The 57,671-nt window shown below is 71.9% G+C and carries 45 protein-coding genes and 3 pseudogenes (1 of these 48 running past the window's edge); 31 read left to right on the forward strand and 17 right to left on the reverse strand.

Annotated features, from left to right (window positions below):
- Window positions 1-96 precede the first annotated feature (96 nt).
- Entirely contained in the window at window positions 97-702 is a 606-nt protein-coding gene (locus ACIBJF_RS09030) for a MarC family protein (RefSeq protein WP_399173037.1), read from the forward strand.
- Window positions 703-757: 55 nt separating this feature from the next.
- Here ACIBJF_RS09030 and ACIBJF_RS09035 read toward each other — a convergent pair whose 3' ends face one another.
- Window positions 758-910 carry a hypothetical protein gene (locus ACIBJF_RS09035; protein WP_194294011.1) on the reverse strand — a complete coding sequence of 51 codons (153 nt, stop codon included), beginning with the start codon at window positions 908-910 and terminating at the stop codon, window positions 758-760.
- A 207-nt stretch (window positions 911-1,117) separates the two neighbouring features.
- Here ACIBJF_RS09035 and ACIBJF_RS09040 point away from each other — a divergent pair, with 207 nt between their 5' ends.
- Entirely contained in the window at window positions 1,118-2,023 is a 906-nt protein-coding gene (locus ACIBJF_RS09040) for an NYN domain-containing protein (RefSeq protein ID WP_399173233.1), read from the forward strand.
- Here ACIBJF_RS09040 and ACIBJF_RS09045 read toward each other — a convergent pair.
- Both ACIBJF_RS09045 and ACIBJF_RS09050 read right to left on the reverse strand, forming a co-directional pair.
- The gene (locus ACIBJF_RS09045) at window positions 2,020-2,901 is read right to left on the reverse strand and encodes an alpha/beta fold hydrolase (protein ID WP_399173038.1); all 882 of its coding nucleotides are present in this window, start codon (window positions 2,899-2,901) and stop codon (window positions 2,020-2,022) included. The two genes, ACIBJF_RS09040 and ACIBJF_RS09045, sit on opposite strands and share 4 nt — an antisense overlap.
- Before the next feature lie 152 nt (window positions 2,902-3,053).
- Window positions 3,054-5,489: a DEAD/DEAH box helicase gene (locus ACIBJF_RS09050; RefSeq protein WP_399173039.1), complete on the reverse strand. Its 2,436-nt coding sequence runs from the start codon at window positions 5,487-5,489 to the stop codon at window positions 3,054-3,056.
- 406 nt (window positions 5,490-5,895) lie between these two features.
- Here ACIBJF_RS09050 and ACIBJF_RS09055 point away from each other — a divergent pair, with 406 nt between their 5' ends.
- Window positions 5,896-6,642: a ferritin-like fold-containing protein gene (locus ACIBJF_RS09055; protein ID WP_199832851.1), complete on the forward strand. Its 747-nt coding sequence runs from the start codon at window positions 5,896-5,898 to the stop codon at window positions 6,640-6,642.
- A gap of 124 nt (window positions 6,643-6,766) precedes the next feature.
- Here the strand turns inward: ACIBJF_RS09055 and ACIBJF_RS09060 are convergent, their stop codons facing one another.
- The 4 genes from ACIBJF_RS09060 to ACIBJF_RS09075 all read right to left on the reverse strand — a co-directional run bounded on the left by ACIBJF_RS09060 (window position 6,767) and on the right by ACIBJF_RS09075 (window position 8,606).
- A complete protein-coding gene (locus ACIBJF_RS09060) occupies window positions 6,767-7,027 on the reverse strand; it encodes a hypothetical protein (protein WP_399173041.1) in 261 nt (86 codons plus the stop codon).
- A gap of 170 nt (window positions 7,028-7,197) precedes the next feature.
- On the reverse strand, window positions 7,198-7,425 hold the full coding sequence (locus tag ACIBJF_RS09065; protein WP_323375523.1) for a DUF3107 domain-containing protein: 228 nt from the start codon (window positions 7,423-7,425) through the stop codon (window positions 7,198-7,200).
- A 134-nt stretch (window positions 7,426-7,559) separates the two neighbouring features.
- Window positions 7,560-8,201, reverse strand: coding sequence for a TetR/AcrR family transcriptional regulator (locus tag ACIBJF_RS09070; RefSeq protein WP_351799355.1), 642 nt, complete (start codon window positions 8,199-8,201; stop codon window positions 7,560-7,562).
- A gap of 180 nt (window positions 8,202-8,381) precedes the next feature.
- Window positions 8,382-8,606, reverse strand: a complete 225-nt coding sequence (locus ACIBJF_RS09075) for a hypothetical protein (protein ID WP_351799358.1) — start codon at window positions 8,604-8,606, stop codon at window positions 8,382-8,384.
- 210 nt (window positions 8,607-8,816) lie between these two features.
- Between ACIBJF_RS09075 and ACIBJF_RS09080 the strand changes: the two genes are divergently transcribed.
- The 12 genes and pseudogenes from ACIBJF_RS09080 (at window position 8,817) to moeZ (ending at window position 24,249) form a co-directional block, all read left to right on the forward strand.
- Window positions 8,817-9,800: an alpha/beta fold hydrolase gene (locus tag ACIBJF_RS09080; RefSeq protein WP_399173042.1), complete on the forward strand. Its 984-nt coding sequence runs from the start codon at window positions 8,817-8,819 to the stop codon at window positions 9,798-9,800.
- 940 nt (window positions 9,801-10,740) lie between these two features.
- Complete coding sequence (locus ACIBJF_RS09085) at window positions 10,741-11,781, forward strand: DUF3152 domain-containing protein (protein ID WP_399173043.1); 1,041 nt, start codon at window positions 10,741-10,743, stop codon at window positions 11,779-11,781.
- 56 nt (window positions 11,782-11,837) lie between these two features.
- Window positions 11,838-11,933, forward strand: a complete 96-nt coding sequence (locus ACIBJF_RS09090; RefSeq protein WP_399173044.1) for an Ms4533A family Cys-rich leader peptide — start codon at window positions 11,838-11,840, stop codon at window positions 11,931-11,933.
- 168 nt (window positions 11,934-12,101) lie between these two features.
- Window positions 12,102-13,819, forward strand: a pseudogene (locus ACIBJF_RS09095) (ABC transporter substrate-binding protein).
- A gap of 4 nt (window positions 13,820-13,823) precedes the next feature.
- Window positions 13,824-14,852, forward strand: a complete 1,029-nt coding sequence (locus ACIBJF_RS09100) for an ABC transporter permease (RefSeq protein ID WP_399173045.1) — start codon at window positions 13,824-13,826, stop codon at window positions 14,850-14,852.
- Window positions 14,849-15,847, forward strand: a complete 999-nt coding sequence (locus ACIBJF_RS09105; protein ID WP_399173046.1) for an ABC transporter permease — start codon at window positions 14,849-14,851, stop codon at window positions 15,845-15,847. Before ACIBJF_RS09100 ends, ACIBJF_RS09105 begins: the two co-directional genes overlap by 4 nt.
- Complete coding sequence (locus tag ACIBJF_RS09110; protein WP_399173047.1) at window positions 15,844-17,436, forward strand: dipeptide ABC transporter ATP-binding protein; 1,593 nt, start codon at window positions 15,844-15,846, stop codon at window positions 17,434-17,436. Before ACIBJF_RS09105 ends, ACIBJF_RS09110 begins: the two co-directional genes overlap by 4 nt.
- A 236-nt stretch (window positions 17,437-17,672) precedes the next feature.
- Window positions 17,673-19,334 carry a glycosyltransferase gene (locus tag ACIBJF_RS09115; protein WP_399173048.1) on the forward strand — a complete coding sequence of 554 codons (1,662 nt, stop codon included), beginning with the start codon at window positions 17,673-17,675 and terminating at the stop codon, window positions 19,332-19,334.
- Between the two features lie 266 nt (window positions 19,335-19,600).
- A complete protein-coding gene (locus ACIBJF_RS09120; RefSeq protein WP_399173234.1) occupies window positions 19,601-20,962 on the forward strand; it encodes a hypothetical protein in 1,362 nt (453 codons plus the stop codon).
- Between the two features lie 348 nt (window positions 20,963-21,310).
- Window positions 21,311-22,270 carry an NAD-dependent epimerase/dehydratase family protein gene (locus tag ACIBJF_RS09125; RefSeq protein ID WP_399173049.1) on the forward strand — a complete coding sequence of 320 codons (960 nt, stop codon included), beginning with the start codon at window positions 21,311-21,313 and terminating at the stop codon, window positions 22,268-22,270.
- A complete protein-coding gene (locus tag ACIBJF_RS09130) occupies window positions 22,258-23,007 on the forward strand; it encodes a spherulation-specific family 4 protein (protein ID WP_399173050.1) in 750 nt (249 codons plus the stop codon). The genes ACIBJF_RS09125 and ACIBJF_RS09130 overlap by 13 nt, the downstream gene beginning before the upstream one ends.
- A gap of 63 nt (window positions 23,008-23,070) precedes the next feature.
- Complete coding sequence (moeZ, locus tag ACIBJF_RS09135; protein WP_323375512.1) at window positions 23,071-24,249, forward strand: adenylyltransferase/sulfurtransferase MoeZ; 1,179 nt, start codon at window positions 23,071-23,073, stop codon at window positions 24,247-24,249.
- A 65-nt stretch (window positions 24,250-24,314) separates the two neighbouring features.
- On the opposite strand, the gene ACIBJF_RS09140 is transcribed toward moeZ, so the two are convergent.
- The 3 genes from ACIBJF_RS09140 to ACIBJF_RS09150 all read right to left on the reverse strand — a co-directional run bounded on the left by ACIBJF_RS09140 (window position 24,315) and on the right by ACIBJF_RS09150 (window position 30,523).
- Window positions 24,315-25,877 carry an alpha/beta hydrolase gene (locus ACIBJF_RS09140; protein WP_399173051.1) on the reverse strand — a complete coding sequence of 521 codons (1,563 nt, stop codon included), beginning with the start codon at window positions 25,875-25,877 and terminating at the stop codon, window positions 24,315-24,317.
- A 181-nt stretch (window positions 25,878-26,058) separates the two neighbouring features.
- Window positions 26,059-27,603: an alpha/beta hydrolase gene (locus ACIBJF_RS09145; protein ID WP_399173052.1), complete on the reverse strand. Its 1,545-nt coding sequence runs from the start codon at window positions 27,601-27,603 to the stop codon at window positions 26,059-26,061.
- Between the two features lie 94 nt (window positions 27,604-27,697).
- Entirely contained in the window at window positions 27,698-30,523 is a 2,826-nt protein-coding gene (locus ACIBJF_RS09150; RefSeq protein ID WP_399173054.1) for a lysylphosphatidylglycerol synthase domain-containing protein, read from the reverse strand.
- A 186-nt stretch (window positions 30,524-30,709) separates the two neighbouring features.
- Between ACIBJF_RS09150 and ACIBJF_RS09155 the strand changes: the two genes are divergently transcribed.
- The 5 genes from ACIBJF_RS09155 to nudC all read left to right on the forward strand — a co-directional run bounded on the left by ACIBJF_RS09155 (window position 30,710) and on the right by nudC (window position 41,037).
- The gene (locus tag ACIBJF_RS09155) at window positions 30,710-31,096 is read left to right on the forward strand and encodes an MGMT family protein (protein WP_399173056.1); all 387 of its coding nucleotides are present in this window, start codon (window positions 30,710-30,712) and stop codon (window positions 31,094-31,096) included.
- A gap of 257 nt (window positions 31,097-31,353) precedes the next feature.
- A complete protein-coding gene (locus ACIBJF_RS09160; RefSeq protein ID WP_399173057.1) occupies window positions 31,354-34,779 on the forward strand; it encodes an ATP-dependent helicase in 3,426 nt (1,141 codons plus the stop codon).
- A 114-nt stretch (window positions 34,780-34,893) separates the two neighbouring features.
- Window positions 34,894-38,481 (forward strand): ATP-dependent helicase, encoded by a 3,588-nt coding sequence (locus tag ACIBJF_RS09165; protein ID WP_399173058.1) that lies wholly within the window; start codon window positions 34,894-34,896, stop codon window positions 38,479-38,481.
- 53 nt (window positions 38,482-38,534) lie between these two features.
- Complete coding sequence (locus tag ACIBJF_RS09170) at window positions 38,535-39,938, forward strand: dipeptidase (RefSeq protein ID WP_399173059.1); 1,404 nt, start codon at window positions 38,535-38,537, stop codon at window positions 39,936-39,938.
- A 154-nt stretch (window positions 39,939-40,092) separates the two neighbouring features.
- Window positions 40,093-41,037, forward strand: coding sequence for an NAD(+) diphosphatase (gene nudC / locus ACIBJF_RS09175; protein WP_399173060.1), 945 nt, complete (start codon window positions 40,093-40,095; stop codon window positions 41,035-41,037).
- Between the two features lie 73 nt (window positions 41,038-41,110).
- Here nudC and ACIBJF_RS09180 read toward each other — a convergent pair.
- A pseudogene (locus ACIBJF_RS09180) lies at window positions 41,111-41,215 on the reverse strand (NrdH-redoxin); the annotation flags it as partial.
- Between the two features lie 71 nt (window positions 41,216-41,286).
- On the opposite strand from ACIBJF_RS09180, the pseudogene ACIBJF_RS09185 reads away from it, so the two are divergent.
- Window positions 41,287-42,114 (forward strand): annotated as a pseudogene (locus ACIBJF_RS09185) (recombinase family protein); the annotation flags it as partial.
- A 742-nt stretch (window positions 42,115-42,856) separates the two neighbouring features.
- Here the strand turns inward: ACIBJF_RS09185 and ACIBJF_RS09190 are convergent.
- Together ACIBJF_RS09190 and ACIBJF_RS09195 are read right to left on the reverse strand one after the other, a co-directional pair.
- Complete coding sequence (locus ACIBJF_RS09190; protein WP_399173061.1) at window positions 42,857-43,105, reverse strand: hypothetical protein; 249 nt, start codon at window positions 43,103-43,105, stop codon at window positions 42,857-42,859.
- Between the two features lie 257 nt (window positions 43,106-43,362).
- On the reverse strand, window positions 43,363-43,620 hold the full coding sequence (locus ACIBJF_RS09195; protein ID WP_399173062.1) for a mycoredoxin: 258 nt from the start codon (window positions 43,618-43,620) through the stop codon (window positions 43,363-43,365).
- Between the two features lie 182 nt (window positions 43,621-43,802).
- On the opposite strand from ACIBJF_RS09195, the gene ACIBJF_RS09200 reads away from it, so the two are divergent.
- From ACIBJF_RS09200 to ACIBJF_RS09220, 5 genes are all read left to right on the forward strand, one after another.
- Window positions 43,803-45,998, forward strand: a complete 2,196-nt coding sequence (locus ACIBJF_RS09200) for an ATP-dependent DNA helicase UvrD2 (RefSeq protein ID WP_399173063.1) — start codon at window positions 43,803-43,805, stop codon at window positions 45,996-45,998.
- A 164-nt stretch (window positions 45,999-46,162) separates the two neighbouring features.
- Window positions 46,163-46,483: a hypothetical protein gene (locus ACIBJF_RS09205; RefSeq protein WP_399173064.1), complete on the forward strand. Its 321-nt coding sequence runs from the start codon at window positions 46,163-46,165 to the stop codon at window positions 46,481-46,483.
- Window positions 46,484-46,652: 169 nt separating this feature from the next.
- On the forward strand, window positions 46,653-47,021 hold the full coding sequence (locus tag ACIBJF_RS09210; RefSeq protein WP_351799421.1) for a WhiB family transcriptional regulator: 369 nt from the start codon (window positions 46,653-46,655) through the stop codon (window positions 47,019-47,021).
- A complete protein-coding gene (locus ACIBJF_RS09215; protein ID WP_399173065.1) occupies window positions 47,018-47,341 on the forward strand; it encodes a hypothetical protein in 324 nt (107 codons plus the stop codon). The genes ACIBJF_RS09210 and ACIBJF_RS09215 overlap by 4 nt, the downstream gene beginning before the upstream one ends.
- A 136-nt stretch (window positions 47,342-47,477) precedes the next feature.
- On the forward strand, window positions 47,478-47,690 hold the full coding sequence (locus tag ACIBJF_RS09220) for a hypothetical protein (protein WP_399173067.1): 213 nt from the start codon (window positions 47,478-47,480) through the stop codon (window positions 47,688-47,690).
- A 45-nt stretch (window positions 47,691-47,735) separates the two neighbouring features.
- Here the strand turns inward: ACIBJF_RS09220 and ACIBJF_RS09225 are convergent, their stop codons facing one another.
- Both ACIBJF_RS09225 and ACIBJF_RS09230 read right to left on the reverse strand, forming a co-directional pair.
- The gene (locus tag ACIBJF_RS09225) at window positions 47,736-49,112 is read right to left on the reverse strand and encodes an ABC1 kinase family protein (protein WP_399173068.1); all 1,377 of its coding nucleotides are present in this window, start codon (window positions 49,110-49,112) and stop codon (window positions 47,736-47,738) included.
- On the reverse strand, window positions 49,105-50,319 hold the full coding sequence (locus ACIBJF_RS09230) for a TOMM precursor leader peptide-binding protein (RefSeq protein WP_399173069.1): 1,215 nt from the start codon (window positions 50,317-50,319) through the stop codon (window positions 49,105-49,107). The genes ACIBJF_RS09225 and ACIBJF_RS09230 overlap by 8 nt, the downstream gene beginning before the upstream one ends.
- A gap of 321 nt (window positions 50,320-50,640) precedes the next feature.
- Between ACIBJF_RS09230 and ACIBJF_RS09235 the strand changes: the two genes are divergently transcribed.
- From ACIBJF_RS09235 to ACIBJF_RS09250, 4 genes are all read left to right on the forward strand, one after another.
- Complete coding sequence (locus ACIBJF_RS09235; protein ID WP_399173070.1) at window positions 50,641-51,237, forward strand: M48 family metallopeptidase; 597 nt, start codon at window positions 50,641-50,643, stop codon at window positions 51,235-51,237.
- 129 nt (window positions 51,238-51,366) lie between these two features.
- Window positions 51,367-53,082: a TerD family protein gene (locus ACIBJF_RS09240; protein ID WP_399173071.1), complete on the forward strand. Its 1,716-nt coding sequence runs from the start codon at window positions 51,367-51,369 to the stop codon at window positions 53,080-53,082.
- Between the two features lie 12 nt (window positions 53,083-53,094).
- Window positions 53,095-53,775, forward strand: a complete 681-nt coding sequence (locus tag ACIBJF_RS09245) for an AIM24 family protein (RefSeq protein ID WP_399173072.1) — start codon at window positions 53,095-53,097, stop codon at window positions 53,773-53,775.
- A gap of 17 nt (window positions 53,776-53,792) precedes the next feature.
- Window positions 53,793-54,548: an AIM24 family protein gene (locus tag ACIBJF_RS09250; RefSeq protein ID WP_399173073.1), complete on the forward strand. Its 756-nt coding sequence runs from the start codon at window positions 53,793-53,795 to the stop codon at window positions 54,546-54,548.
- Window positions 54,549-54,609: 61 nt separating this feature from the next.
- Here ACIBJF_RS09250 and ACIBJF_RS09255 read toward each other — a convergent pair whose 3' ends face one another.
- Both ACIBJF_RS09255 and ACIBJF_RS09260 read right to left on the reverse strand, forming a co-directional pair.
- Complete coding sequence (locus ACIBJF_RS09255) at window positions 54,610-55,131, reverse strand: NUDIX hydrolase (protein WP_399173074.1); 522 nt, start codon at window positions 55,129-55,131, stop codon at window positions 54,610-54,612.
- Window positions 55,128-56,585 carry a zinc-dependent metalloprotease gene (locus ACIBJF_RS09260; RefSeq protein WP_399173075.1) on the reverse strand — a complete coding sequence of 486 codons (1,458 nt, stop codon included), beginning with the start codon at window positions 56,583-56,585 and terminating at the stop codon, window positions 55,128-55,130. The genes ACIBJF_RS09255 and ACIBJF_RS09260 overlap by 4 nt, the downstream gene beginning before the upstream one ends.
- Window positions 56,586-56,777: 192 nt before the next feature.
- Between ACIBJF_RS09260 and ACIBJF_RS09265 the strand changes: the two genes are divergently transcribed.
- Window positions 56,778-57,671: the 5' portion of an SDR family oxidoreductase gene (locus ACIBJF_RS09265; protein WP_351799450.1), read on the forward strand. It continues 219 nt past the right edge of the window; only the first 894 of its 1,113 coding nucleotides appear in the window; it begins with the start codon at window positions 56,778-56,780; the stop codon falls past the right edge of the window.

A 57,671-nucleotide genomic window follows, 5' to 3' on the forward strand; every position in this document is an offset into this window, starting at 1 on the left:
CCGACGACCGACTCTTCGGACAAGTCACTTCCCGGACCCGCCGAACCCGAGCCTACGCCGACACCCCAACCAGCTTGACAAACACAGAGGCACCCCATGTTCGACGTCGCCGTCTTCGGCTCTCTGTTCCTGACCCTTTTTGTCATCATGGATCCCCCCGGGATCACCCCGATCTTCCTCGCCCTCACCGCCGGCCGTCCGGCCAAGGTGCAAAAGCGCATGGCCTTCCAGGCCGTGTGCGTGGCGGGCGGGGTCATCGCCACCTTCGGCGTCCTGGGCCACCAGATCCTCGACTACCTGCACGTCTCCGTGCCCGCGCTGATGATCGCGGGCGGTCTGCTGCTTCTGCTGATCGCGCTGGACCTGCTCACCGGCAAGACCGACGAGCCGAAGCAGACCAAGGACGTGAACGTGGCGCTCGTGCCGCTGGGCATGCCGCTGCTGGCCGGGCCCGGTGCGATCGTGTCCGTGATCCTGGCCGTGCAGAAGGCCGGCAGTGTGGCCACGCAGATCTCGGTGTGGACCGCGATCCTCGCGATCCATGTCGTGCTGTGGCTGGTGATGCGTTATTCGCTGCTGATCATCCGGGTCATCAAGGACGGCGGTGTCGTGCTGGTGACGCGGCTCGCGGGCATGATGCTCTCCGCGATCGCCGTCCAGCAGATCATCAACGGGATCACTCAGGTCATCCGGGGGAGCTGAGCCCTCGTCGGCTCGGCTCCCCCGGAAAGCTTGAGTGGCGCGCAGCGCGTGAGCGTTACGAGGCCTGGGTGTCGGCCGGGCGGATCCACAGGCGCTGTCCGATGGCGGCGGCCTGCTGAACGATCCGGTTGACGGAGGCGGCGTCCACGACGGTGCTGTCCACGGTGGTGCCGTCGACCTCGTCGAGTCGCATGATTTCGAAGCGCATGGGCTTCTCCCTTCGTCTGGTCATCCTCCTGAGGAGAACTACTCGGTGGGCCGGAGATGTCTGCGGCCTCGTGAGTAGTCAACGGGCTGCTTGTTACAAACATTCCCTACGCTAAAGAAATTTTTCGAACGGCTAATTACTGAGTGGTAAGTGGAGGGTGGGGGACCGATCGGGAGCGGTTGTGTTCGCAGCGTGACCAACGGGACAATGGAGGTGATGAACGACGACCTGGCGGCCCTGGGCGCCCGCATCGACCACACGAACGAGCTGCTGGAACGCATGCTCGCCGAAGTGGCGAAGACGCCCTCCACCCACGCGATCTTCGTCGACGCGGGTTACCTGTACGCGGCCGCGGGCCGGCTGGTCGCCGGGACCGAGGACCGACGGGCCTTCGACCTCGACGCCGAGGGCCTGATCGAGGCTTTCATCGACCGGGCGCGCCAGGTCTTCGCGGACAGCCGCCTGCTGCGCGTGTACTGGTACGACGGCGCCCGCCGGCGCATCCACACCGCCGAGCAGCAGTCCATCGCCGAACTCCCCGACGTCAAGGTCCGCCTCGGCAACCTCAACGCCAACAACCAGCAGAAGGGCGTCGACTCCCTGATCCGCAGCGACCTCGAATCGCTGGCGAGGCACCGCGCGATCAGCGACGCGGCCCTGCTCGGCGGCGACGAGGACCTGGTCTCGGCGGTCGAGGCGGCGCAGGGCTACGGCGCCCGCGTCCACCTGTGGGGCATCGAGGCCCCCGAAGGCCGCAACCAGGCCGAACCCCTCCTCTGGGAGGTCGACAGCCAGCGCACCCTGGACCTGGAGTTCTTCAAGCCGTACGTCTCCCGCCGCACGGCCGCCGCCTACGACGCCACCGCGGGCACCCGCCCCACCCGCGAGGACGTCCGCTTCGTCGGCGCCCAGATCGCCGCGAAGTGGCTCGTCTCCCGAGGCCGCGAGGCCCTGGTCGAACTGCTCCCCGGCCACCCCTACCTCCCCGGCTCCGTCGACCAGGACCTGCTGGTCGAGGCCGAGGTCCTGCTCCAGTACTCCCTGCGCGGCCAGGCGGACCTGCGCCGCGCCCTGCGGGACGGCTTCTGGGAGCATCTGCAGACGCAGTACTAGCCCCGTCCGGCGGTGCTGTCCCAGAAGTCGGCGATGGCGCGGGCCGTGGCGAAGGGCTGGTCGGTGTTGGGGGAGTGCTCGGCGTTCTCGATCACCGTCCGCCGTGCGTTCAGCCGTGCCGCCATGTCGTCCAGCAGGGGCAGCGGCCAGGTGTCGTCCCGTGCGCCGGACAGGACGTGGAACGGCAGCGGCAGCGCGGCCAGTTCCGTGACACGGTCCGGTTCCGTGCACAACTGGCGTCCGGTGGCGAGGAGTTGCGCGGGCTTGGTGCTCAGCCAGCGGCGCTGCAGGTCGTCCCGGTCGTCGAGGCCGCCGTCGAGCGCCGCCGTCTCGGTCTCCTCCGGCGTCTCCATCGCCCGCATCGCGTCCCACACCTGGCCCATGGTCATCACCGCGAGCGCGTCCCGCAGCAACTTCACGCGCTGCTGCTGGGGTTCGGAGATCTGCGCGGGGCCGGAGGCCATGAGGGTGAGCGACCGGAAGGGCGCGTGGTCGAGCAGTACGGCCGCGCGCGAGATCTGCCCGCCGAGGGAGTGCCCCAGCAGATGCACCGGCTCCCCGAGCGCCTCGGCCTGCGCCAGCACGTCCCGCGCCAACTCCTGCTGGGCGTAAGCCGATTCGTCGGCCTCGGGCCCGTCCGACTCGTGCTGCCCGCGCCCGTCCACAGCCACGGTCCGGTACCCGCGCCGTGCGAGCGGAACGTGCAGCGGATTGAAGTCCTCCTTGCTCCCGGTGAACCCCGGCAGCAACAGCGCCACCCCCCGGGGCTCCACCCCGGCGGCCACGGGAGCGTCGACGACGGCGAACTCCCCGCGCGCGGTCCGCAGCGCGTACGCGCGGGCACCGGGAGGCGGGACAAAGGTGTCGGGCCTGCTCATGGGGAGAGGCTATCGGGCCCGGGATGCCCTGTGCGGCGACTGGGCGGGGGCGCCCCGAAAGCGCGCGGATCACGCGGGAGCGGCGCGGCATCCGGAAATGGCGACGGCCCGGCCCCCATCGGGGACCGGGCCGTCGCTCGTCGGGTGCCGGATCAGCCCTCGGCGGCCTCGACGGCGGCCGTGGCCTTACGCGTACGGCGCCGCGGCTTGGCCTCCGGCTCCTCGGTGGCCTGTGCCGGAATCTCCGCGGTGACCGCCTTGGCGACGGCCTTACGGGTCCGCCGGACCTTCGGAGCTGCCACCTCGGCATCCCCGTCCGCCTCGACGACGGCGGCGGCCGTCTTGCGGGCGCGGCGGGGCTTGGCCTCGGCCTCCGGGGCCTCGGTCGGCTCCGGCGCGGCGGCGGCCTTCTTCCGGGTGCGGCGCGGCTTGGCTTCCGCGCCCTCGGCCGTGTCCACGGCGGCCTCGGCGGCGGCGGCCGTCTTCCGCGTGCGCCGCGGCTTGGCCTCGGCCTCGGGCGCCTCGGTGGTTTCCGGCGCGGCGGCGGCCTTCTTCCGGGTGCGGCGCGGCTTGGCTTCCGTGCCCTCGGCCGTGTCCACGGCGGCCTCGGCCTTCGGGGCCTCGGTCGTCTCCGGGGCGGCGGCGGCCTTCTTCCGGGTGCGGCGGGGCTTGGCCTCGGCCTCGGCTGCCTCGGTGGTTTCCGGGGCGGCGGCGGCCGTCTTGCGGGTGCGGCGCGGCTTCGCTTCCGTGCCCTCGGCCGTGGCGACGGCCGTCTCGGCGGCGGGCTCGGCCGTCTTGCGCGTACGGCGGCGCGGCTTCGCCTCCGGAGCCTCCACGGGCGCGGCCTCGGCCTGCGGCTCGGCGACCACCGGCGCCGCCTCGGGGGCGACGGCCGTCTCGGTCGCGGCCGGCTCCGCCGACTTGCGGGTGCGGCGGCGGCGCGGCTTCTCCGGGGCCTCCGGGGTCTCCAGCTGGGCCGGGCCCTCCGCCGTGTCCACGGACTCGACGGCGGCCTCGGTGGCCGTCACCTGCTGCGCCGGCGCTCCGCCGCGCGTACGGCGACGGCGGCGCAGCGTGCGGGGAGCGCTGGACTCCTCCACGCCGGCGGCCTCCGGGGCGCCCGGCTCGGACGCCGGAACCGCGGTGGTCGCGGTGGCGTCGGCCGGTGCTCCGCCACGGGTGCGGCGGCGACGGCGCGCCGTACGGTCCGTACGCTCGTGCTCGGCGGTGCCGGACTGGGGCCGGCCGTCACGCTCGCCCCGGCCACCACGGCCGCGGCCGCGTGCGCCACGCCCGCCGGTCTCGCCGAGGTCCTCCAGCTCCTCCGCGTCCAGACCGGCACGGGTCCGCTCCGAGCGCGGCAGGGTGCCCTTGGTGCCCTCGGGGATGCCGAGGTCGGAGAACAGGTGCGGGGACGAGGAGTACGTCTCCACCGGGTCGTTGAAGTCCAGCTCCAGCGCCTTGTTGATCAGCTGCCAGCGCGGGATGTCGTCCCAGTCGACGAACGTGATCGCCGTACCCTTGGCGCCCGCGCGGCCCGTACGCCCGACCCGGTGCAGGTACGTCTTCTCGTCCTCGGGGGACTGGTAGTTGATGACGTGGGTCACGCCCTCGACGTCGATGCCGCGCGCGGCGACGTCGGTGCAGACCAGGACGTCCACCTTGCCGTTGCGGAAGGCGCGCAGCGCCTGCTCGCGGGCGCCCTGCCCGAGGTCGCCGTGGACCGCGCCGGAGGCGAAGCCGCGGCGCTGGAGCTGCTCGGCGATGTCGGCGGCCGTGCGCTTCGTACGGCAGAAGATCATCGCCAGTCCGCGGCCCTCGGCCTGCAGGATGCGGGCGACCATCTCCGGCTTGTCCATGTTGTGCGCGCGGTAGACGAACTGCTTGATGTTCGCGACCGTCGCGCCCTCGTCGTCCGGCGCCGTGGCGCGGATGTGCGTGGGCCGGGACATGTAGCGGCGCGCGAGTCCGATGACGGCGCCCGGCATGGTCGCCGAGAACAGCATGGTCTGGCGCTTGACCGGCAGCATGTCGATGATCTTCTCGACGTCGGGCAGGAAGCCCAGGTCGAGCATCTCGTCGGCCTCGTCGAGGACCAGGCACCTGACGTGCTTCAGGTTCAGCTTCTTCTGGCCCGCGAGGTCGAGCAGCCGGCCCGGGGTGCCGACGACCACGTCGACGCCCTTCTTCAGGGCCTCCACCTGGGGCTCGTAGGCCCGGCCGCCGTAGATCGCGACCACCCGTACGTTACGGACCTTGCCCGCGGTCAGCAGGTCGTTGGTGACCTGGGTGCACAGCTCGCGCGTGGGGACGACGACGAGCGCCTGCGGGGCGTCGGTGAGGGATTCGGGGGCGGCGCGTCCGGCCTCGACGTCGGCGGGGACGGTGACGCGCTCCAGGAGCGGAAGACCGAAGCCCAGCGTCTTGCCGGTGCCGGTCTTGGCCTGGCCGATGACGTCCGTGCCGGAAAGGGCGACGGGGAGCGTCATCTCCTGGATGGGGAAGGGAGTGATGATGCCGACGGCCTCCAGGGCCTCGGCGGTCTCGGGGAGGATCCCGAGGTCTCGAAACGTCGTAGTCAGGGTCATGCCTCTTCTGTGTGCGCGGCGCGAGGCGAGCGCGGGGGTCATGTGCGACCGTGCCGGGGACGTCGGCTGCCGTACGGGCGAGCCACTCAAGGCAAGCCGTATGACACGGGACCTCTGCCGACGCTCTAGCGCTCGTACCGCTGAGGGTGTCCCTCCGGTCGTCGTACGTACTGTGCCGTACGGCCAGGGAGGGCTGTCGGGTCGGAGCCGATCGGGCCACCGACCGGGCATCCTCATGCGTGCGGCCCGTTCGGAGCCGTCGAACACCGTCGACGCACTCTGGCAGGCGCATTACCACCATACCCCGGATTCGCGCACATGCGATGGCCGATTTGGTCACGTCATGGTCGTCACACTGATCGGTCATGACCTTCCGGCGCCACGCGAGCGGGCTATTGTGCGCCTCATGACTAGCTCTGACAAGCCTGAGAACGCGTCCGCCGCCTCCGCCGAACCCACCGGTGTCGCCGCCCAGGACTGGGCGCAGGCCTCCGCCGACCCGCAGTACCGCGCCGCCGTCGTGGACCTGCTCGGCGCGCTCGCGTATGGGGAGCTGGCGGCGTTCGAGCGGCTCGCGGAGGACGCGAAGCTCGCGCCGACCCTCGCGGACAAGGCGGAGCTGGCGAAGATGGCCTCGGCCGAGTTCCACCACTTCGAGCGGCTGCGGGACCGGCTGACCGAGATCGGCGAGGAGCCGACGGCCGCGATGGACCCGTTCGTCGCGGCCCTGGACGGCTTCCACAAGCAGACCGCGCCCTCGGACTGGCTGGAGGGCCTGGTCAAGGCGTACGTCGGCGACTCGATCGCGAGCGACTTCTACCGGGAGGTCGCGGCGCGTCTCGACTCCGACACGCGTGAGCTCGTCCTCGCCGTCCTCGACGACACCGGGCACGCCGGGTTCGCGGTGGAGAAGGTGCGGGCCGCCATCGACGCCGACCCGCGGGTCGGGGGCCGGCTGGCGCTGTGGGCGCGGCGGCTGATGGGCGAGGCGCTGTCGCAGTCCCAGCGGGTCGTCGCCGACCGGGACGCGCTGTCCACGATGCTCGTGGGCGGGGTTGCCGACGGGTTCGATCTCGCCGAGGTCGGGAAGATGTTCTCCCGGATCACCGAGGCGCACACCAAACGGATGGCTGCGCTGGGCCTCGCGGCCTGAGAAGCGGAGCGCTCCGTGGTGGGCGCGGGGACGCTCGCGGCCGCGGGCGCGTTGCGGTTGCTCGCGCCCGGCGGCGGAGCCGCAGATCGAACACAGCCCCGCGCCCGAGGCGGCTCGGCGTCGCCTACGCCGTCAATGATCGTCGGCGGAGCGGGCGGAGCAGGAGGGACAGGGACGCCGCCGAGATGATCGCGGCGCCCAGCAGGCTCAGCCAGACGGTGCCGGTGCCGAGGGCGGTGTGGGTGACGAAGTCGCCGAAGAGGGCGCCGGCGACGCCCGTGCAGAGCACCAGCGGGCGGGCCGGCAGGCGGTGGGACAGGCGGTACGACGCCGCCCAGGCGAGGACGAGACCGAGCACGGCGGATCCAAGCGCTTCCAGGATCATCTCCAAGTCCCTCCCACGGCACGTCTGCCCTTGACGGTCGTAGCCCGTCATACCCGTGACCTGCGGAGTGCAATCCTCCGCTGTGGAGGAGTCGTGCTCCGTCTGTGCGCTTCGCTCATACAGAAGGGCCCGGCGGCTCGCGGCTGCCGGGCCCTTGTGCATGACGTCGCCTACAGCGCGCCGAACCCCACCTTGCGCACGGTCGGCTCGCCGATCTCCACGTACGCCAGGCGGTCCGTCGGCACCAGGACCTTGCGGCCCTTCTCGTCCTGGAGGGTCAGCAGCTGCGTCTTGCCGGACAGCGCCTCGGACACCAGGCGCTCGACCTCCTCGACACTCTGACCGCTCTCCAGAACGATCTCGCGGGGCGCGTACTGCACGCCGATCTTGACCTCCACGGCTATGTCCCTCCGACGGTCAGTGATGTGCGCGATCTTCCGCGCCGTACCCAGCACACATTAGCCCGGTGAGAGGACCCGCACGCTGTCGGCCGGAACGCCGTCAGCGAACAGCGCACGGGAACAAACGGCCGTCAGTGGTGTTCGGCGCCGTGCAGCGGGAAGCCGGCGATGCCCCGCCAGGCCAGCGAGGTCAGCAGCTGCACCGCCTGGTCGCGCGGCACGCTGCGGTCGCTGTGCAGCCAGGAGCGGGCCACCACCTGGGCCAGACCGCCGAGGCCGGAGGCGAGCAGCATCGACTCCGCGCGCGACAGGCCCGTGTCCTCGGCGATGACGTCGCAGATCGCCTCGGCGCAGTCGTTGGTGACCTTGTCGACGCGCTCGCGGACCGCGGGCTCGTTCGTCAGGTCCGACTCGAACACCAGCCGGAAGGCGCCGCCGTCGTCCTCGACGTAGGCGAAGTAGGCGTCCATGGTCGCCCGGACGCGCTGCTTGTTGTCCGTCGTCGACGCCAGCGCGTTGCGCACGGACTGGATCAGCGACTCGCAGTGCTGGTCCAGCAGCGCTAGGTAGAGGTCGAGCTTGCCGGGAAAGTGCTGGTAGAGCACGGGCTTGCTCACGCCGGCCCGCTCGGCGATGTCGTCCATCGCCGCCGCGTGGTACCCCTGCGCGACGAAAACCTCCTGGGCGGCGCCCAGCAACTGGTTCCGTCGGGCTCGGCGTGGCAGACGTGTGCCACGCGGGCGTGCTGCCTCAGTTTGCTCGATGGCTGTCACGCCGCCTCCCAAAGTCGTCCATATCGCGGTGTCAGCCGCGCGGCCATCGTACTTTCCGGTAACCGTGGTGTGCGCGGTGCGAGCGCAGAATTTCACGTACCGGACGGCGACGAAAGCTGCGGTCGGGCTCCTCGCGAAGTGCAGCGGGCCCTTCGCACGGCCCGCGGGAGTCCGGCGAGGTCAGCGGTAGTCGTCCTCGTCGAGCGAGACCACACGCGCCTGTTCGACCAGATCGGCCTCGTTCGCGCGGTCCGGATCCACGCCCGTCAGGGGGTCGTCACGGTCCGGCTTGATGTCGGCGTGCTGCTCGGCGGCGTCCACCTCGTTGGCTTCGACGTCGATCTCAGGGGCCGTCTCGGCTTCCAGATCCTCGATCGTGTCGGGTTCGGTGGGGTCATAGGCCATGGTGGGCTCCCTTCCTACGAACGTCCCTGGAACAGCAGGGGCCACATACGGGTGCCCTGTGTACGAGCCTAGGAGACGGCGCAACCGGATGCCATGCCGTCCTGCCTGTTCGCAGCGGACCGGTTCGGTTCCGGTTCACTCGTGACCCGCGCGTCACTCTGTGACGCCGAACACATGAATCGCGACGTGATCACCTCGTAACATTGCCGCATGTCTTCGACCGAGTCGCCGTCCGTTCCGGCCGCCAGTGTCCTTCCGAGGGTGGCGCCCGTCCGGGTCGGCGAGGGCGAGCGGCTGCGGTCCGTGGGGCTGCCCGGGGTCACCCTCTCGATCCGGTCCCGCCGTCCCGCGCGCGAGGGCCTGCCGCCCGCGCTGTACGTCCACGGGCTCGGCGGATCCTCGCAGAACTGGTCGTCGCTGATGGCCGAGCTGGACGGCGTCGTCGAGAGCGAGGCGGTCGACCTGCCGGGCTTCGGCGACTCCCCGCCCCCGGACGACGGGAACTACTCGGTCACCGGGCACGCGCGCGCGGTGATCCGCTATCTCGACGCCGCCGGCCGCGGCCCGGTCCACCTGTTCGGCAACTCGCTCGGCGGCGCGGTCGCCACGCGCGTGGCCGCCGTACGCCCCGACCTCGTCCGTACACTCACGCTCGTGTCGCCGGCTCTGCCGGAACTGCGCATCCAGCGCACCGCGGCGCCGACCGCACTGCTCGGCGTGCCCGGTGTCGCCGCCCTGTTCACCCGGTTCACCAAGGAGTGGACGGCCGAGCAGCGGGTGCGCGGTGTCCTGGCGCTCTGCTACGGCGACCCGGGTCAGGTGTCGCCCGAGGCGTTCCAGCACGCTGTGGAGGAGTTGGAGCGGCGGCTGCAACTGCCGTACTTCTGGGACGCGATGGCCCGCTCGGCGCGTGGGATCGTCAACGCCTACACGCTCGGCGGACAGCACGGTCTGTGGCGCCAGGCCGAGCGCGTGCTCGCGCCGACCCTGCTGATCTACGGCGGCCGCGACCAGCTGGTCGGCTTCCGCATGGCCCGCCGGGCCGCCCGCGCCTTCCGCGACTCGCGCCTGCTGTCCCTGCCGGACGCCGGGCACGTGGCGATGATGGAGTACCCGGACGTGGTGGCCACGGCGTTCCGGGAACTCCTCGCGGAGACCGGGGACGCCGGCACCGACTCGGGTACGGGGAGCTGAGGCCGGAGTGGGACGCCACAGCCGCCGGAGCCCGTCTCCCAAGAGCGACTCCGCGGACACGACCGCCGCAGGGCGGAGGAGCGGTACCCGAGGCGGACAGCCACTGCTGCCCGGCCAGCGCCAGGCACCGCTGAGCACGACCGGCTCCGGTGCCGGGTTCCCGCCCCCCGGCCCGCCGGTGCATGATGCGCCGCGGTTCACGGAGGGGGTCCTGGTGCAGGGCGTGCCGCCGCTTGCGGAGGGGACTCCGGCGCACGGTGTCCCGAGGTTCCCGAACGGGACGCCGACGCAGGGTGTACCGCGTTTCGGCGAGGGAGCTCCGGCGCGCGGTGTGCCCCGTCTGCCCGATGGGACCCCTGCGCGGGGCGTCCCGAGGCTTTCGGACGGCACTCCCGCGCATGGCGTGCCCCGTCCGCCTGACGGCACACCGGCGCGTGGTGTCCCGAGGCTTCCGGACGGCACACCTGCGCGCGGTGTGCTGAGGTTGCCTGACGGCACTCCGGCGCACGGTGTCCCGAGGTTCCCGGATGGGACGCCGGCGCAGGGTGTGCCGCGTTTCGGCGAGGGAGCTCCGGCGCGTGGTGTCCCGAGGCTCCCGAACGGCACGCCTGCGCGCGGTGTGCCGAGGTTGCCTGACGGCACTCCGGCGCACGGTGTCCCGAGGTTCCCGGATGGGACGCCGGCGCAGGGTGTGCCGCGTTTTGGCGAGGGGGCTCCGGCGCGTGGTGTGCCTCTTCTGCCCGATGGGACCCCTGCGCGGGGCGTCCCGAGGCTTCCGGACGGCACTCCCGCGCACGGCATGCCCCGTCTCCCCGACGGCACCCCCGCGCACGGTGTCCCCCGTCTTCGTGAGGGGGCTCCCACTCGTGGTGGGCACCCTGAGCAGCGGGATGCCGGTGGTGGTTGGGATGAGTACGCGGGGGCGGCCGGGCCCGGTGTCGTGCTTCCGCGGCAGCGGCCCACCGGGCCGGGGGGCGGGGCCGGGCCCTGGCAGGAGTACCTCGACGCCTTCGCCGAGGGGCGCGCCGCCGGCGTCGGCCTCGACGACGACATCGACGTCTTCGCGCCCCGCACGGGGAAGCCTCGCCCCGTCGAGGAACACCCGGCCGACGCGCCGGAGGCGGACGCCGACGACGCACCCCCGGCCGGCCCGCCCGCGCAGCACCCCGCCGGCCTGCCCGCTCAGCGCTCCGGCGGCAAGGGGCGGGCGTTCACCGGAATCGCGGCGGCCGCCGTCACCACCGTGCTCGCCGTGGTCGTCGCCGGCCAGGTGACCGGCTCGCACCGCGACGGCGAACAGCCGAGCTCCGCCGCCGACCAGGCTCAGGACGCACGCGCCCCCGGTGCTGAGGCCCCGTCCGCCTCGCCGGGCACGGTCACGCTGTCGTACGAGCAGAAGATGGACCGGACGTACCCGCTCAGCGCCACGCTGAAGGGCTCGGGGAAGTTCGAGACCGTGCCCGGTTCCGCCAAGGCGCCGGGCAGGGGACAGAAGTACACCTACCGCGTGGACATCGAGCAGGGCCTCGGCCTGGACGGCGAGCTGTTCGCCGAGGCCGTGCAGAAGACCCTGAACGACGACCGCAGTTGGGCCCACGACGGCGCCCGTACCTTCGAGCGGATCTCCTCCGGCAAGCCGGACTTCGTGATCACGCTGGCCAGCCCCGGTACGACCGCCAAGTGGTGCGCCAAGTCCGGACTCGACACGACCGAGGACAACGTCTCCTGCGACTCGGCCGCCACCGAACGAGTGATGATCAATGCATACAGATGGGCTCAGGGCAGCACGACATATGGGGACAAAATCCACGCCTACCGGCAGATGTTGATCAACCACGAGGTCGGTCACCGGCTCGGCCACGGCCACGTGACGTGCCAGAAGGACGGCGAACTCGCCCCCGTCATGCAGCAGCAGACAAAGTTCCTCGACCATGACGGAATCCACTGTCTGCCCAACCCCTGGCCCTATCCCACGAGTTGACAGCCGCCGCTTATGTCACATTGACATGAGACGGATGTTCGTTCATATTTCTGCCCATGTGGTCTAGTCATGTCGTCCGTGAGGGCGCAGCCATCGAGCTGGCGCTCTTCGGCGTGACCGCACTCTGCGTGTCCGACATCCACTGTCGCTGACGCCGCCCTCTGGCGTTCGCGTCGCGACCCTTTTCCTCTTTTTGCGTCCGTGGCTGAGTCACGGGCTGAGTCATGGATTTTCGACGACCAGACGCCGGGGCTGACGTCTGCCCGCAATCGTCTCACTCCTTGTCTGTCAGTCTCAGTATTCGAGAGGTCGTCATTCCGATGCGTCAACCGTCCGTCATAGCGCGCCGCGCGGCAGCGGCATCCGTCAGCCTGGTCGTGGCAGCGGGCGCAGCCGCCTGCGGCCCGAAGGACAACGATGCCAAGGGCTCCGGTGGCGACTCCACGCCCCACAAGGGCGGCACCCTCACGGTGCTCAACTCCGAGCCGCAGACCGACTTCGACCCGGCCCGCCTCTACACCTCCGGCGGCGGAAACGTCCCTTCGCTGGTCTTCCGCACCCTCACCACGCGCAACCGCGAGAACGGCGCGGCCGGTGCCAAGGTGGTCCCCGACCTCGCCACCGACACCGGGCGTCCCAACAAGGACGCGACCGTGTGGACGTACACCCTGAAGAAGGGCCTCAAGTACGAGGACGGCACCCCGATCACCTCGGCCGACATCAAGTACGGCATCGAGCGCTCCTTCGCCCCCGAACTCTCCGCGGCGCGCCCTACTTGAGGGACTGGCTGGTCGGCGCGGCCGACTACCAGGGCCCCTACAAGGACAAGAAGGGGCTCTCGGCGATCGAGACGCCGGACGCGCGGACCATCGTCTTCCACCTGAACAAGCCCGAGGGCGAGTTCCCGTTCCTCGCCACGCAGACGCAGTTCACCCCGGTGCCGCAGAGCAAGGACAACGGCACCAAGTACGAGGAGCACCCGGTCTCGTCCGGCCCGTACAAGGTCGTCAAGAACGAGAACGACGGCGAGCACCTGGTCCTTGCGCGCAACACGTACTGGTCGGCGGGCGTCGACGACCAGCGCAAGGCCTACCCGGACACGATCGACGTCCGCTCCGGGCTCGACTCGTCCGTGATCAACCAGCGGCTGTCCGCGTCCCAGGGCGCGGACGCGGCCGCGGTCACCACGGACACCAACCTCGGACCGGCCGAGCTCGCCAAGGTCAGCGGCGACAAGGAACTGGCCGCGCGCGTCGGCACCGGTCACTTCGGTTACACGAACTACATCGCCTTCAACCCCACCGTGAAGCCGTTCGACAACCCGAAGGTGCGGCAGGCGATCGCCTACGCCGTCGACCGGTCCTCGGTGGTCAACGCGGCCGGCGGCAGCGCGCTCGCCGAGTCCGCCACCACCTTCCTGCCCGACCAGAAGTCCTTCGGCTACACGCCGTACGACCCGTTCCCGGCCGGTGCGTCCGGCAATCCGGCCAAGGCCAGGGAACTGCTCGCCCAGGCCGGCTACAAGAACGGGCTCACCGTCACGCTGACCCACTCCAACGCCAAGGACTTCGAGACCAGCCCCGAGATCGCGACCGCCATCCAGGATGCGCTCAAGAAGGCCGGCATCACGGTCAAGCTCCAGGGTCTGGAGTACAACGACTACCGGGACAAGATCCACGGCGTGAAGACCGAGCCCGGCTTCTTCCTCGCGCACTGGGGCGCCGACTGGCCCTCCGGCGGCCCCTTCCTGGCCCCGATCTTCGACGGTCGCCAGATCGTCAAGGACGGCGCGAACTTCAACACCGGCCTGCTCGACGACAAGTCGGTCAATGCCGAGATTGACGCGATCAACAAGTTGACCGACCTTGACGCCGCCGCCAAGCGGTGGGGTGCACTGGACGAGAAGATCGGCGAGAAGGCCCTCGTCGTGCCGCTGTTCCACCCGGTCTACAAGCGTCTGTACGGCAAGGACGTCAAGAACATCGTCATCAGCGACTGGACCGGCGTGCTGGACATCTCGCAGGTCGCGGTGAAGTAGCGCCGTGAGCGAGGCACTCGTCGCCGTCGAGGCCGCCGGGACGGACGCTTTCGTCCCGGCGGCCTCGGGGGCCCGTCAGTTCTGGCGGCGGCTGCGCGCGCAGCGCGCCGCCCTGGTCGCCGCGGCCGTCGTCGCGCTGCTCGTCCTGGTCGCGCTCGCTGCGCCGCTGCTCACCGCGCTGGAGGGCCAGGACCCCACCACATACCACCCGTCCCTGATCGACTCCGCGCGCGGGGGCGTGCCCACCGGCTCCCTGGGCGGTATCGGCGCCGACCACTGGCTGGGCGTCGAACCGCAGACCGGCCGCGACCTGTTCGCCCGCCTGGTGTACGGGGCGCGGGTGTCGCTGGGCGTCGCGCTCGCGGCCACGGTGGTGCAGGTCGCCATCGGGGTCGCGGTCGGTGTCGGCTCCGCGCTCGGCAACCGAAGAGTTGATCAACTGTTGAGCCGCGCCACGGACATCATCGTCTCGATGCCGTTGATGATCATGTCGTTGGCCCTGCTGGCGATCGTGCCGTCGAGCTTCCCGCGGCCCGTCCTGGTCACCCTTGTCATCGGCCTGATCGCGTGGGGCAACATCGCGAAGATCGTGCGGGCCCAGACGCTCTCCCTGAAGGGGCTCGACTACGTCGCCGCCGCAAGGCTGAGCGGCTGGGGCGCCTGGCGGGTCGCCCGCCGAGAACTGCTGCCCGCCCTCGCCGCGCCTGTCATCACGTACGCCGCCCTGCTGGTGCCCACGAACATCTCCGTCGAGGCGGCGCTGTCCTTCCTCGGCGTCGGCGTGAAGCCGCCCACCCCGTCCTGGGGACAGATGCTGACCGCCGCTGACGTCTGGTACCAGGCCGCGCCCCAGTACCTGCTGCTGCCGGCCGGCGCCCTGTTCGTCACCGTCCTTGCCCTCACCGTCCTCGGCGACGGCGTGCGCACCGCCCTCGACCCGCGCGCCGCCTCCCGCCTGCGCGTCGGCACCGGCCGCAAGGACGCCAAGGACGCCGAGAAGGGCGCCGAGAGCGACAAGGAGGCAACCGCATGAGCGGCCTCGGCGGCTTCCTGCTGCGCCGCGCCGTCGGCGTGGTGGTCACCCTGCTCGCCATCTCGGTGATCGTCTACGTCGTCTTCTACGTCACCCCCGGCAACGTCGCCCAGATCACCTGCGGCCCGCGCTGCTCACCGGAACAGGTGCACCAGGTCGCCCAGCAACTCAAGCTCGGCGATCCGCTGTACCTGCGCTACTGGCACTTCCTGGAAGGGCTCTTCGTCGGCCAGGACTTCTCCACGGGCACCGCGGTCGAGCACTGCGCCGCGCCCTGCCTGGGGCAGTCGTACCAGACCGACCAGCAAGTCCTGGACATCATCCTGACCAAGCTGCCGGTCAGCCTGTCGCTGGTCGTCGGCGCCATGGTGGTGTGGCTCGTCCTCGGCATCGGCACCGGTGTGCTGTCCGCGTGGCGGCGCGGCCGTGTCTCCGAGCGTGTGCTGACCGCGATCACCCTCGCGGGCACGGCCACGCCCGTCTTCGTCATCGGCCTGGTGCTGATGATCGTCGTCTGCGGCGAACTGCAGCTGCTGCCCTTCCCGCAGTACGTGAACTTCTCGGACGACCCCGAGCAATGGGCGTGGAATCTGCTGCTGCCCTGGCTCTCGCTCGCCCTGATCGAGGCCGCGGCCTTCGCCCGCCTCACCCGTGCCGCCATGCTGGAGACCCTCGCCGAGGACCACATCCGCACCTTCCGGGCCTACGGCGTCGCCGAGCGTTCCATCGTCGGCCGGCACGCCCTGCGCGGTGCCCTGGCGCCCGTGATCGCGCTGAACGCCAACAACGTCGGCTCGGCCGTCGGCGGTGCCGTCCTCACCGAGACCCTCTTCGGGCTGCCCGGCATCGGCCAGGAGCTGGTGCACGCGGTGAACGTCGTCGACCTGCCGGTGGTCGTCGGCATGGTCCTGGTCATCGGCTTCTTCGTGGTCCTCGCCAACGCCGTCGCGGACGTCCTGTACGCGGTGGCCGACCGACGGGTGGTACTCCAATGAGCCTGGTGGAAGTCACGGACCTGACCGTCGAGTTCGGCGCGCTGCGGGCCGTGGACGGACTCTCCTTCAGCCTGCCGAAGGGCGCCGCGCTCGCCCTGGTCGGCGAGTCCGGCTCCGGCAAGTCCACGGTCGCGGGCGCCCTGCTGGGCCTGCACCGCGGCACCGGGGCCCGGCTCACCGGCTCGGTCCGCGTCGCCGGCACCGACGTACAGGCGGCCCCGGACGAGGAGCTGCGGCGGCTGCGCGGTGCCAAGGCCGCCATGGTCTTCCAGGACCCGCTGTCCTCGCTGGACCCGTACTACGCGATCGGCGACCAGATCGCCGAGGTCCACCGCGTGCACACGCGCGTGTCGCGTCGTGCCGCACGCGCGCGTGCCGTGGAGGTGCTGGACCGGGTGGGAATTCCGGACGCGGCACGGCGGTCGCGGTCCCGCCCGCACGAGTTCAGCGGCGGCATGCGCCAGCGCGCCCTCATCGCCATGGCCCTCGCCTGCGAGCCGGACCTGCTGATCGCCGACGAGCCGACCACCGCCCTCGACGTCACCGTCCAGGCCCAGATCCTCGACCTGCTGCACACGCTGCGCGAGGAGACCGGCATGGGCCTGCTGCTCGTCACCCATGACGTGGGCGTCGCCGCCGAGAGCGTGGACGACGTCCTCGTCATGCGGCACGGCAGGGTCGTCGAGCAGGGGCCGGTCGGCACAGTCCTCGCCGCGCCCACCGCGGCGTACACCCGGGAACTCCTCGACGCTGTCCCGTGCGTGGACACCCGCCGTACCGGCTCCCAGGCCTCCGGCGAGGTCATGCTGGAGGCCACCGGGGTGCGGCGCGAGTTCGGCCGCGGCAAGCGGGCGTTCGCGGCCGTGGACGACGTCTCGCTGACCGTCCGCCGCGGTGAGACGCTCGGCGTGGTCGGTGAGAGCGGCAGCGGCAAGACCACGCTCGGCAGGATGCTGGTCGGGCTGCTGGAGCCGACCGCCGGCGCGATCCGCTACGAGGGGCGCCCGCACACCGGCGTGAACCCGGCCGTCCAGATGGTCTTCCAGGATCCCGTCTCCTCCCTCAACCCCCGCCGCAGCGTGGGCGAGTCCATCGCCGATCCGCTACGCGCGCGTGGGGACCACGACGAGGAACGCATCCGGGGGCGCGTGAGGGAACTGCTGGAGCGCGTGGGGCTCGAAAGGGCGCACTACGACCGCTACCCGCACGAGTTCAGCGGCGGCCAGCGCCAGCGCATCGGCATCGCCCGGGCGCTCGCCGCCGACCCGCGCGTCATCGTCTGCGACGAGCCGGTCTCCGCGCTCGACGTCACCACACAGGCCCAAGTGGTCGAGCTGCTCGGCGAACTCCAGCGGGAGCTCGGCCTCGCGCTGGTCTTCATCGCCCACGACCTCGCCGTCGTACGGCAGGTCAGCGACCGGGTCGCGGTGATGCGCCAGGGCCGGGTCGTCGAGTACGGGCCCGCCGACGAGGTGTACGACAGCCCCCGCGAGCCGTACACCAGGCAGCTCCTGGCCGCTGTACCGGCGCTCGACCCGGAGCTGGCGGCACAGCGGCGTGCGGCGCGGCGTGAGCCGGCCGTGGCGTAACGTTTCGTGCACGGTTGATCGCGCTGTGAGGCCTTAGCGCGGCCGAACGTGACCCGCACGCGAAAGTTACGACCGTTCACCCCTTTTGGTGGCGCGATGGACAACCGTCCGTCGCGCCACCGCCTTGTCCCCTTACGTTCGTCCCGCTGCGAGCCGCCGAGCGGCGGCTCACCGGACGGGAGATCGGGGGTGCACACGTGCGCATCGGACTGCTTACGGAAGGTGGCTACCCGTATGTGAGCGGTGACGCCGGACTCTGGTGCGACCGGCTCGTGAGCGGGCTCGACCAGCACGAGTTCGACATCTACGCGCTCAGCCGCAGCCGGCACCAGGAGGACGACGGCTGGGTCGCTCTCCCACCGCAGGTCAGCCGGGTGCGTACGGCGCCGGTGTGGACGGCCGAGGACGACCGGGTCGCCCACGGACGGCGCACGCGCCGGCGCTTCACCGAGTGCTACGGCGAACTGGTCGCCGCCGTGTGCGCCGGAGCCGACCCGGTGTCCGGGGACGGAGCCACCGACATGGCGGACCGTTTCGGCAGCGCGCTGTACGGACTCGCCGAACTCGCCCGCGAGGAGGGCGGACTGGTCGGCGCCCTGCGCTCGGACGCCGCCGTACGCACCCTCGAACGAGCCTGCCGCGCCCCCGGCGCGCTGCGCACGGCGCGCGAGGCGCGCGTACCCGATCTGCTCACCGTCACCGCACACCTCGAACGCGCCCTGCGCCCCCTCTCCCTCGGCTGGTACGGCGACGAGGACCTCGGCGCGGCCGACCTCTGCCACGCCACCGCCGGCGGCCCCGCGGCCCTCACCGGGCTGCTCGCCCGGCACTTCTGCGAGGTGCCGCTGCTCGTCACCGAGTACGGCGTGCAACTCCGCTCGCACTACCTGGCCCTCGGCCCCGACACCGCCGCCCCCGCCGTGCGCGCGCTGCTCGGCGCCTTTCACGGCCGGCTCGCCGCCGAGGTCTACCGGCGCGCCGAGGTCCTCACCCCCGGCAACGCACACGCCCGCCGCTGGCAGGAGAGGTGCGGCGCCGACCGGGCCCGGATCCGCACGGTCTACCCGGGCATGGACGCCACCCGCTTCGCGGAGGTCGGCGAGGCCCCGGACCGCGCCGACCCCGGCGCTCTGGTCTGGGTCGGGCGCGTCGAACCCGCCAAGGACCTGATCTCGCTGCTGCACGCCTTCGCCGAGGTCCGCAAGGAGGAGCCCAAGGCGCGCCTCAGGATCGTCGGCGCGCCCGACGGACCCGAGGGCGCGGCCTACCTCGGTCACTGCCGGGCGCTCGCCGCGCAGCTCTTCCCGGACGAGGCGGAGGGCGTGCACGCCGTCGGCGACAACCCGGTCTCCTTCGAGGAGATCGGCGACCCGGAGGCGCCCACGCTGCCCGAGGTGTACGCGGCCGGTGCGGTCGTCGTGCTGTCCAGCGTGGTCGAGGGCTTCCCGATCGGCCTGATCGAGGCCATGTTCTGCGGCCGGGCCACGGTGTCCACCGACGTCGGTGCGGTGGTGGAGGTCATCGGCGGCACGGGACTCGTCGTGCCCCCGCGCAATCCGCGGGCGCTCGCCGAGGCGTGCGTGGCGCTGCTGCGCGACCCCGAGCGCCGTGAGCGCCTCGGCGCCGCCGCGCGCGCCCGCGCGCTCGAACTGTTCACCGTCGAGCAGAACATCGCGGCATTTCACGGCATTTACCTGCAGATCGTCTCGCACTGCCCGGTCCGCCGGGTCGTCCTCGACGAGGCCGGTGACCCCCTGCCGTTCGCCACGCCCGCAGAGTCCCACGTCCCGGGCCGCTGGACCGGCCCCACGGCCCGCGTCCTGCCCCGGACCGCCCCCAACTGGGCCACGGCCCCACCGGTCCGCGCGACACGACTGGCCGCTGCAGAGGGGGCGTGATGAGCACACGGGACGACCGCACGGGCGGTGAGCGCACCGGGGCGGTGGACGAGCTGACCGAACGGGGCACACCGGGGGACCTCGGCCCGTGGGGCACGGGGGCGCCGGGTGGGCTGGAGGACGCGGACTCCACCGCGAGTGCGCCGGAGGCGCTGAGCGGGTTGAGCGCGCGGGGCATGGGGGTGTCCGGGGAGGCGGAGGGCTGGGGTTCGGCTGCCGGGATTTCGAGGGAGCCGGTCGGGCTGGGCGGGCTGGATCGGCCCGGGATGCCCCGTGCCGCTGAGCCTTGGGACGCGCGGTCGAGGGAGTGGTTCGAGGCAGAGCGCGGCGGTGAGGGGGCCCTGTCCGGCGAGGACTCGCCGGCGCCGTCCGCCTCCGTGCCCTATGCGGCAGGCTCAGCTGACGTCGCCGAGCCGGACAGGCGGCCGGACCGCCCCGGGACGCTCGCCGCGGGCGCCGTCACCCAGGCGGCGCCGGACAACTCCCGGTCCGGCGACGGGGAGTCGGGCAAAGGGCGCATCGCCGCGCCCCGGCGGGGAGCCGCCGACCCGGTGAAAGCCCTGCTGCACCGGCACCGTGAGCTGTGCGAGCGGGCCGTGGACCCGTTGGAGATCGCGGCCGGACTGGAGGCGCACGGCGTCACCGACCGGACCGCCGCCCGCTTCCGCCACCGCGACGTCTTCTCCCTCGCCGAGGAGCTCTACGCGCGCGTGCCGCGAGGCGGCGAGCAGGGCCCGGAGTCCGAACCCCCGCCCGTGCCCCGCGTGCGCGCGGACTGGATCCTGCTCACCCTCCTGCCCGGCGCCCTCGGCGCGGCCACCGTGGCCGGACTGCGCCTCACCCACGGCCAACCCCGCCTCGGGGCCGCCGCCGTCGGCATCCTCGCCGTAGCCCTCGCCACGCGTGCCGCACTGCGCCGCGGCCCCCTCGCAGGTCCGCCCGGCACGCGCACGTGGCGCACCAACGGCACACGCGCGTGGACCCTGTGGCTGCTCGGGTACGCCCTCCTCGGCGACGGCCTCCTCCACGCCGTCGTGACCGGTGGCACCGACGCCCTGCCGACCGGCGCCCCGGACGGCCCCTGGCCCACGGCCGTCGCGCCCGTCCTGGCCCTCACCGCGGCCTGCGCCCCGGCGGCCTGGTGCGCCCACCTGCTCGGCGCGGGCGCCCGCCGCAGGCTCGCCGGCAGCCGGGGGCTGGAGGACTTCAAGGCCGCCGCCACACCGTTGCTGTTCGGCACGTTCGCCCTGTTCCTGGGCGCGCTCACCGGCCTGCTCCTGGTGTGCGGCGCCGTCCTGCACGACCCCGTGGCCTATCCACAGGCCCTCACCTTGGGCGCCCTGCTGCTGCTCGCCCGCCTGCTCACCGTGCACGGCCACCGGCACGCCCCGGCCGTGGCGCTCGGTGCCGCGGCGGCCATGGAGGCGGTGACGCTCGCCCTGCCGCTGGCCGGAAGGCTGCCCGGTAGCGCCGCCCTGTCGGCGCCCGTACGGACCCTCGTGGAGGCCTGGGGGGAGGCCGCCGTCCCGGCCCTCGCCTGCGGCACGGCCGCACTGGCCCTGTTGTTCCACGCCGGCCGCACCCTCACCCAGGCCTCGGCGCATGCGCCCACGGCAGCCCCCGAGTGAATCTTCCGCCGCCGGCCCGAACCGCCGCCGGAGGCGACCGCATCACCCCTTTTTTGAAGGAGACCACCAGATGACCACCTCCCGACCCGGAGCGTCCGGAGCCCCCGGAACCTCCGGCGCGTCCGCAGCAGTCGCAGCCGCGGATGCACAAGCCGGGACCGCCGGAGCCGGAGTCCGGGAAACCACCGGCTCGGCCGTCACCGCGAGCGCGGGCGGACCCGCCGCACCCTCCTGGCCCAAGGCACGCCACTGGCCCACGGCACCTGTCGGCCCCGCCGGTCACAGCAGCGCCGCCGGTCACATCGGCCCCACCGGTCACGCCGGCGCCCACACCAGGGGAGCCGCCCGATGAGGGTCCTGATGATCGGAGCCAACGGATACATCGGCCGCTTCGTCGCCGACCGTCTGCTCGCCGACCCGGCCGTCCAGCTCACCGCGCTCGGCCGCGGCGACGACGCCGACGTCCGTTTCGACCTCGCCACCGGCAGCCCCGGCGCGCTCACCCGCTTCCTGGACGCGGTTCACCCCGGGGTCGTCATCAACTGCGCCGGCGCCATCCGCGGCGGCGCCCGCGAACTGACCCGGCACAACACCGTGGCCGTCGCCACCGTCTGCGAGGCCCTGCGCCGCAGCGGCTGCGGGGCCCGTCTGGTGCAGATCGGGTGCAGCTCCGAGTACGGGCCGAGCCAGCCCGGCTCCTCCACCGCCGAGGACGCCGTACCGCGCCCCGGCGGCCCGTACGGCGTGAGCAAGCTCGCCGCGACCGAACTGGTCCTCGGATCCGGACTGGACGCCGTCGTGCTGCGGGTGTTCTCCCCGGCCGGCCCCGGCACCCCGGCCGGCTCCCCGCTGGGCCGGCTCGCGGAGGCGATGCGGCGCGCGATGCAGTCCGGCGACGGCGAGCTCAAGCTCGGCGGCCTCGGCGTGCAGCGCGACTTCGTCGACGTACGCGACGTCGCCCGCGCCGTGCACGCCGCCTCGCTCTCCGCGGCGCAGGGCGTCATCAACATCGGCTCCGGCCGTGCCGTCCGCCTCCGTGACGCCGCAGCAGTCCTCGCGCGCGTGGCGGGATACGGCGGGGCCCTGCACGAACTCGACGCCCCGCCCGGTCCGCTGCGCAGCGCCATCGGCCACCCCCGCGCCGACTCCGAACACGGGGCCCCGGTGGCGTACCCGTACCCGGACGGCTGCGGCAGCTGGCAGCAGGCCGACGTGCGCACCGCGCGCGACCGGCTCGGCTGGCGTCCCCGCATCAACCTCGAAGAATCCCTGGCAGACATCTGGATGGAGGCGGCATGCCGCATCTGACCAGCACCACAGCAGGCGCCACGAACACCGGCCTGCGCACCGCCATCGGCGTACCCGGCTACGCCCACCCGCTCGTCGCCCCCGCCCAGTGGGCCGAACTCGCCCGCCCGGGCACCCCACTGGACTGGGTGGTGCTGAACGTGGCCGCCGGCCCCGGCACCCGCCCGGACCCGCACTGCCTGGAGGCCGCGGCCCGCCTGCGGGGAGCGGGCGTCCGGGTCCTCGGCCACCTGGACCTCACCCACGGCGCCCGCGCCTTCGCCGACCTGCTCTCCGAGGCCCACCGACACCTCGACTGGTACCGGGTCGACGGCTTCCTGCTCGACCGCTGTCCCACCGACCGCATCGCGCTCCCCGAGGTCCGCCGCGTGGTCACCACGCTCCGGACGATCAGTGACACTGCCCACATCGTCCTCGGCCACGGCAGCCATCCGCACCCCGGGTACGCGGAGAACGCCGATCAACTGGTGACCTTCTCCGGCGCCTGGACCGACTACCGCTGGTCGCAGGTCGCCGAGTGGACCGCCGACTACCCGCCCGACCGCTTCTGCCACTTCGTGCACGGCGTGCCCCGCGGCCACCTGGAGGAGGCGCTGCGCATCGCCCGCTGGCAGGGTGCGGCGACGATCTACTTCACCGACCGCACGGATCGCGGCGGCGGCACCGACCCCTGGGAGACCATGCCCGGCTACTGGGACGAAATCGTCTCGCGTATCGGAACAGGTGTCTCGGAATGAAGAAGGCCGTGGCAGTGTTACGGGGAGAACAACTGTAGTGATTGACCGACCAACGGAGTCCCCGTGTCGCTGCCACCCCTGGTTGAGCCAGCCTCTGAGCTCACCGTAGACGAGGTCCGCAGGTACTCCCGCCACCTGATCATCCCCGACGTGGGCATGGACGGGCAGAAGCGGCTGAAGAACGCCAAGGTGCTCTGTGTGGGCGCCGGCGGCCTGGGTTCGCCGGCGCTGATGTACCTGGCCGCCGCGGGCGTGGGCACCCTCGGCATCGTGGAGTTCGACGAGGTGGACGAGTCGAACCTGCAGCGCCAGATCATCCACAGCCAGTCCGACATCGGCCGCTCCAAGGCCGAGTCCGCCCGTGACACCGTCAAGGGCATCAACCCGTACGTGAACGTGGTCCTGCACGAGGAGCGGCTCGAGGCCGACAACGTGATGGACCTGTTCAGCCAGTACGACCTGATCATCGACGGCACCGACAACTTCGCGACCCGCTACCTGGTCAACGACGCGTGCGTGCTGCTGAACAAGCCGTACGTGTGGGGTTCGATCTACCGCTTCGACGGCCAGGCCTCCGTCTTCTGGTCCGAGCACGGCCCCTGCTACCGCTGCCTCTATCCGGAGCCCCCGCCCCCCGGCATGGTCCCCTCCTGCGCCGAGGGCGGCGTCCTGGGCGTGCTCTGCGCGTCCATCGGCTCCATCCAGGTCAACGAGGCCATCAAGCTCCTCGCGGGCATCGGCGAGCCGCTGGTCGGCCGCCTGATGATCTACGACGCCCTGGAGATGACGTACCGCCAGGTCAAGGTCCGCAAGGACCCGAACTGCGCGGTCTGCGGCGAGAACCCGACCGTCACCGAGCTCATCGACTACGAGGCCTTCTGCGGCGTCGTGTCCGAGGAGGCCCAGGCGGCGGCCGCCGACTCCACGATCACTCCGAAGCAGCTCAAGGAGTGGATCGACGACGGCGAGAACATCGAGATCATCGACGTCCGTGAGCCGAACGAGTACGAGATCGTCTCCATCCCGGGCGCCAGGCTGATCCCGAAGAACGAGTTCCTCATGGGCACCGCGCTGGAGGGCCTCCCGCAGGACAAGAAGATCGTCCTGCACTGCAAGACGGGTGTCCGCAGTGCGGAAGTCCTCGCCGTCCTGAAGTCCGCGGGCTTCGCCGATGCCGTCCACGTCGGCGGCGGCGTCATCGGCTGGGTCAACCAGATCGAACCGCACAAGCCGGTCTACTGAGCCGGTTCCCCAGTGTGGATGGCGGGGGCCTCGGGTGCGTACGGTGCCCGGGGCCCCCGTTCGTGTCAGGAGCAGACTTTGCCGTCCTTCGGCACCGTCCCGTTCAGCAGGTAGGCGTTCACCGTCGAGTCGACGCAGTCGCTGCCGTTGCCGTTGCCGTACGCGCCGTGTCCCTCGCCCTTCCAGGTGAGTTCGATGCCGACGCCCTTGCCCAGTTCGTCGGCCATTCTGCGGGCGCCCTCGTAGGGCGTGGCCGGGTCGCCGGTGTTGCCGACCAGCAGGATCGGCGCCGCTCCCGGTGCGCTGACCTCCGGAGTCGTGTACTGGCCCGGCACCGGCCAGTCGTGGCACCAGCCCGCCGTGTCCCAGCCCAGGTAGTCCCCGAACACGGGCGAGATCCGCTCGAACTCCGCCAGCCGCTTCTTCGTCTCGGCGGGCGTCGGCCGCTCCTTCTCGTCCAGGCACGATATGACCCGCTGGGAGTGGGTCGTCGTGCCGTAGTGACCCGAGGCGTCCCGGTCGTTGTATTCGTCCGCGAGCGCCAGCAGCGGTGAACCGTCGCCCTTCTCCGCCGAGTTGAGAGCAGCGGTCAGCCTCGGCCAGCCGGCCTCGCTGTACAGCGGCACGACGATTCCGGTGAGCGCGAGGGTCTCGGTCAGCTTCCGTCCGGACGTGGCCGGCAGCGGTTTCGCGTCGATCCGCTTCAGGAGGGTCGCGATCTTCCGGCTGCCTTGTTCCGGGTCCTGACCGGTCGACTTCAGGTAGTCGTCCAGTGCCCGCTGGAAGCCGCGGGTCTGGTTCTCGGCCTGGCCCACGGTGTCCGCGGTCGGGTCGACCACCGCGTCGAGGATCATCCGTCCCAGCCGCTTCGGGAACAAGTGGGCGTACACCCCACCGAGTTCGGTGCCGTAGGAGATGCCGAAGTAGTGCATCCGCGGGTCGCCGAGGACCTGGCGCATCAGGTCCATGTCGCGTGCGGTGTCGGTGGTGGACACATGGGCCAGCAGCTTGCCGGCGGCCTTCTGGCAGCCCTTGCCGAAGTCGACGGCGTCCTGGAGGAACGCCTTCTCCTCCTGCGCGGTGTCCGGGGTGCCGTCCACGTCCTCGGCGGCCTCGGTCTGCCGGTCGCCGCGGCAGCGGACGCCCTCACTGGCGCCGACCCCGCGCGGGTCCCAGCTCACCACGTCGTAGCGCTCGCGGAGTTTCGAGACGGTGTTCGCGTAGTACGGCATCATCTCCAGGCCCGAGCCGCCGGGGCCGCCGAAGTTGAACAGGAGCGAGCCGATACGGTTCCCGCCCGTCGCCTGCGCGCGGATCAGCGCCAGACCGATCGTCGCGCCGCCCGGCTCGGACCAGTCCAGTGGCACCTTGAGCGTCGCGCACCGCCAGTCGCCGCTCGGCGCGGGGGAGTCCCCTGTGGCCTTGCACCCGTGCCAGTCGAGGTGCTGGGAGGTGAGGGAGGCGGGCAGGTCCGTCGTGGGCGAGGACGGGGGAGCCGCGCTCGTGCCCTTGTCCTCGCCGCCCTCGTGCCCCTTCCCGTTGTCGCCCCCGTCCGAAGAGCCGCCGCCGCAGCCGGCCACCAGCAGCGCCGCGGCCACCGCGGCCGTCCAGCGCAGGAATCGCCTCATACGCACCCCCCTCACAGGCCCTTCGCGTCGTGCCGCGCCGGGCGTCCACGCCATGGTAGGCACACCCGGCCGATCCTGTGACGGGCTGTGGATAACGCTCTGACCTGTGGTTTTTTTGCGACTGCGGGGTGCTTCAGGCTGCGGGACGGTTCAGGCTCGGGACGTTCCAGGCTTGGGTGTTTCAGAAGCAGACCGTGCCGGCCTTCGGTTCCCTTCCCTCCAGCAGATAGCCGTTCACCGCGCGCTGCACGCACCGGTTCTTGCTGTCGTACGCACCGTGCCCCTGGCCCTTGTACGTCAGCTCGACGGCGACGCCCTTGCCGAGCGCGTCCACCATCTTCTTCGCGCCCTCGTACGGAGTGGCCGGGTCGCCGGTGTTGCCGACGACGAGGATGGGCGCCGAGCCGGGCGCGCTGACGTCGGGATGGTCGGCGGCACCCGCCACGGGCCAGTCGGTGCAGCTGAGCATGCCCCAGGCCAGGTAGTCCCCGAACATCGGGGAGACGGCACGGAACTCGGGCAGCTTCCGCTGGACGTAGTCGGCGGTGTACCGCGGCTTCTCGTCGGCGCAGTTGATGGCGATGTTCGCCGCGGTGATGTTGCTGTACTCGCCGTTCTCGCTGCGGCCGTTCATCGAGTCGGACAGCAGCATGAGGATCTTGCCGTCGCCCGCGTACGCCTGCTCCAGGCCCTCGGTGAGGTACTGCCAGAAGTCCTTGGAGTACAGGGACTGCGCGATGCCGTTCGTCGCGGCGGTCTGGGTGAGCTGGCGTGGCGCGATGCCGGGGATCGGCCTCTTCTCCAGGTCGTTCAGCAGTTTCGCGATGCGGTTCTTCACATCCTGCGGAGTGGTGCCGACAGGGCACTCCGTGGTCTTCGAGGTGCAGTCCTTGGCGTAGTTGTCCAGCGCGAGCTGGAAGCCCTTGGCCTGTCCGAGCGCGCTCTGTTCGGGGTTCTGCGTGGGGTCGACGACGGCGTCGAGCACGGCCCGGCCGACGTTCTTGGGGAACAGGTGGGCGTACACGCCGCCGAGTTCGGTGCCGTAGGAGATGCCGAAGTAGTGCAGCTTTTCGTCGCCGAGGACCTGGCGCATCAGGTCCATGTCGCGGGCCGCGTCGGTGGTCGCCACGTGCGGCAGGATCTTCTTGGAGTTCTTCTCGCAGGCCGCGTTGAACTGCTTGGTGCGGGCCAGGAGTTGGGTCCGCTCGGCGCTGTCGTCGGGTGTCGCGTCCTGCTGGAAGTACGTGTCCAGCTGGGCGTCGGTCTCGCACTCCACCGGGGCGCTGCGGCCGACCCCGCGCGGGTCGAAGCTGACCAGGTCGTAGCGGGTGCGCAGGGCGGCGTAGTCCGAGCCGAACGCGGGCAGCGTGCTGACGCCGCTGCCGCCGGGGCCGCCGAAGTTGAACACGAGTGAGCCGATCCGCTTGCTCGCGGGGCCGCTGGCCTTGGCGCGGATCAGGGCGATGCCGATGGTGTCGCCCGTCGGCTTGCTCCAGTCCAGGGGTGCCTGCATGGTGGCGCACTGCCATGTGCCGCCGTTCGGCAGCGGAGACGGGGCGCTGCCGCCGCCCTCGGCCTCGGACGGAGCAGGGCAGTCCTTCCAGTCCAGCTTCTGCGCGGTGAGGTCGCCGGCCTCGGCGCCGTCGCCGCACCCGGCCAGCAGGGCCGAGAGCAGCAGGGCAGCGGTGGTCAGGGCGGCGGCGCGCAGCCGGGTGGGGTTTGCCATGTTTCCATCCTGGAGGCGCGCACGCCGGGGCGCGCGGGGCGCGAGCCGTACGAGGTACGTGCACTCCCGCGCCGGCGGGGTACGCGCGCGTGCCTTACAGGGCTCCCTTGCGGGTGAGCTGGTTGAAGGCGAGCCAGCCCGGCAGCACCGGCAGCCACAGCGTCAGCAGGCGGTAGAGCAGGACGGCCGGGGCGGCGACCTCCTTGGGCAGGCCGACGGCGATCAGGCCGACCGTCAGGGTCGCCTCCACGGCGCCCACGCCGCCCGGGGTGGGCGCCGCGGAGCCGAGCGCGTTGCCGGCGAGGAAGACCACGGCGACGCTGGCGATGCTGAGTGAGGTCGAGCCGTCGCCGAACGCCCGGATGGAGGCGTCCAGGCACATCACGAAGCAGAACGTCAGCAGCAGGATGCCGCCGATGCCGGTGATCAGCTTCTGCGGCCGCTGCAGCACATCGAGCATGCGGGGCACGACACCCGCGAACAGTGACCGCACGCGCGTGACGACGAATTTCCGCATGAACGGCACCGAGGTCACCACCAGCACCAGCACCGCGACCGTCAGCAGGCCTGCGATGACCGTCCGGGACGGCGACAGGGACGGCGTCTTCTCGGTGCCGGTGAGATAGCCGAAGGACAGCAGCATCAGGATGTGGAAGCCGAGCCCGGCCAGCTGTGAGGCGCCCACGCTGGCCACCGCGAGCCCCGGCCGGACCCCCGCGCGCTGCAGGTACCGCGTGTTGAGGGCCACGCCGCCGACCGCGGCCGGTGCCACGATCTTCACGAACGAGCCGGCCACCTGAGCCGCCACGGCCCGCAGGAACGGCACCCGCTCCGGCACGAACCCCAGAAGCTGCATCGCCGCCGCGACATAGCTGACCGCCGAGAACAGCACGGCGGCGGCGACCCAGCCCCACTGGGCGTTGGCCACGAGCGGCCCGAACTCGATGTGGGTGAGCTGTGTCAGCAGGAAGTACGCGCCGATGGCACCGGCGATGACGCTGATCAGCGTGCGCGGCCGCACCCGCTCCAGCCGGGCCGGCTCCACCGGCGCCTGCGGCCTGATGCGCAGCACCTCATGGCGGATCAGGGTGAGCAGATCTTCCTCACGCGCTTCCTCGAGGGCCTCGTCGATGGCCCGCTTCTCCGCCCGCGCCTGGGCGCGTACGGCTTTCTTGTCGGCTTTGCCGGCGGTCTCAGCGCCCTCCGCTACGGCTTCCTCCGCCCGCACCTGCTTGGCCTGCCGGGATGCCTCCAGGACCGCCTCGCGCTCGCGCTGGGCCTGCTCCCGGGCCAGTTTGCGCAGCGTCGCGCGCGTGGAGCGCGTCAGGGCGATCGGCTGGAGCAGCGGCAGGCAGTCGGCGACCGCGTCGGGTCCGAGCACCCTCACCGCCGAGGCCACCGCGCGCTCCGCGCCCACCCGCAGACCGAGCGTCGTGAGCAGCTGGGCCACGTCCATGCGCAGCAACAGCTCGCCGGCCGCGATCTCACCGCCGCGCAGTTCGGTGAGGATCACCCTGCCGGAACGATCCACCAGAATGGCGTCACCCGCGAGTCTGCGGTGTGCGATGCGCCGCGACTGCAGCGCCTGCACCTGGTGCCAGGTGTTGCGCAGCAGCTCGTCGGTGATCTCCTCGTCGGCCAGTGAGTCGAGGGTGCGCCCGCCGGTGTGCTCGTAGACGAGCATGACGGCGTCGGGACCGAGTTCGGAGGTGGCGATCAGCTTGGGCGCGTTGGCGCCGGCCGCGATCGCCGCGTAGGCCAGCAGTGCCTCCTGTTCCAGCGCCTGGCGCAGTGACTGGAGGCTGGAGCGGGTGGCGAAGCCGCGCAGGGTGAGATTGCGCCACGCGCGGTAGAAGAAGCCCTGGGCCTGCTGTTCCCGGTCCACGACCGTGACGTCCAGCGGCGGGCCGTCCTCCAGGGTGACGAAGTAGCGCCGACCGCGGTCGCCGTTCTCCGTCTCCACGGCCTCCTCGCGGGCCGCGCTGACGGGGTGGAAGCCCACGTGTCTGAGGCCGGCCATCAGGGTCTGCCCGGTGGGGCGCACGTTGGGGGAGCCGACCGCGTACAGAGTGCCGTAGGCGATGGTCCAGCCGATCAGCACCGTCAGGATGATCGAGAACGGGGTCGTGTAGCCGGTGACCAGCATCGAGAACGCGTCGAGCAGCAGCACGATCCACAGCACCGCGCGCCATCTGGGTCTGCGGGACATGCCGACGGCCGTCATGTAGGCGATGACGGGTGCCAGATAGCCGTGCACGGGGTCGGTCAGGGCGTGGATGTCGCCCGGGGAGGGCTGGGTGAGCGCCTCCTGGATCGAGTCCGGGGCGGCCCGCGCGACCCACAGGTCGGTGGCGAGGGTCACTCCGTGGGCGAGGACCGCCGCGAGGACGCCGTCGGCGATGCGCAGCCCGTCACGTTTGATCAGCCGTTCGATCGCGAAGGCGACCGGCACCAGCAGGATGGCGATGCTGGACGCCAGACCAGCGATCTTGATGAGCAGGTCGGGGGCCTGACCGGTGCCCTTGTTGATGTCCTGCTCGAAGCCCGAGGTGGTGCCGTGCGCGAACGCGGCGATCGCGAGCAGTACCACGATGGCGAGCACACCCACCAGGAGCCGCATGAGGTCCGAGGGGCGGTGCACGCGCGCGGGGAGCAACGGTTCGTCGCCCTCCACGGCCTCGGCGTGCGGATCGTCGTCGGAGCCCGGACCATGACCGGGAGGCGCTTTCTCCGGGACGTGCGCCCCCTCGGTGCCGTCGCTTGTGTCGGCCGCGCTGTTCTCACGCGCGCGCGTGCCGTCGTCTGCGCCGCTCTCACGCGCGCGCGTGCTGTCGTCCTGCGGGCCGCCGGCGGTGTCGGGACGCGCGGCGGCGTCAGGGGTGCCCGCCGCGCCTTCGGGGTGCACGCCCTGCTGCTTCATGGTCTCTTCTTGGTCTCGTATCACCAGTCACCGCCCGCACGATGGTGGCATGCCCCACCGGCACACGGGGGCATCAGGGTGCGGATGCGCGGGCGCACAGTCTGCCGGAAGCGCCGTCCGGGGGCGAGAGGGCCGTTCCCCGCGGTCCGCGCCGCGATGTCGGTGGGGTGCGGCAGGATGGGGCGAATGAGCGAGCAGAGCCCTGGCGAGGACACCCACGAGGAGTACGCGGACGCGCTGCCGGAGTACGCCGAGCGGGTCCTCGAGGTCGCCGAGCGGATCCCGCCGGGGCGGGTCATGACGTACGGCGATGTCGCCGAGTGGCTTGAGGAAGGCGGACCGCGCCAGGTCGGCCGGGCGATGTCGCTCTACGGAGGCGCCGTCCCGTGGTGGCGTGTGGTACGTGCCGACGGGGCGCTGCTGCCCGGCCACGAACTGCGCGCGCTCGCCCACTACCGCGCGGAGGGCACGCCGCTGAAGGAGGCGGCCAGGAGCGCCGAGGGGCATCTGCCGCGGATCGACATGCGGCGGGCCCGATGGGACGGCGGAACGGACGCGGAGGGTCACACCTGACAGCTTCCGCCATCCGATGCCCTCGGGGAGAGCCCGTAGCCCGTATGGGTGACGTGGGGGACATCCGTGGCATGACGTACGTTCGTGGGATGTGGGACGCCTGTGGCAGCAGCGCCGCGAGGGAAGAAGCGGAAGCACTGCTTCCGTCCGGTGCGGCGGCGTAGCGTCGGCTGCGCGCGTCCCCTTCACCCCGCGGCCACCGCCCCGCACGCGTGACCGCCCGCCCATCAGCACGAACACCAGGACCGGCCGATCACGTGAGCTCCTCTTCCTCCACCAGGCGCCTGCCGCACCCCCCGGTGCGGCAGGGGAGTCGTGGCGCTTACCGACTGGTCCGTACCCCGCCGGCCGCCGTCGACCCCCCTCGTCTGGACGCGGCACAGCGCGCCGTGGTTGACCACCGCGCCGGCCCCATGCTCGTCCTCGCCGGTCCCGGCACCGGCAAGACCACCACCCTCGTGGAGTCCGTGGCCGCCCGTATCGACCGCGGCGCCGATCCCGAGCGCATCCTGGTGCTGACCTTCAGCCGCAAGGCCGCCGTCGACCTGCGCGACCGCATGGCCCTGCGCGTCGGCGCCGCCCGCGCGCCCCGCGCGACCACGTTCCACTCGTACTGCTACGCACTGGTGCGCGCCCACCAGGACAGCGATCTGTTCACCGAGCCGCTGCGGCTGCTCTCCGGCCCCGAGCAGGACGTCACCGTCCGCGAGCTGCTCGCCGGACAGCCCGAACTGCAGCGGCTCGGACTGGCGCATGTGCGCTGGCCCGACGAGCTGCGCGCCTGTCTGACCACCCGTGGCTTCGCCGACGAGGTCCGCGCGGTCCTCGCCCGCAGCCGCGAGCTGGGCCTCGGTCCTGATGCGCTGGACGCCTTCGCCCGCCGTATCGGCCGCCCCGACTGGCGCGCCGCGGCCGCGTTCCTCGCGGAGTACCTGGACGTGCTCGACATGCAGGGCGTGATCGACTACACGGAACTGGTCCACCGCGCGGTCCTGCTCGCCCGCCGCCCCGAGACCGCCGCACGGCTCGCCGCCCAGTACGACGCCGTGTACGTCGACGAGTACCAGGACACCGACCCCGCCCAGGTACGGCTCCTGCACGCGCTGGCCGGCGGCGGACGGACCCTGGTCGCCTTCGGCGACCCCGACCAGTCGATCTACGCCTTCCGGGGCGCCGACGTGAACGGCATCCTCGACTTCCCGGCGGCCTTCCCGCGCGCGGACGGCCGTCCCGCCCCTATCGAGGTACTGCGCACCTCCCGCCGCTCCGGCGCCGCCCTGCTGGCCGCCACGCGCCTGATCACCCAGCGCATGCCGCTGCCCAGGCTGCCCGCCGACAAGGTCCGCGCCCATCGCGAGCCGGCCGCCCTGCGGGACGGGGGCCGCGTCGAGGTCTACACGTACCCGACGGCCGGTACCGAACTGGACAACATCGCGGACATCCTGCGCCGCGCGCACCTGGAGGACGGCGTCGCCTGGAGCGACATGGCCGTCCTGGTCCGGGCCGGCTCCCGCACCCTGCCCACCCTCCGCCGTGCCCTCACCGCGGCCGGCGTTCCGCTGGACATCGACGGCGACGACCTCCCCCTGCGCCACGAACCGGCGGTTGCCCCCCTGCTGACGGCCCTGCGCGCGGTGGCCACGGCGGAGGCCCGGAGCCACGAGGACAACGCAGGGGCGCCCGCCCTTTCGGAAGAACCCGAGGAACCTGGAGAACGCGAAAAGACCGCCTCTGAAGAGGCTGCCGCCACGGACGCCGCTCCCGAGGACGCCGGCCCCGAAGACACCGCGGAGCCGGCCCCGGACATCTCCTGGCTCGACACCGAGACCGCGCTCACCCTGCTCGCCTCCCCCCTCGCCGGCATGGACCCGGCCGATCTGCGCCGCCTCGGCCGTGCCCTGCGCGAGGAGGAGCGGGCGGCCGGCAACCCGCTGCCGCCCCCCTCCGACGTACTGCTCGCACGAGCGCTCGCGGAACCCGAGCGCCTGGCCGTGCACGACCCGGCGTACGCGCGCGGGGCGCAGCGCCTCGGCGCGCTCCTCCGCAAGGCCCGCGAACGGCTCGCGGGCGGCGGTACGGCCGAGGAGGCGCTGTGGGACCTGTGGGAGGGCACACCGTGGCCCGCGCGCCTGGAACGGGCCGCCCGGCGCGGCGGCGCGGCCGGCCGCAACGCCGACCGGGACCTGGACGCCGTCTGCGTGCTGTTCGCCACCGCCGCGCGCGCGGAGGAGCGCACCGGAGGCCGCGGCGCGCTGAGCTTCCTGGAGGAGATCGAAGCCGAGGACATCGCCGCCGACACACTCACGCGCCGCGCGGTACGCCCCGACGCCGTCCGTCTGATGACCGCGCACCGCGCCAAGGGCCTTCAGTGGCGGCTCGTCGTCGTCGCCGGTGTGCAGGAAGGCCTGTGGCCCGACCTGCGCCGGCGCGGCTCCCTCCTGGAGGCCGACCGCATCGGCCGCGACGGACTCGCCGAACCGCTCACCCCGGGCGCACTGCTCGCCGAGGAGCGCCGCCTGTTCTACGTGGCCGCCACACGCGCGCGTGACCGTCTCGTCGTCACCGCGGTGAAGGCACCGGCCGACGACGGCGACCAGCCGTCTCGCTTCCTGACCGAGCTCGGCGTCGAGCCCCGGGACGTCACCGGCCGCCCCCGCCGCCCGCTGTCCGTGGCCGCGCTCGTCGCCGAGCTGCGCGCCACCACAGTCGACCCGCGCGCGTCCGCCGCCCTGCGGGAGGCCGCCGCCCGCCGCCTGGCCCGGCTCGCCGCCCTCGCCGACGAGGACGGCCGCCCCCTGGTGCCCTCCGCCCACCCCTACCGCTGGTGGGGCATGTACGACCCCACGGAGAGCAAGGTGCCGCTGCGCCACCGCGACCGGCCGGTCGTGCTCTCCGGCAGCGCCCTCGACCAGCTCGCCAACACCTGTGCGCTCCAGTGGTTCCTCGGCAGAGAGGTGAAGGCCGACGCCCCGGCCACCACCGCACAGGGCTTCGGCAACGTCGTCCACGTCCTCGCCGACGAGGTCGCCTCCGGCCGCAGCCCGGCCGACCTCGACGTCCTCATGGAGCGCCTGGACTCGGTGTGGAACGCGCTGGCCTTCGACGCGCCCTGGAAGTCGCAGCAGGAGAAGGACAACGCGCGCGTGGCGCTCGAACGTTTCCTGAACTGGCATGTGCTGGACCGCACCGGCCGCACCCCGGTGGCGAGCGAGCAGGACTTCGACGTCACCCTCGAAGCCGGTGACTACGAGGTCCGCATCCGCGGCCAGATGGACCGCGTGGAGACGGACGACGAGGGCCGTGCCTACGTCGTGGACTTCAAGACGGGCAAGCAGGCACCGAGCGCCGCCGAGGTGGCCCGCCATCCCCAGCTCGCCGTCTACCAGCTCGCCGTCCGGGAAGGCGCCGTGGACGAGGCCTTCGACGGCGTACGTCCCGAACCCGGAGGCGCCGAACTGGTGCACCTCAGGCAGGGCGCCGCCAAGCGCGACGGAGGCGACAGCGTGCCCAAGGTGCAGACCCAGGAGCCGCTGGCGGGGGAGTGGGTCGGCGAGCTGCTGGCCACCGCCGCCGGCAAGGTCCTCGACGAGCGGTTCGCGCCGAACAGCGGCCAGCACTGCACCCACTGCGCGTTCCGCGCCTCCTGCAGCGCCCGGCCGGAGGGGCGGCACGTCATCGACTGAACCACCGCCAGGTGCCGGAGTGACCCATGGCACCACATGGGCTGACCTGCGCTTCTTCCTCCCTGAAGGGCCGAACGGCGCTCGACTGTCAGTCCCCGCCGCTAGCCTTCCGGCATGCCCGCCCGTATCAGCGACCCCGAGCAGCTCAAGGAGCTCCTCGGCATCCCGTTCACCCCGGAGCAGACGGCCTGCATCACCGCGCCGCCCGCCCCGCAGGTGATCGTGGCCGGAGCCGGGTCGGGCAAGACCACCGTGATGGCCGCCCGCGTGGTCTGGCTGGTCGGCACCGGCCAGGTCGCCCCCGAACAGGTCCTCGGCCTGACCTTCACCAACAAGGCCGCCGGCGAGCTGGCCGAACGCGTCCGCAAGGCCCTGATCAAGGCCGGCGTCACCGACCCGGACGTCATCGATCCCGACAACCCGCCCGGCGAGCCCGTGATCTCGACGTACCACGCCTTCGCCGGCCGCCTCCTCACCGACCACGGCCTGCGCCTCGGCCTGGAGCCCACCTCCCGGCTGCTCGCCGACGCCACCCGCTACCAGCTCGCCGCGCGCGTGCTGCGCGAGGCCCCCGGCCCCTACCCCGCGCTGACCCGCTCCTTCGCCGACCTCGTCAGCGACCTGCTCGCCCTCGACTCCGAACTCGCCGAACACCTCGTCGACCCCGAGGAACTGCGCTCCTGGGACGCGGACCTGCTGCGCACCCTCCAGAGCGCCAAGCTCACCAACGCCGACCTGCGCAAGGTGCCCGAGACGGCCGCCGCCCGCCGCGAACTGGCCGACCTCGTCCGCCGCTACCGGACGGCCAAGCGCGAACGCGACCTGCTCGACTTCGGCGACCAGATCGCCCTGTCCGCCCGCCTCGCCCGCATCCCCGAGGTGGGCCGGCTGCTGCGCGAGGAATTCCGCGTGGTGCTCCTGGACGAGTACCAGGACACCTCCGTGGCCCAGCGCGTCCTGCTCGCGGGCCTGTTCGGCGGCGGTACGGGCCATCCGGTGACCGCCGTCGGCGACCCCTGCCAGGCCATCTACGGCTGGCGCGGCGCCTCCGTCGCCAACCTGGACGACTTCCCGGCGCACTTCGCGCACGCCGACGGCCACCGAGCCACCAGGCAGGCCCTCAGCGAGAACCGCCGAAGCGGCGGACGCCTCCTCGACCTCGCCAACGGCCTCGCCGAACCCCTGCGCGCCATGCACGCGGGCGTGGAGGCCCTGCGCCCGGCCCCCGGCGCCGAGTACGACGGCACGGTCCGCTGCGCCCTGCTGCCCACCCACGCCGAGGAGATCGACTGGATCGCCGGCTCGATCGCCCACCTCGTGCACACCGGCACGGCCCCCGGCGAGATCGCCGTACTGTGCCGCACGGCAACCGACTTCGCCGAGATCCAGGGCGCCCTCGTGGCGCGGGACGTGCCCGTCGAGGTGGTCGGCCTATCCGGGCTGCTGCACCTGCCCGAGGTCGCCGACCTCGTCGCCGTCTGCGAGGTCCTGCAGGACCCCGGCGCCAACGCCTCCCTGGTCCGCCTGCTGACCGGCCCGCGCTGGCGCATCGGCCCCCGCGACCTCGCCCTGCTGGGCCGCCGCGCCCGCCTGCTGGTCGCCCACGCACGCGTGGAGGACACCGACGACCCCGACCGCAGGCTCGCCGCCGCCGTCGAAGGAGTCGACCCGGCCGAGGTGATATCGCTCGCGGACGCCCTCGACACCTTCCTCGAAGCCCCCATGGACGCCGAGGCGGATGACGACGGGCTGCCGTTCTCACCGGACGCGCGCGTGCGCTTCGCGCGCCTGGCCGCCGAACTGCGCGACCTGCGCCGCTCGCTGTCCGACCCGCTGATGGACGTCCTGCACCGCGTGCTCGCCGTCACCGGCCTGGAGGTGGAGCTGTCGGCGTCCCCGCACGCCCTGGCCGCCCGCCGCCGCGAGACCCTGTCCAACTTCCTGGACGTCGCCGCGTCCTTCGCGGCGAGCGACGGCGAGGCCACCCTGCTCGCCTTCCTCGGCTTCCTGCGCACCGCCGCGCAGTACGAGAAGGGACTCGACAACGCCCTGCCCGGCGGCGAGAACACCGTCAAGGTGCTCACCGCCCACAAGTCCAAGGGCCTGGAGTGGGACGTCGTCGCCGTCCCCGGACTGGTCAAGGGCACCTTCCCCAGCGCACAGGGCCGCGAGAAGTGGACGGCGCAGGCCAAGGTGGTACCGCACGCCCTGCGCGGCGACACCGACACCCTGCCCGACGTCGACAGCTGGGACGCGCGCGGCATGAAGGCCTTCCACGAGGCCATGAAGGACCACCAGCACACCGAGGAGCTCCGCCTCGGCTACGTCACCTTCACCCGCCCCCGCTCCCTTCTGCTCGGATCCGGCCACTGGTGGGGGCCCAGCCAGAAGAAGCCACGCGGCCCCTCCGACTTCCTCCAGGCCCTGCACGACCACTGCGCCGCCGGACACGGCGAGATCGAGGCCTGGGCCGAGGAGCCCGCCGAGGATGAGGAGAATCCCGCCCTGCACGCGGCCGGCGCCGACCAGGTGTGGCCGCTCCCGCTGGACGCCGCGGCCCTGGCCCGCCGCCGCGCGGCCGCCGAGACCGTCCTCGCCCACCTGGACGCCCTCGCCACCCAGGACACCGCCCACCCGCTGGCCGCCCACGACCCCGCCGCCCTCGACGACCCGGACTGGCCCCCGCCCCCGGACGACGACCCCTACGGCGAGGAGCCGTACGGTGACTTTCCGTACGACCAGGATCCGTACGACCAGGATCCGTACGGCGAGGATCCGTACGGTGACGACGACTTTCCCTACGACGAGGACGTGCCGGCCGGTGAGGGAACCCGAGGCGCCGCGGTCGCCGTCGGCGACGAGGAACCGCCGTACGACGTGTCCGCCCCCGCCCACCGGGACGCCTGGCGCGCCGGACGGCCCACGGTCCCGCACCAGGCGCCCGCCCCGCCGCACCGCCCCCGCCCCGCCGAGTCGCGGGACCTTACCGACCTCACTCCGGAGGAGGCCCGCACCATCGCCTCCTGGGACCGTGACCTGGACGCGCTCACCGGAGAGCTGCTGCGCGCCCGGCAGACCGTCACCGACGTCCCGCTGCCCGCCGCGCTCACCGCCTCCCAGCTGCTGCGCCTGGCCGAGGACCCGGACGGGCTCGCGCAGGAACTCGCGCGCCCCATGCCGCGCCCCCCGCAACCGGCCGCACGCCGGGGCACCCGGTTCCACGCCTGGGTCGAAGCCCGCTTCGAGGAGCTGACGCTGCCCCTGCTGGAGCCGGACGAGCTGCCGGGCAGCGACGCCGAGATCGCCGACGAACAGGACCTGGAAGCCCTGAAGGAGGCCTTCGAACGCACCGAGTACGCCCGGCGCACCCCCTACCGGGTCGAAGCGCCCTTCCAGCTCACCCTCGCCGGCCGCGTCGTACGGGGCCGCATCGACGCGGTCTACAGACACGGGGACGGCGACGGGGCGACGTACGAGATCGTCGACTGGAAGACCAGCCGCACCCGCACCGCCGACCCGCTCCAGCTCGCCGTGTACCGGCTGGCCTGGGCCGAGCAGCAGGGCGTGCCGCCCGAGTCAGTCACGGCCGCCTTCCTGTACGTGCGCACCGGCGAGGTCGTACGGCCGCGGGACCTGCCGGACCGGGCCGCCCTGGAACGGCTCCTCACGGAAGACGCCGAAACGGCGAACCAGGCAAGCTGAGTGTGACGAACCGCCCGCCGAGGATGTCGGTGCGGGCCGATAGGCTCGTGAGCATGAGCCAGACCCCGGACAGCGCCGTCCGCACGTACATCGAGCAGCACCGCGCCGCCTTCCTCGACGACCTCGCCGCATGGCTGCGCATCCCCTCCGTGTCGGCCCAGCCCGACCACGCGCCCGACGTACGGCGCAGCGCCGACTGGCTCGCCGCCAAGCTCAAGGAGACCGGCTTCCCGACCGCCGAGGTCTGGCAGACCCCCGGCGCCCCGGCCGTCTTCGCCGAGTGGCCCTCCGGCGACCCCGAGGCGCCCGCCGTCCTGGTCTACGGCCACCACGACGTGCAGCCCGCCGCCCGCGAGGACGGCTGGGACAGCGACCCCTTCGAGCCGGTCGTCCGCGGAAACCGTCTCTACGCGCGCGGGGCGGCCGACGACAAGGGCCAGGTGTTCTTCCACACACTCGGCGTCCGCGCCCACCTCGCCGCCACCGGCCGCACCGCCCCCGCGGTCAACCTGAAGCTGCTGATCGAGGGCGAGGAGGAGTCCGGCTCCCCGCACTTCCGGGCCCTGGTCGAGGAGCACGCGGGACGGCTCGCCGCCGACGCCGTGATCGTCTCCGACACCGGCATGTGGTCCGAGGACACCCCGACCGTCTGCACCGGCATGCGCGGCCTCGCCGAGTGCGAGATCCGGCTGTACGGCCCCGACCAGGACATCCACTCCGGCTCCTTCGGCGGTGCCGTACCCAACCCGGCCACCGCAGCCGCCCGCCTGGTCGCCGCCCTGCACGACGAGCACGCGCGCGTGGCGATCCCCGGCTTCTACGACGGCATCGTGGAGCTGACCGACCGCGAACGCGAGCTGTTCGCCGAGCTCCCCTTCGACGAGTGGCGCTGGCTGGACACCGCCAAGTCCCGCGCCACCCACGGCGAGGCCGGATACAGCACCCTCGAACGCATCTGGGCCCGCCCGACCGCCGAGGTCAACGGCATCGGCGGTGGCTACCAGGGCCCCGGCAGCAAGACGATCATCCCGTCCTCGGCCATGGTCAAGCTGTCCTTCCGGATGGTCGCCGGCCAGGACCCCGACCACCTCGAGAAGGCCGTCCGCGCCTGGGCCGAGACCCGGGTGCCCGCCGGGATCCGGTACGAGATCGGCTTCGGCGCGGCCACGCGCCCGTGCCTGACACCGCTCGACCATCCCGCACTGCAGTCCGTGGTCCGCGCCATGGGCCGCGCCTTCGAGAAATCGGTCCGCTTCACCCGCGAGGGCGGCTCCGGACCCGCCGCCGACCTCCAGGAGGTCCTCGACGCCCCCGTGCTCTTCCTGGGCATCTCCGTCCCCTCCGACGGCTGGCACGCCCCGAACGAAAAGGTCGAGCTCGACCTCCTCCTCAAGGGCGTCGAGACCAGCGCCTACCTGTGGGGTGACCTGGCCGAGCACTGGCGTCACACGCCCTGACCGGCCGGTGCCGTACGGGAGGGCATCGCGCGCGGGGCACACTGGAAGGACCGTCCCGCCCGGCCCGCCCGCGCCCGGCCCGGTGCCCTCCCGCCCACGTCCCGCCGAACCGCCCGCCGAACGAACCGCTGCACTGGGGGAGTTGGAAGCACCCGTGACCACCTGGACCGACGACACAGCCGATCGACCCATCTCGCTGACCGCTCCGAGCGGCATCGACCGCGCCGCGCACCACCGGCTCGACGAGGCCTGGCTCGCGGCGGCGTGGAGCCACCCTACGACCCGCTGCTTCGTGGTCTCCGGCGGCCAGGTGCTCATCGACGAGACGCCGGACGGCCGGACCGAACTCGTCATGACGCCCTCCTTCGAGGCCCCGCTCACCGAGGCGCACCGCTACTTCCTCGGCATCGACGAGGACGGCGTCAGCTACTTCGCGCTTCAGAAGGACGCGCTGCCCGGCCGTATCGACCAGTCCGCACGCCCCGCCGGGCTGCGGGAGGCCGGCCTGCTGCTCTCGCCGCGCGACGCCGGGCTGATGGTGCACGCGGTCGGCCTGGAGAACTGGCAGCGCACCCACCGCTTCTGCTCCCGCTGCGGTGAGCGCACGGTCATCGCCGCCGCCGGTCACATCCGCCGCTGCCCGGCCTGCGGCGCCGAGCACTACCCGCGCACGGACCCGGCCGTGATCATGGCCGTGACCGACGCGGACGACCGCATCCTGCTCGGCCGCCAGGTCCACTGGCCCGAGGGCCGCTTCTCCACGCTCGCGGGCTTCGTCGAACCCGGCGAGTCCATCGAGCAGGCGGTGCGCCGCGAGGTGTCCGAGGAGGTCGGCGTCACCGTCGGTCCCGTGGAGTACGTGGCCAGCCAGCCCTGGCCCTTCCCGTCCAGCCTGATGCTCGGCTTCATGGCCCGCGCCACCTCGACCGAGATCGAGGTCGACGGCGACGAGATCCACGAGGCCCGCTGGTTCTCCCGTGAGGAACTGCACGACGCCTTCGAGTCCGGCGAGGTGCTGCCGCCCTACGGCATCTCCATCGCGGCCCGCCTGATCGAGATGTGGTACGGCAAGCCGCTGCCGACGCGCAGCTTCGTCTGAGACACAGCGGGGCGGCCCCTGAAAGGATCAGGGGCCGCCCCGCTGTGTGGTCGCCGCGGAAACCCCCGGAGCGTCAGGCGGCGAGCTCCTGCTTCACCTGGGCGAGCGACGGGTTCGTCAGCGTGGTGCCGTCCGCGAAGAGCACCGTCGGCACGGTCTGTAGACTTCCCTCCTGCTTGTGGCGGCCAGGGAGAGCCGCCCCATGTTCGGGAGGGGGAGGCCGTGAGCGAGAAGCCCAGGGCTCTTGGCGTGGTCCGTCTGTCTGTAGGCAACGAGAACCAGACCGGCGAGGAAACGCAGCGGACCCGCATCAGCAAGCGGGTGGATGCGGAGGAAATGGAGCTGGTCGACTTCGCAGTCGACATCGACGTGTCGGCGTCCATCTCGCCGTGGATGCGCCCGTCCCTGGGGGACTGGCTCAATAACAAGAAGGACCAGTTCGACCACATCGTCATCCTGAAGATCGACCGTATCGCCCGGTCGGTCCGCCACCTCTCGGACATCATCGAGTGGTGCGAGGCGAACGGTAAGGGCCTCATCTCCTGCGAGGAGGGGTTCGACCTCTCGAAGCCGTGGGGGAAGACCATCGCCAAGATCCTGGCCGTGGTCGCAGAGGCGGAGCTGGACGCCATCAAGGCCCGCAACAAGGCGTCCCGGGAGACCATGCGGAAGACGGGCCGCTGGCCGGGCGGCCTGGTCCCGTTCGGCCGCAGGGCTGTGAAGGGGGAGGAAGGGTTCACTCTGGAGCTCGACCCCGAGTACGGCCCAAGGTTGATTGAGATGATTCGCCGCTTCGTCGAGAAGCCGAGCTTCTCGGCTGTGGCCGACTGGCTGAACGAAGAAGGCGTGCCCACGGCTCAGGACATCGCTCGTATCCGTGCGGCGGCAGGCGAGAGCACGACTCGGTTGGCGGCCCCGAAGCCCCGGGGAAGCAGGTGGACGCCGACCACGGTGCAGGCCGTACTGACCAGCCGCTCTCTGCTCGGGGAGTACGTACGTGCCAACGGCTCCGTGGTCCGCAACGACGACGGCACACCCGTCATGCGGTCCGAGCCAGTGCTGAACGAGGAGGAGTGGGCGAAGCTGTCGGGGGCCGTCGCCTCGGTCAAGTACAAGAAGCAAAAGGGCTCCACATCGCCGACGGTGGGCGTGACGTTCTGCCTGTTGTGCGGAAGCTCCCTCTACTTCGTGAAGGGCGACCCGTCCAAGAGCAAGCGCGCGCGGTACCGCTGTCACGGCAACAAGAGCAAGGGCATCCAGGCGTGCCCGAAGCAGAGGTTCTGGGCGGAGGACTTGTACCCCTGGCTGGAGTCGGCCCTGTTGGGCGAGATCGGCCACCTGGAACGGATGGAGTCGAAAACGACCATCGACGACAGCCGTGCGGCGAAGCTCGCTGTGATCGACGGCAAGATGAATCAGCTTCTGAAGGAACTCCAGCAGGACGAGATCAACGCCGTCGCGTACGCCTCGCAAGTCGCCAGCCTTGCCCAGGAGCGAGAGAAGGTCACCAACCAGGAGGGACCGAAGCCGGTGACCGTGTGGACGGGCACGGGCGAGAGCTACGCGGAGTGGTGGGAGCGGTCGAGTGTCGACGAGCGCCGGGAGTTCCTGAAGAAGCACCAGGTGAAGGCTCACTTCCGGCCCGATGTCCTTGCCATCGATCCAGGCGACCTCATCGAGAACATTCGGCAGCAGGGTGTCTCATGGTGGGAGACCCCCTCCAAGGCTTCTCAGGTGCTCGCACCGATCACACCGGTCTCGCTGTCCGGAAAGCAGTACGAGAAGCCCATGACGCTTACGGGTGCCGAGTGGGAGATCGTCAGCCGCTGGGAGGACTACGAAGCGGAACGTGCGGCGCAGCAAGCGAAGGCCGAAGGTGAGGCCAAGCGGGCGGACGGAACCGAGAGAACTCCACGAGCCCTTCCCCCTGCGGCGGGGTGAAGGCGTCGGACACGTCGCCCTGTACGACGAAGGTTCCCCGCTCTGTGCGGTACACGTTCGGGCAGTCATCTTCGCCGCACTCGCCGTTCCCGTTCCCGGTAAGCCGAGTCAGCTCCTCGCGTGCCATGCGATACCCCCTGGTTCGCGGCCCTGGGTGGGCCGTTGGACACGACCGTACGAGGGCCATGCTCGGCCGTCCATGCATGAACGTGGGTATGCACGTTCTTGCATGAAGTGCTCTGGCGAGTGCGCGTCGTACGGTCGTGGGCGGCCGGTATCGACGGCGCGTGGCCGACGTGCGACGGCTCGCTGCCCGCTTCCCCTACATACAAAGCGACCCCCTCCGGTGACCATGACCAGAGGGGGCCGCAGCGCTGCGGAGCGTCAGACCGCGAGAGCCTGCTTCACCTGGGCAAGGCTCGGGTTCGTCATCACGACCTCGTTGCCACCCGAGGTGGGAACTACCCGAACGGTGGGGACCGTCTGGTTTCCGCCATTCGCCTTCTCCACGAAGGCGGCGGACTCGGGGTCCTGCTCGATGTTGATCTCGGTGTAGGCGATGCCCTCCCGGTCCAGCTGGCTCTTCAGCCGCCGGCAGTAGCCGCACCAAGTCGTGCTGTACATCGTCACAGTGCCCTGCATGTCTCTCGTGCTCCTCAGGCAGCTCGGAAAGTCGTCCGGGGGGAGAACGTACGCGAGCCGCCCGCCATTCCCACCCCGGGTATCCACAGGTGGCTGTGACGCCTGCCGCATTCATACGACGATCTGTGCCCGCCTGTGGACAACCGGCACGGCGGTCCCGGACGACCTGGCAGCATGGCGGTGTGACAGCAGCAACGCACTCCACCCTCTTCCCGCAGGCACCGGACTCTGCCGACGCGGTGCTCGAAGGGCTCGACCCCGAGCAGCGCGCGGTGGCCACCGCCCTGCACGGCCCGGTGTGCGTCCTGGCCGGAGCGGGCACGGGCAAGACACGGGCGATCACGCACCGCATCGCCTACGGCGTGCGCGCCGGCATCCTCCAGCCCTCCAGCGTGCTCGCCGTCGCCTTCACCAACCGCGCCGCCGGAGAGATGCGCGGCCGGCTGCGCCAGCTCGGCGCCCACGGCGTCCAGGCCCGCACCTTCCACTCCGCCGCCCTGCGCCAGCTCCAGTACTTCTGGCCGAAAGCGATCGGTGGCGGCATGCCCCGGCTCGTCGACCGCAAGATCCAGCTCGTCGCCGACGCCGCCGCAAGCCTGGGCACCCGGCTCGACCGGGGGGAGCTGCGCGACGTCACCGCCGAGATCGAATGGTCCAAGGTCACCCAGACCATCCCCGCCGACTACCCGTACGCGGCCGCGAAGGCCGGCCGAGAGGCTCCGCGCGACCCCGCCGAGATCGCCCACTTGTACGCCGCCTACGAAGACCTCAAGCGCGACCGCGCCGTGATCGACTTCGAGGACGTCCTGCTGCTGACCGTCGCCATCCTCCAGGACCGGCACGACATCGCCGAACAGGTCCGCGCGCAGTACCAGCACTTCGTCGTCGACGAGTACCAGGACGTCAGCCCGCTGCAGCAGCGGCTGCTCGATCTCTGGCTCGGCGACCGTGACAACCTGTGCGTCGTCGGTGACGCCAGCCAGACGATCTACTCGTTCACGGGAGCAACGCCCGACCATCTCCTCGACTTCCGCGCCCGGCACCCCGGCGCCACCGTCGTCAAACTCGTCCGCGACTACCGCTCCACCCCCCAGGTGGTCCACCTCGCCAACGGTCTCCTCGCCCAGGCCCGCGGCCGCGCCGCCGACCACCGGTTGGAACTGGTCTCCCAGCGCGCCCCCGGCCCCGAGCCCGTCTACACCGAGTACACCGACGAGCCGGCCGAGGCCGAAGGCGCCGCCCGCCGCATTCGCGAGCTGATCGACGCGGGTGTCCCGGCAGCCGAGATCGCCGTGCTGTTCCGTACGAACGCCCAGTCCGAGACCTATGAGCAGGCCCTCGCCGACGTCGGCGTGCCCTACCAACTGCGCGGGGCGGAGCGCTTCTTCGACCGTCCCGAGGTGCGCAAGGCCGGCATTGCCCTGCGCGGCGCGGCCCGCTTCGGCGGCAATGACTCCCTGCTGGACGACGCCGTGGACCTGCCCTCCCAGGTGCGTGCCGTCCTGTCCGGAGAGGGCTGGACCACCGAGCCCCCGGCCGGCTCCGGCGCCGTGAGGGAGCGCTGGGAGTCCCTGGCCGCCCTGGTCAGCCTCGCCCAGGACCTCGCTGCCGCCAGACCCGGCGCCACTCTCGGCGATTTCGTGACGGAACTCGACGAGCGGGCGGGTGCCCAGCACGCCCCGACCGTCCAGGGCGTCACCCTCGCCTCCCTGCATGCCGCCAAGGGCCTGGAGTGGGACGTCGTCTTCCTGGTCGGCGTCGCCGAGGGCATGCTGCCCATCACCTACGCCAGAACCGACGAGCAGATCGAGGAGGAACGCCGGCTGCTCTACGTGGGCGTCACCCGGGCGCGGGAACGGCTCCACCTTTCCTGGGCGCTGTCCCGGTCACCCGGCACCCGCTCCAACCGCAGGCCCAGCCACTTCCTCGACGGTCTGCGCCCCGGTACCACATCGACCGTCGGCCACACGGGCAGCGCCGTCACGGGAGGCATCGAGCGCGGGACGGTCACCGGCACCATCGCCGCTCCCCGGCGCGCCCAGCGCACCCCCGCCCGCTGCCGGGTCTGTGGCCGCACGCTCACCGAGGCCGGCGAGATGAAGCTGATGCGCTGTGAGGACTGCCCCTCGGACATGGACGAAGGGCTCTACGAACGGTTGCGGGAGTGGCGGGCCGTCCAGGCCGAGCGCAGCGGGCAGCCGGACTTCTGCGTCTTCACCGACCGCACCCTGATGGCCATCGCCGAGGTGCGGCCCGGGAGTCCCGCCGAGCTCTCCCGCATCCCGGGCGTCCTCAGCCGCAAGCTGCGCAGCTACGGAACCGACGTTCTGGCCATCTGTGCAGGCCACGAGGTCGGCGAAGGCGACGAGGACGACTGATGCGAACTCGTCGAAAAAATAGTTTGCGCATGCCCACCGATCCCCATAGGTTCTAGGCACGGAAGCAGCGGCCTTCTCGAAGGGTCCTGCTCCGTGATGTACTTGCATATCCGAACGGGCTGGTTCACCCCAGTCCCTTGAGGCGCCGAGAGGAGGCGAGTCCAGTGATCAGCATCAACATCAGCACCATCAGCACGGCCAAACTGACCGATCGCTCGACCGTCTCCCTGTGCATGCTCGGCGCCTCCCACCAGGGCACCGGTCTGTCCGGCATTCGTGCCGACCGTCCGGCGTCCTCCCTCGTTCTCTCGGGCCTTCCCGTCCGTGAGCGCAATGAGCGACCGACCAAGGCACTGGAAGCGGTAGCGGCACAGGCGCAGGCCTATGCCTTTGCGGCGGCCGGTGCCGGATTCCGGAAGCAGACGACGCAGCACCACCTGATGTGGGCCTTCCGTGGGCCAAAACCCTGGAGTGATCCAGCCTGATCCGATCAGGCCGGCGCCTTCAGGGCCGCGGAACCCCATCCGGGATCCGCGGCCCTTCTGTTTTCCCCGAACGGGGACGACGGAGTGAAGGGGCCTCGGGACAAAAGAACCCGGTACCAAGCCGACACCCGGTCAACCGGCCGGACCGACCAGACGAGGAAGACCAACCGTGCAACTCGAAGCGCACGCCCCGTCCGTACCGCCTTCGCAAACGATCCCCCCGCCCGGCCTCACGGAGGACCCCACCTTGATCCCCCTCACCGCGCTCACCGCGCTCGACGACGCCATCGAGAACCTCGGGGTACCCGTCCCCTGCCGCTCCTACGACCCGGAGGTCTTCTTCGCCGAGTCGCCCGCGGATGTCGAGTACGCCAAGTCCCTCTGCCGGACCTGCCCGCTGATCGAGGCCTGCCTCGCCGGCGCCAAGGAGCGGCGTGAGCCCTGGGGCGTCTGGGGTGGCGAGCTGTTCGTCCAGGGTGTCGTCGTCGCCCGGAAGCGGCCGCGTGGCCGCCCGCGGAAGAACCCGGTCACGGCATGAACACCGCAGGAACGATCGACCGTCCCCTCACGCACGACCCCCAGAAGCAGGCCCCGATGAAGCCGTCCACCAGCGAGCCCGAAGGCTCCGCGACTCCAGACGTCACCACCTCCGGCGCGACCGAAGCGCGCCAGAACAGGACCCGAGAGATGCAACTCATGCAAGAAGCCCTGGCTCGTGCGCATATGCACGAGCGACACCGTGACGCCGTGCGGGAACGCCGGGCCGTGCGCCTGGCGGTCGCGCAGCGGATGCAGCGCCGGGCCGAGCGTGCCTCGCTGCGCGCCCGGCGCGCGCTCGCCATGGCGGTCATGCAGTAACGATCACCTGCGGAAGCGGTGGCCTCCCGGCCCGGGAGGCGAAGCCTTCTGAAGCGGGGGCCGGTCCGGCCGAACGGACCGGCCCCCGCGGTGCGTTGCGCAGGCGATCCGTGGCCGACGGGGTTATCGTCGCCAGGTGACGAGTCTTCCCGGAGGAAGTGATCAGGGCGGCTCCACTCCGGAGCGCCGCGTGCTCGTGTGCGCCCGCTGCGGCACCCCCGCCCACGGCGCCCAGCCGGCCACCTGGACCTGCTCCGTGGAGAACGGTGTCCGCCAGTACTTCTGCGACCGCTGTTCCAGGGAGAACCTGAGGGCGATCGAGGGGCGGCTGGACTCGTCCTGGTGGTGAGTCGTTCACCCGCGCTGCGAAACGTGCCCTTGCCAGGGGTCCCGGTCAGGCCTCCGCCGCCGTCTCTTCCTCCGTCTCGGCCGGGTCTTCTTCGAGGACGAAGCCCGGCAGCCAGTCCTCCAGTTCCTCGCGCAGCCGTACCGTGGCGCCGAGTTGGCACAGGACGCCGATGGTGCTCAGGGTCACCCGGTGGATCAGCAGGTAGGCGGGCGGCAGGTTGAGCCGTTTGCCCAGCTGGTAGGCGGGGGAGCGGGGGTCGGCGATGCGGGCGGCCTGGTTGCGCATCCAGGTGCGGTTGAAGGCGAACGCCTCGACCCGTGCCGGTTCGATGATCGGCAGCAGGTAGTCGAGTACCGCGTCGGGGTCCAGCTCTATGGACTCCTTGACGAATCCTTCCTCGCAGAGGAGTTCGTAGACCGGCTCGGCCTCGCCGTCCAGTGTCATGCGCAGCGAGATGCCGATCGGTGTCGGCAGACCGCCGGGCAGCCGGTCGACCGTGCCGAAGTCCAGGACGCCCAGGCGCCAGTCGTCCTCGCCGGCCGGGCCACCGGGCAGCAGCCGGAAGTTGCCGGGATGCGGGTCGGCGTGCAGCAGGCCGGTGCGGGCCGGGCCCGAGAAGAGGAACCGGGCCAGGAGCTGGCCGGCGCGGTCGCGCTGCTCCGGGGTGCCGTCGGAGATCACCTCCGACAGCGGGGTGCCGTCGATCCACTCGGTCACCAGGACCTGGTCGCACTGGTGCACCACCGCCGGGACCACCACGTCCGGGTCGCCCGCGAACTCCTCCGCGTGGACGGTCTGGGCCTGCGCCTCCAGGGCGTAGTCCAGCTCCTCGGAGACGCGGTCCCTCAGCTCCGCGATGAGCGGCTTGATGTCCATGCCGGGAATCAGCGGCCCCAACAGGCGGGCGAAACGGCTCAGTTGGCCCAGATCGGAGAGCAGGGCCTCGCCCGCGCCCGGGTACTGCACCTTGACCGCCACCTCACGGCCGTCGTGCCACACGGCCCGGTGCACCTGCCCGATCGAGGCCGCGGCGGCCGGCTTGTCCTCGAACTCTTCGAACAGATCACGCCAGTCCGGTCCGAGCCGTTCCTCCAGCGCCGCGTGCACCGTGCGGGTCGGCATCGGCGGCGCCGCCTCCTGGAGCTTGGTCAGCGCGGCGCGGTAGGGCCCGGCGATCTCCTCGGGCAGCGCGGACTCGAAGACGGACAGGGCCTGCCCGAACTTCATCGCACCGCCCTTCAGCTCGCCCAGTACCTTGAACAACTGCTCCGCCGTGCGCTGTTGCAGTTCCCGGCCGACGATCTCCGCGGACTCACCCACGATCCGCTTGCCCAGCCCCCAGGTCGCCCGGCCGGCGAAGCCGAGCGGGAGCGCGGCGAGCTTGGCGGTACGGGTGACCGCCTTCCGGGGAAGATCAGACATGCGCCCTCCAAGTCCCTGCCGGCCGCGCCGCGCCTGCCTTGCGTCGTCGCTTCGTCGACGGCCGTTGCACCGCCATTGTCTCGCGTGCTTCGCCGCCGGTTGAGGAGTGCTCCCCTTTAGGTCTGTCCGCAGCGCCGCAACCGCATGCCGGATGTGGCCCGACCGGTCGGGCGTGCCAGGTCAGACCGGGTGTGGTCACCTCCCAGCGGGTGCCCGTGCTGGACGGCGACTCCCCGTCGAGGAAGGCGAGCGCGTGCGCCGCGGCCAGTCCGGCGACCGCCGTGGCCAGTGTCAGATCGCAGGCCGCGACCCGGCGGGCCCTGGCGCACCGCCACTGGGCGGCCAGCCGCGGCCAGGCCGGATCCCGGTCCCCGCGCTCGAGGTGCAGACAGCCGGCGCAGGACGACTCGCCGGGCAGGACGAGCGGTCCGACGACTCCGGTGCTCTCGACGGCGCCGGCGTACAGGTGGGGGGTCCCGGAGGCCATGAGCGGCTCGGCGTCGGCCGGGTCCGGGGCGTGCACGGCGACGTCGTCCCGGGGGGCGAGGATCACCAGGGAGAACCCGGGGTCCTGGGCACCGGAGCCGGGGGAGTGGGCGCGGCGCGGCGGGCGGTCGGGTGCCGCACGGCGCACGGCGGCCCGCGCGGCCGTGTCCCGCCGCTCGCCGAGCGACTCGGCGGGCAGCCCGCCCGGCGCCACGTCCCACGGCTCCACGCGCCCCACGTCGCACACGTCGACCTCGCCGACTCCGGCGCCCGACAGTGCCGATGCCAGCACCGCGCCGACCCGTCCCGCGCCCCGCACCTGCACGCGCAGTGCGCGGCGGGCGGCGAGCCGGGCGAGCGCGCCGCCGGGCTCGGCCGTGGTCAGGGACAGCGCGGCGAGGTCGGCGCGCAGCCGCCGCAGGACGTCGGTCCTGGCGCGCAGCGCTTCGGCGGCCGGTCCGCCGCCGCGCGCGTCGTCGACCAGGCCCGCGCGGGTCAGCCCTTCCAGCAGGGTGTCGACCTGGCCGGCCGGGAGGTCCAGGCGGCGGCCCTCCTCGCGGAGCAGGGACAGCCCGCGGGTGCCGTCGAGCAGATCCAGGAAGCCGCGCGTCGCCGGGTCCATCGGCCCCAGTGTCAGCGCGTGCGCCGGGGTCATCCCGAACTGCACGGTCTCGCGATCACGCCAGCCGCGCCGCAGCGCGGGCTTCATCACCGGATGCATGACTGGCCCCCGTATCCCTTGAAAGCATCCCGAACTGAAAGCATCCCGAACATTTCGTCGCCGGTGGAACCGGTCACGCTCCCCCGACGCCTGCCAGCATGCCGTGCCCGTCTGCCTGGTGCCGAGAGCTATCCACAGGTTGGGGGTGTTCGTCACATAAGCGGACTGAACAAACTGCGCCAAACCGGACGTGCGGAGCACCGTAAACCGGATGTGCGGATCAGTCGTAGGAATCACAGGAATCAAACGCAAGGTGGGGGATCGGCATCCAACCGTTCCGGAGCCGGGACTTCGGCCCTGCCCAGCGGGTAACGTCGGGGCGTGCCCGCCGACCCACTGCACCGCGCCGGAAAGCCACAGCGCAGCACGACGAGCCTGCCGCCCGGCGGCTCGGGGGCGAGCGCGATCGAGGTCCGCAGGAGTTCCCGGCGCCGCCGGACGGTCTCCGCGTACCGCGAGGGCGATCGCACCGTCGTGCTGATCCCCGCCCGGATGTCGAAGGCGGAGGAGCAGCGCTGGATCACCGTCATGCTCGACAAACTCGCCGCCCAGGAGAGCAGGCGGGTGCTCGGCGACGCCGAGCTCGCCGAGCGTGCCGAGCGGCTGTCCGCCCAGTACTTCGACGGCCGGGCGCGGCCCGCCTCCGTACGCTGGGTCACCAACCAGAACACGCGCTGGGGTTCGTGCACCCCGGCCGAGGGCAGCATCCGGCTCTCGCACCGGCTGCAGGGGATGCCCGAGTACGTCGTCGACTACGTCCTCTGCCATGAGCTGGCCCATCTGCTGGTCCCCGGTCACGGGCCGGACTTCTGGCGGCTGTTGGAGGCGTACCCGCGCACCGAGCGGGCCCGGGGCTACCTCGAAGGGGTGGTCGCCGCGGAGCGGCTGCCGCATGTGCCGGGGGCGCGCGGGGAGTGAGCCGGGCGCCGTCCGTCCGCCTCCGGGCGCGGTTGTGTACCGGGTCTGTACCGGCTGCCTCCGCTGTCCGACTTTGCCGTTAGCCTGGCGCGACGCACTCACATTCGGGATGGGGGACGGTCGTTACGCATGGCCAGGGAATTCCAACGCGGCCACAAGGCCAGGATCAGTGACCTCACGGCGGGCACGGATCTGTACGTAGGCGTGCAGATCACCGCCCCCGGGCTGACCTTCGACATCAGCTGCTTCGGTCTGGACGCCGACGAGCGCCTCTCGGACGACCGGTACTTCGTCTTCTTCAACCAGCCGAAGTCCCCGGAGGAGTCCATCCAGCTGCTGGGTGCCCAGGCGGGCGACACCGAGTCGTTCCGGGTCACCCTCGACCGTATCCCGTCGCACATCCACAAGCTGTCCTTCACCGCGACCATCGACGGCACCGGGCAGATGTCCCAGGTCGCCCCCGGCTACCTGCGGATCGTGGCGGGCGGCGAGGAGGTCGCGCGGTACTCCTTCAACGGCACGGAGTTCTCCACCGAGCGGGCCGTGATGCTCGGCGACATCTACCTGAAGGACGTGTGGCGGTTCGCCGCCGTCGGGCAGGGCTTCGACGGCGGACTGGACGCCCTGCTGAAGAACTTCGGTGGCGAGGTGCTGGAGGAGGAGGCGCCCGCCGCCCCGCAGCAGCCGCAGACCGGTGCCGCCCCCGGCTTCGCCCCGCCCGCCCAGGCCACGGCCCCGCCCCCGTTCGCCGCCCCGTCCGCCCCCGCGCCGGCCCCCGCGCCCACCCCAGCATCTGCACCGCAGGGCTTCGCGCCGCCGTCCGGGGCCACACCCCCGCAGGGCTTCCCCCCGCCCCCGGCACCGGCCCCGGCGCCCGCGCCCGCGCCGAACGTGCACGCCGCGCCGACGGTCATCGCGCCCCTGACCCCGCCCGCCGGCGGCACCGTCCCGCCGCCCGCCCCGGCCCCGGCACCGTACGGACAGCCCCAGCAGCAGCCGTACGGCCAGCCGCCCCAGCAGCCGTCCTACGGCGGTCAGCCGGCCGCGTCGATGCCGCCGGGCTACGGCCAGCAGCCGCCCTCCTACGGCGGCCAGCCCACCCCGCCCATGCCCCCGGGCTACGGGCAGGTGCCCGGCCAGCAGCCCGGCGGTTACGGAGTGCCGCAGGGCGCCCCGCAGGGCGGTGCCGGTGTGACGGCCGCGCTCCAGGCGTTCAAGGAGACGCCGACCGGGCAGCGCTGGACGCAGCAGAACAAGAAGCTCATCCGCGTCGACCTCGGCATCGGCGGGCAGCCCGTGCTGGCCAGGCAGGGCAGCATGGTGCTCTACCAGGGCAAGGTCGACTTCAGCTACAAGGGCGCCGGGTTCGCCGGGCGGATCGTCGGCAACGCCACCGGCCAGGAGATGCAGCTGATGCGCTGCACCGGCAACGGCCAGGTGTTCCTCGCCGAGAACGCCACCCATGTGCACCCCGTCGAGCTGCAGGGCGACGCGATCTGCGTGTCCGCGGAGAACGTCCTCGCCTTCGACGAGAGCCTCCAGTACGAGGTGCGCCGCATCGAGGGCCACGGCATCCCCGGCGGCGCGCTGTTCACGATGCAGTTCCAGGGCACCGGCACGATCGTCGTCAAGACGCACGGCACGCCCGTGGTCCTGCCGGTCACGCCGACCACCTTCGCCGACTGCAACGCGGTCGTCGCCTGGTCGGCCGCCGCCCAGGTGATCGTCTCCAGCCAGGTCCGCATGCGCCGCAACGCCTACCCGGGCGACACCGGCGAGAGCGTCAACCTCCAGTTCCGGGGCGCGCCCGGTAACTTCATCGTCGTCCAGCCGTACGAGGTCTAAGGGGAGCCCGTCATGAACCAGCCGCTCGCGGGCTACGCCCCCGCACCCGTCACCGCCCGCATGGAGAACCACGGCAGCCACATGCTGAAGGTCGCCATGCAGACCGGGAACGACCTCCTCGCGCGCGTGGGCTCCATGGTCGCCTACGAAGGCTTCATCCAGTACGAGCCCAACCCGCCGGCCGTCCGCCAGATCGCCCGCGACTGGATCACCGGCGAGGGCGCGCCCCTGATGAAGTGCACCGGGGACGGCCTGCTCTACCTCGCCGACTACGGCGCCAACGTCGTCGTGATCAACCTCAACGGCGACGGCATCTCCGTCAACGCCACCAACCTGCTCGCCTTCGACGCCCACCTCAGCTGGGGTGTGGAGCGGGTCAAGGGGCTCGCGAAGTTCGCCGGGCAGGGCCTGTGGAACACGAAGATCTCCGGGCAGGGCTGGGTGGCGCTGACCTCCCGGGGCAAGCCGATCGTCGTCGACTGCGGCGGCGGCGAGGACGAGACGTACGTCGACCCCGACGCGCTCGTGGCCTGGTCGCCGAACCTGAAGGTGAAGGGCAAGCGCAGCTTCAAGGCGCAGTCGCTGATCGGCCGGGGCAGCGGCGAGGCCTACCAGATGGCCTTCTCCGGCCAGGGCATCGTCGTCGTCCAGCCCAGCGAGGACAGCACCGACCGCCTCCGGATCCGGGGCTGAGGGGGAGTCAGAAAGCCATGCAGAGCCCGCTTTTCGCATACAACGACCTCCAGACCCAGGAGCGCTGGAGCCTGCAGAACGAGCAGCTGCTCCGCGTCACCCTGGAGGGCCACGACGACATCCTCGCCCGCAAGGGCACCATGGTCGCCTACCAGGGGCTGATGGAGTTCGACGCCGAGTACCAGAGCAACAACCAGGCACGCGCGCGTGCGTACACCGGCGAGGGTCTGGACCTGATGCGCTGTCACGGGCAGGGCACGGTGTATCTCGCCAACCTGGCCCAGCACGTGCACATCATGGACGTCGAGCAGGACGGGCTGACCGTCGACAGCTCCTACGTCCTCGCCATGGACTCCTCGCTGCACTACGAGGTCGTCGCCGTCGACAGCCTCTACGGCATCTCCGGCTCCGGGAAGTACCAGCTGAACATCACCGGGCGCGGCAAGGTCGCGCTGATGACCTCGGGCGCGCCGCTGCTGATGCAGGTCACGCCGGACAAGTACGTCAACTGCGACGCGGACGCGATCGTCGCCTGGTCCACCGGGCTGCGTGTGCAGATGCAGGCCCAGACGCATTCCTCCGGTGTGTGGCGCCGGCGCGGCAACACCGGTGAGGGCTGGGAGCTGAGCTTCATGGGCTCCGGGTTCGCGCTGGTGCAGCCCAGCGAGCTGCTGCCGCCGCAGAACGCGGTGATCGGGCAGGGCCTCGCCGCGCAGTTCGGCATGGGGCAGCACGGGGCGCGCGGGCAGAACCAGGGGAACGTCTGGAGCTGAGCGAGAGGTAAGGGGTGACCGCTCTGAGCGGTCACCCCTTACCCCGGAGCCGGGTGCGGAATCAGAGCCGGGTGCGGGCCGCCTCCAGCAGACGGACGACCGACTCGTCGGCCACGTCCGCCACCTCGTCGTAGGCGAACCAGCGCAGGTCGAGGGACTCGTCGCTGATCACGTGCTCGGCGCCCGCCGGGGCGAGGGCCGCGTACTGGACGTCGTAGTGACAGTGGCACGGCGCCGGGATCGGATGCCGGTCCAGGCGCACCGGGCCGCCGGGCAGCAGGGTCAGCCCGGGGACACCGGACTCCTCCGTGGCCTCGCGCAGGGCCGCCGCCGCAAGCGAGGCATCGCCCGGCTCGCAGTGGCCGCCCATCTGCAGCCACATGCGCAGCTTCTTGTGCAGGGTGAGCAGCACCCGGCCGCGCTCGGGATCGATCACCAGGGCGCTCGCCGTGACGTGGCCCGCGTGGCAGGCCTTCCACATGCCGTCCGGGTGGGCCGCCAGATGGTCGAGGTAGGCCTGGCGCAGCGCGTCCTGGCCCTCGTACCCCTTCAGCACGAGGACCGCGTCGTCGTACAGGCTCACTCGGCGTCGTCGCCCTCCGTGTCGTCGCCCTTGACGTCGTCGTCCTTCTTGCGCAGGTCCGGCTTGCCGTGCGAGCCGCCGGCCGCCTCGCCCAGCATCTTGTCCAGCTCGGAGAAGTCCAGCTGCTCGCGGTGCACGAAGCCGTCCGGGTCGTCCAGGTCGGTCGCGGTCGGCAGCATGTCCGGGTGGGCCCACAGGCCGTCCCGGCCGTCGACCCCGCGCGCGTCCGTGAGCGAGGCCCACAGGCGGGAGGCGTCGCGCAGCCGGCGGGGGCGCAGCTCCAGGCCGATCAGCGTGGCGAACGTCTGCTCGGCGGGGCCACCGGTCGCGCGGCGGCGGCGCAGGGTCTCGCGCAGCGCGTCGGCGGACGACAGACGCGGCTTCGCGGCCGCGTGGACCACCGCGTCCACCCAGCCCTCGACGAGCGCCAGAGCGGTCTCCAGGCGCGCCAGGGCGGCCTTCTGCTCCGGGGTGTCCTCCGGCTGGAACATGCCCTGCTGGAGCGCGTCCTGCAGCTGCTCGGGGTTCTGCGGGTCGAACTGGCCGACCACGTCCTCCAGCTTGGCGGTGTCGACCTTGATCCCGCGCGCGTACCCGTCGACCGCGCCGAACAGGTGCGAGCGCAGCCACGGCACATGCGCGAACAGGCGCTGGTGGGCCGCCTCGCGCAGGGCCAGGTACAGCCGCACCTCCTCCTGCGGCACACTGAGGTCCTTGCCGAACGCCTCCACGTTGGCCGGGAGCAGTGCGGCCTTGCCGGCCGGGCCCAGCGGCAGGCCGATGTCGGTGGAGCCGACGACCTCGCCCGCGAGCACGCCGACGGCCTGCCCGATCTGCGTGCCGAACATGGCACCGCCCATCGAGCGCATCATGCCGATCAGCGGGCCCGCCATGGCCTGCATCTCCTCGGGCAGGACGTCGCCCATGGCCGCGCCGACCCGCTCGGCGACCGGGTCGACCAGCTCCTGCCAGGCCGGCAGGGTCGCCTCGACCCACTCCGCGCGGGACCAGGCCACCGCGGAGGCCGAACCCGACGGCAGGGACGTCACGTCGTCCAGCCAGAGGTCGGCCAGGCGGACGGCCTCCTCGACCGCCTTGCGCTCGGCCGGGCCGACGCTGGCGTCCTTCGTGCCGTCCGGGGCGCCCTGGGCGACCGTCTGGCGGGCGATCTGCTTGGCCATGTCCCAGTTCACCGGGCCGCCCTCGTAGGAGAGCATCTGGCCCAGCTGCTGGAACGCGGCGCCCAGATCGGTGGGGTTCAGGGATCCGAACATCGCTGCGAGCGGATTGTCGGCGCCGGGGCCGCCAAAGCCTCCGGCTCCTGGCAGGTCGCCGAAGCCGAACGGGTTGGCCGGTCCCTGCCCACCACCGCTCTGCTGGTCCTTCTTCTTGCCCTCGTCGCCGTCTTCTGGCTCCTCCGGCGGAAGGCCGAAACCGAATGGGGTGTCACTCACGGGATTCCTCGGCTGGTAAGGCCACCGGCTTCTCTCCGGCGGCGCGGCTGCCCGACAACACCACCCAGCGTAGACACCCGGACCCGATCGGGCCTTGATGCTTCGCCCACGGCAGGCCTGCGGCAGGATGGATGCACCTGGTACGGGCGCGTCACTCGCGCTCGTACTGAAGACAACCGCTGGAGACGCCCGGTGAGTTCCCCAGATCCGCAGGTTCGCGCAGCGCGAAACCCCTCAACCCCTCCCGCCCTGCGCGGACCCGTCGTGGCGGTCACCGGCGCCGCCACCGGGGTCGGTGCCCTGCTGACCGAGCGGCTCGCGGCCTCGGAGGAGATCAAGCAGGTCGTCGCCATCGACGAGCGGCGCGGCGAGTGCGCCGCCGCCACCTGGCACATCCTCGACGTGCGCGACCCCGCCATCGCGGACAAGCTGCGGGGCGCCGACGTGGTCGTGCACCTCGCGCTCGACCTGGACCTGGAGACCGATCCGGCCGCGCGCACCGCTTACAACGTCCGGGGGACGCAGACCGTCCTGACCGCCGCCGCGGCGGCCGGCGTGCACCGGGTCGTGCTGTGCACCTCGGCGATGGTCTACGGCGCGCTGCCGGACAACGAGCTTCCCCTGTCGGAGGACGCCGAGCTGCGCGCGACCGCCGAGGCCACCGGGGTGGGGGACCTGCTGGAGATCGAGCGGCTGGCCCGGCGGGCGCCGCGGGCGCATCCGGGGCTGAACGTCACCGTCGTACGGCCCGCGGTGCTGGTCGGGGGTACCGACACCGCGCTGACCCGGTACTTCGAGTCGCCGCGGCTGCTCGTCGTCGCCGGGTCTCGGCCCGCGTGGCAGTTCTGCCACGTCGAGGACCTGTGCAGCGCCCTGGAGTACGCCGTCCTGGAGAAGGTCGACGGGGAACTGGCCGTCGGCTGCGACGGATGGCTGGAACAGGAGGAGGTCGAGGAGCTGAGCGGGATCCGGCGCATGGAACTGCCGTCGGCGGTCGCGCTGGGCGCGGCGGCCCGGCTGCACCGGATCGGGCTCACGCCGTCCCCGGCGGGGGATCTTGCGTACACGATGTACCCGTGGGTGATC

Source organism: Streptomyces sp. NPDC050743 (genome assembly GCF_044456925.1).
Taxonomy (GTDB): Bacteria; Actinomycetota; Actinomycetes; order Streptomycetales; family Streptomycetaceae; genus Streptomyces.

Bases quoted from the DNA above. Each gene is read 5' to 3' on its own strand.
- ACIBJF_RS09230 (WP_399173069.1), bottom strand. From the start codon at position 50,319: ATGCATCCGGTGATGAAGCCCGCGCTGCGGCGCGGCTGGCGTGATCGC.
- ACIBJF_RS09155 (WP_399173056.1), top strand. From the start codon at position 30,710: ATGAGCGAGCAGAGCCCTGGCGAGGACACCCACGAGGAGTACGCGGAC.
- ACIBJF_RS09105 (WP_399173046.1), top strand. From the start codon at position 14,849: ATGAGCGGCCTCGGCGGCTTCCTGCTGCGCCGCGCCGTCGGCGTGGTG.
- ACIBJF_RS09110 (WP_399173047.1), top strand. From the start codon at position 15,844: ATGAGCCTGGTGGAAGTCACGGACCTGACCGTCGAGTTCGGCGCGCTG.
- ACIBJF_RS09215 (WP_399173065.1), top strand. From the start codon at position 47,018: ATGAACACCGCAGGAACGATCGACCGTCCCCTCACGCACGACCCCCAG.
- ACIBJF_RS09170 (WP_399173059.1), top strand. From the start codon at position 38,535: ATGAGCCAGACCCCGGACAGCGCCGTCCGCACGTACATCGAGCAGCAC.
- ACIBJF_RS09080 (WP_399173042.1), top strand. From the start codon at position 8,817: ATGTCTTCGACCGAGTCGCCGTCCGTTCCGGCCGCCAGTGTCCTTCCG.
- ACIBJF_RS09195 (WP_399173062.1), bottom strand. From the start codon at position 43,620: ATGCAGGGCACTGTGACGATGTACAGCACGACTTGGTGCGGCTACTGC.
- ACIBJF_RS09130 (WP_399173050.1), top strand. From the start codon at position 22,258: ATGCCGCATCTGACCAGCACCACAGCAGGCGCCACGAACACCGGCCTG.
- ACIBJF_RS09165 (WP_399173058.1), top strand. From the start codon at position 34,894: ATGCCCGCCCGTATCAGCGACCCCGAGCAGCTCAAGGAGCTCCTCGGC.
- ACIBJF_RS09125 (WP_399173049.1), top strand. From the start codon at position 21,311: ATGAGGGTCCTGATGATCGGAGCCAACGGATACATCGGCCGCTTCGTC.
- ACIBJF_RS09245 (WP_399173072.1), top strand. From the start codon at position 53,095: ATGAACCAGCCGCTCGCGGGCTACGCCCCCGCACCCGTCACCGCCCGC.
- ACIBJF_RS09225 (WP_399173068.1), bottom strand. From the start codon at position 49,112: ATGTCTGATCTTCCCCGGAAGGCGGTCACCCGTACCGCCAAGCTCGCC.
- ACIBJF_RS09145 (WP_399173052.1), bottom strand. From the start codon at position 27,603: ATGGCAAACCCCACCCGGCTGCGCGCCGCCGCCCTGACCACCGCTGCC.
- ACIBJF_RS09050 (WP_399173039.1), bottom strand. From the start codon at position 5,489: ATGACCCTGACTACGACGTTTCGAGACCTCGGGATCCTCCCCGAGACC.
- ACIBJF_RS09055 (WP_199832851.1), top strand. From the start codon at position 5,896: ATGACTAGCTCTGACAAGCCTGAGAACGCGTCCGCCGCCTCCGCCGAA.
- ACIBJF_RS09030 (WP_399173037.1), top strand. From the start codon at position 97: ATGTTCGACGTCGCCGTCTTCGGCTCTCTGTTCCTGACCCTTTTTGTC.
- ACIBJF_RS09140 (WP_399173051.1), bottom strand. From the start codon at position 25,877: ATGAGGCGATTCCTGCGCTGGACGGCCGCGGTGGCCGCGGCGCTGCTG.
- ACIBJF_RS09240 (WP_399173071.1), top strand. From the start codon at position 51,367: ATGGCCAGGGAATTCCAACGCGGCCACAAGGCCAGGATCAGTGACCTC.
- ACIBJF_RS09040 (WP_399173233.1), top strand. From the start codon at position 1,118: ATGGAGGTGATGAACGACGACCTGGCGGCCCTGGGCGCCCGCATCGAC.
- ACIBJF_RS09075 (WP_351799358.1), bottom strand. From the start codon at position 8,606: ATGGCCTATGACCCCACCGAACCCGACACGATCGAGGATCTGGAAGCC.
- ACIBJF_RS09045 (WP_399173038.1), bottom strand. From the start codon at position 2,901: ATGAGCAGGCCCGACACCTTTGTCCCGCCTCCCGGTGCCCGCGCGTAC.
- ACIBJF_RS09035 (WP_194294011.1), bottom strand. From the start codon at position 910: ATGCGCTTCGAAATCATGCGACTCGACGAGGTCGACGGCACCACCGTG.
- ACIBJF_RS09250 (WP_399173073.1), top strand. From the start codon at position 53,793: ATGCAGAGCCCGCTTTTCGCATACAACGACCTCCAGACCCAGGAGCGC.
- ACIBJF_RS09150 (WP_399173054.1), bottom strand. From the start codon at position 30,523: ATGAAGCAGCAGGGCGTGCACCCCGAAGGCGCGGCGGGCACCCCTGAC.
- ACIBJF_RS09060 (WP_399173041.1), bottom strand. From the start codon at position 7,027: ATGATCCTGGAAGCGCTTGGATCCGCCGTGCTCGGTCTCGTCCTCGCC.
- ACIBJF_RS09090 (WP_399173044.1), top strand. From the start codon at position 11,838: ATGTGGTCTAGTCATGTCGTCCGTGAGGGCGCAGCCATCGAGCTGGCG.
- ACIBJF_RS09190 (WP_399173061.1), bottom strand. From the start codon at position 43,105: ATGGCACGCGAGGAGCTGACTCGGCTTACCGGGAACGGGAACGGCGAG.
- ACIBJF_RS09120 (WP_399173234.1), top strand. From the start codon at position 19,601: ATGCCCCGTGCCGCTGAGCCTTGGGACGCGCGGTCGAGGGAGTGGTTC.